At 57.7% G+C, this 57,671-nt stretch carries 42 protein-coding genes (1 of these 42 cut by a window edge); 27 read left to right on the top strand and 15 right to left on the bottom strand.

From position 1 onward, the window contains the following. Together GFER_RS05665 and GFER_RS05660 are read left to right on the top strand one after the other, a co-directional pair. Positions 1–2,793 carry the 3' portion of an efflux RND transporter permease subunit gene (locus GFER_RS05665; RefSeq protein ID WP_040096843.1) on the top strand. It extends 333 nt beyond the left edge of the window, so the window shows 2,793 of its 3,126 coding nt (coding positions 334–3,126); its start codon lies off the left edge, out of view; its stop codon occupies positions 2,791–2,793. 1 nt (position 2,794) lies between these two features. After that, positions 2,795–4,201, top strand: a complete 1,407-nt coding sequence (locus GFER_RS05660; RefSeq protein WP_040096840.1) for an efflux transporter outer membrane subunit — start codon at positions 2,795–2,797, stop codon at positions 4,199–4,201. Positions 4,202–4,218: 17 nt separating this feature from the next. Here the strand turns inward: GFER_RS05660 and GFER_RS05655 are convergent, their stop codons facing one another. From GFER_RS05655 to GFER_RS05640, 4 genes are all read right to left on the bottom strand, one after another. Next, complete coding sequence (locus GFER_RS05655) at positions 4,219–4,446, bottom strand: hypothetical protein (protein ID WP_040096838.1); 228 nt, start codon at positions 4,444–4,446, stop codon at positions 4,219–4,221. Positions 4,447–4,648: 202 nt separating this feature from the next. Then, the gene (locus GFER_RS05650) at positions 4,649–6,361 is read right to left on the bottom strand and encodes an alpha-amylase family glycosyl hydrolase (RefSeq protein ID WP_040096836.1); all 1,713 of its coding nucleotides are present in this window, start codon (positions 6,359–6,361) and stop codon (positions 4,649–4,651) included. Positions 6,362–6,450: 89 nt separating this feature from the next. Further along, on the bottom strand, positions 6,451–6,900 hold the full coding sequence (locus tag GFER_RS05645; RefSeq protein ID WP_040096834.1) for a hypothetical protein: 450 nt from the start codon (positions 6,898–6,900) through the stop codon (positions 6,451–6,453). Positions 6,901–6,985: 85 nt separating this feature from the next. After that, positions 6,986–8,332 carry an esterase/lipase family protein gene (locus tag GFER_RS05640; protein ID WP_040096832.1) on the bottom strand — a complete coding sequence of 449 codons (1,347 nt, stop codon included), beginning with the start codon at positions 8,330–8,332 and terminating at the stop codon, positions 6,986–6,988. Positions 8,333–8,642: 310 nt separating this feature from the next. On the opposite strand from GFER_RS05640, the gene GFER_RS05635 reads away from it, so the two are divergent. The 5 genes from GFER_RS05635 (at position 8,643) to treY (ending at position 21,190) form a co-directional block, all read left to right on the top strand. Next, positions 8,643–10,664, top strand: coding sequence for an alpha-1,4-glucan--maltose-1-phosphate maltosyltransferase (locus GFER_RS05635; protein ID WP_052445992.1), 2,022 nt, complete (start codon positions 8,643–8,645; stop codon positions 10,662–10,664). A gap of 107 nt (positions 10,665–10,771) precedes the next feature. Further along, positions 10,772–14,107: a maltose alpha-D-glucosyltransferase gene (gene treS, locus GFER_RS05630; RefSeq protein ID WP_040096830.1), complete on the top strand. Its 3,336-nt coding sequence runs from the start codon at positions 10,772–10,774 to the stop codon at positions 14,105–14,107. Between the two features lie 16 nt (positions 14,108–14,123). Then, positions 14,124–15,950, top strand: coding sequence for a malto-oligosyltrehalose trehalohydrolase (treZ, locus tag GFER_RS05625; RefSeq protein ID WP_040096828.1), 1,827 nt, complete (start codon positions 14,124–14,126; stop codon positions 15,948–15,950). Between the two features lie 24 nt (positions 15,951–15,974). After that, on the top strand, positions 15,975–18,401 hold the full coding sequence (locus GFER_RS05620; protein ID WP_040096826.1) for a DUF3536 domain-containing protein: 2,427 nt from the start codon (positions 15,975–15,977) through the stop codon (positions 18,399–18,401). Then, positions 18,401–21,190, top strand: coding sequence for a malto-oligosyltrehalose synthase (treY, locus tag GFER_RS05615; RefSeq protein WP_040096824.1), 2,790 nt, complete (start codon positions 18,401–18,403; stop codon positions 21,188–21,190). Before GFER_RS05620 ends, treY begins: the two co-directional genes overlap by 1 nt. A 20-nt stretch (positions 21,191–21,210) precedes the next feature. Here the strand turns inward: treY and GFER_RS05610 are convergent, their stop codons facing one another. Then, positions 21,211–22,161: a YbgA family protein gene (locus GFER_RS05610; protein WP_040096821.1), complete on the bottom strand. Its 951-nt coding sequence runs from the start codon at positions 22,159–22,161 to the stop codon at positions 21,211–21,213. Between the two features lie 105 nt (positions 22,162–22,266). On the opposite strand from GFER_RS05610, the gene corA reads away from it, so the two are divergent. After that, entirely contained in the window at positions 22,267–23,331 is a 1,065-nt protein-coding gene (corA, locus tag GFER_RS05605) for a magnesium/cobalt transporter CorA (RefSeq protein ID WP_040096819.1), read from the top strand. A 32-nt stretch (positions 23,332–23,363) separates the two neighbouring features. Here corA and GFER_RS05600 read toward each other — a convergent pair whose 3' ends face one another. Then, entirely contained in the window at positions 23,364–24,065 is a 702-nt protein-coding gene (locus tag GFER_RS05600) for a PilZ domain-containing protein (RefSeq protein ID WP_161807385.1), read from the bottom strand. A 96-nt stretch (positions 24,066–24,161) separates the two neighbouring features. Here GFER_RS05600 and GFER_RS05595 point away from each other — a divergent pair, with 96 nt between their 5' ends. From GFER_RS05595 to GFER_RS05540, 11 genes are all read left to right on the top strand, one after another. Further along, the gene (locus GFER_RS05595) at positions 24,162–25,628 is read left to right on the top strand and encodes a cryptochrome/DNA photolyase family protein (RefSeq protein ID WP_040096813.1); all 1,467 of its coding nucleotides are present in this window, start codon (positions 24,162–24,164) and stop codon (positions 25,626–25,628) included. A 271-nt stretch (positions 25,629–25,899) separates the two neighbouring features. Next, the gene (locus GFER_RS05590; protein WP_040096811.1) at positions 25,900–26,418 is read left to right on the top strand and encodes a type 1 glutamine amidotransferase domain-containing protein; all 519 of its coding nucleotides are present in this window, start codon (positions 25,900–25,902) and stop codon (positions 26,416–26,418) included. 220 nt (positions 26,419–26,638) lie between these two features. Then, on the top strand, positions 26,639–27,214 hold the full coding sequence (gene rbr / locus GFER_RS05585; protein ID WP_040096808.1) for a rubrerythrin: 576 nt from the start codon (positions 26,639–26,641) through the stop codon (positions 27,212–27,214). Positions 27,215–27,387: 173 nt separating this feature from the next. Continuing rightward, positions 27,388–28,791: a cytochrome b6 gene (locus tag GFER_RS05580; protein ID WP_040096806.1), complete on the top strand. Its 1,404-nt coding sequence runs from the start codon at positions 27,388–27,390 to the stop codon at positions 28,789–28,791. Between the two features lie 222 nt (positions 28,792–29,013). Beyond that, positions 29,014–30,477 (top strand): sigma-54 interaction domain-containing protein, encoded by a 1,464-nt coding sequence (locus GFER_RS05575; RefSeq protein WP_040096803.1) that lies wholly within the window; start codon positions 29,014–29,016, stop codon positions 30,475–30,477. Between the two features lie 724 nt (positions 30,478–31,201). Then, a complete protein-coding gene (locus tag GFER_RS17535) occupies positions 31,202–32,845 on the top strand; it encodes a hypothetical protein (protein ID WP_052445990.1) in 1,644 nt (547 codons plus the stop codon). An 84-nt stretch (positions 32,846–32,929) separates the two neighbouring features. Continuing rightward, positions 32,930–33,637: a C39 family peptidase gene (locus GFER_RS05560; protein WP_040096799.1), complete on the top strand. Its 708-nt coding sequence runs from the start codon at positions 32,930–32,932 to the stop codon at positions 33,635–33,637. A 31-nt stretch (positions 33,638–33,668) separates the two neighbouring features. Then, entirely contained in the window at positions 33,669–34,223 is a 555-nt protein-coding gene (locus GFER_RS05555; protein ID WP_040096797.1) for a hypothetical protein, read from the top strand. Positions 34,224–34,422: 199 nt separating this feature from the next. Further along, positions 34,423–35,409: a transporter gene (locus GFER_RS05550; protein WP_040096794.1), complete on the top strand. Its 987-nt coding sequence runs from the start codon at positions 34,423–34,425 to the stop codon at positions 35,407–35,409. 132 nt (positions 35,410–35,541) lie between these two features. Then, on the top strand, positions 35,542–36,126 hold the full coding sequence (locus GFER_RS05545; RefSeq protein WP_040096791.1) for a hypothetical protein: 585 nt from the start codon (positions 35,542–35,544) through the stop codon (positions 36,124–36,126). Between the two features lie 56 nt (positions 36,127–36,182). Beyond that, entirely contained in the window at positions 36,183–36,857 is a 675-nt protein-coding gene (locus tag GFER_RS05540; RefSeq protein WP_040096789.1) for a metallophosphoesterase family protein, read from the top strand. A gap of 470 nt (positions 36,858–37,327) precedes the next feature. Here the strand turns inward: GFER_RS05540 and GFER_RS05535 are convergent, their stop codons facing one another. After that, entirely contained in the window at positions 37,328–38,548 is a 1,221-nt protein-coding gene (locus tag GFER_RS05535; protein WP_040096787.1) for a peptidase U32 family protein, read from the bottom strand. Between the two features lie 213 nt (positions 38,549–38,761). Between GFER_RS05535 and ybgF the strand changes: the two genes are divergently transcribed. The 6 genes from ybgF (at position 38,762) to nspC (ending at position 44,641) form a co-directional block, all read left to right on the top strand. Further along, positions 38,762–39,448 carry a tol-pal system protein YbgF gene (ybgF, locus tag GFER_RS17530; protein ID WP_052445989.1) on the top strand — a complete coding sequence of 229 codons (687 nt, stop codon included), beginning with the start codon at positions 38,762–38,764 and terminating at the stop codon, positions 39,446–39,448. A 26-nt stretch (positions 39,449–39,474) separates the two neighbouring features. Further along, positions 39,475–40,485: a LysM peptidoglycan-binding domain-containing protein gene (locus GFER_RS05525; protein ID WP_040096785.1), complete on the top strand. Its 1,011-nt coding sequence runs from the start codon at positions 39,475–39,477 to the stop codon at positions 40,483–40,485. A 109-nt stretch (positions 40,486–40,594) separates the two neighbouring features. Further along, a complete protein-coding gene (locus GFER_RS05520; RefSeq protein WP_040096783.1) occupies positions 40,595–41,578 on the top strand; it encodes a serine/threonine protein kinase in 984 nt (327 codons plus the stop codon). 241 nt (positions 41,579–41,819) lie between these two features. Further along, positions 41,820–42,020: a cold-shock protein gene (locus GFER_RS05515; RefSeq protein ID WP_040096781.1), complete on the top strand. Its 201-nt coding sequence runs from the start codon at positions 41,820–41,822 to the stop codon at positions 42,018–42,020. 186 nt (positions 42,021–42,206) lie between these two features. After that, entirely contained in the window at positions 42,207–43,400 is a 1,194-nt protein-coding gene (locus tag GFER_RS05510; protein WP_040096778.1) for a saccharopine dehydrogenase family protein, read from the top strand. Positions 43,401–43,480: 80 nt separating this feature from the next. Continuing rightward, positions 43,481–44,641 (top strand): carboxynorspermidine decarboxylase, encoded by a 1,161-nt coding sequence (nspC, locus tag GFER_RS05505; protein WP_040096776.1) that lies wholly within the window; start codon positions 43,481–43,483, stop codon positions 44,639–44,641. Between the two features lie 70 nt (positions 44,642–44,711). On the opposite strand, the gene GFER_RS05500 is transcribed toward nspC, so the two are convergent. The 6 genes from GFER_RS05500 to GFER_RS19085 all read right to left on the bottom strand — a co-directional run bounded on the left by GFER_RS05500 (position 44,712) and on the right by GFER_RS19085 (position 52,000). Further along, complete coding sequence (locus GFER_RS05500; protein WP_040096774.1) at positions 44,712–46,055, bottom strand: multiheme c-type cytochrome; 1,344 nt, start codon at positions 46,053–46,055, stop codon at positions 44,712–44,714. A gap of 210 nt (positions 46,056–46,265) precedes the next feature. Next, positions 46,266–47,315: an ABC transporter ATP-binding protein gene (locus GFER_RS05495; RefSeq protein WP_040096772.1), complete on the bottom strand. Its 1,050-nt coding sequence runs from the start codon at positions 47,313–47,315 to the stop codon at positions 46,266–46,268. Positions 47,316–47,338: 23 nt separating this feature from the next. After that, positions 47,339–49,024 (bottom strand): ABC transporter permease, encoded by a 1,686-nt coding sequence (locus tag GFER_RS05490; protein ID WP_200889287.1) that lies wholly within the window; start codon positions 49,022–49,024, stop codon positions 47,339–47,341. A gap of 26 nt (positions 49,025–49,050) precedes the next feature. Further along, positions 49,051–50,061, bottom strand: coding sequence for a Fe(3+) ABC transporter substrate-binding protein (locus tag GFER_RS05485; RefSeq protein WP_082047876.1), 1,011 nt, complete (start codon positions 50,059–50,061; stop codon positions 49,051–49,053). Between the two features lie 102 nt (positions 50,062–50,163). Further along, positions 50,164–51,843 carry a sodium:solute symporter family protein gene (locus tag GFER_RS05480; RefSeq protein WP_082047874.1) on the bottom strand — a complete coding sequence of 560 codons (1,680 nt, stop codon included), beginning with the start codon at positions 51,841–51,843 and terminating at the stop codon, positions 50,164–50,166. Between the two features lie 4 nt (positions 51,844–51,847). Next, positions 51,848–52,000 (bottom strand): symporter small accessory protein, encoded by a 153-nt coding sequence (locus tag GFER_RS19085; protein ID WP_167334943.1) that lies wholly within the window; start codon positions 51,998–52,000, stop codon positions 51,848–51,850. A 158-nt stretch (positions 52,001–52,158) separates the two neighbouring features. Between GFER_RS19085 and GFER_RS05470 the strand changes: the two genes are divergently transcribed. Beyond that, complete coding sequence (locus GFER_RS05470) at positions 52,159–53,073, top strand: LysR family transcriptional regulator (protein WP_040096767.1); 915 nt, start codon at positions 52,159–52,161, stop codon at positions 53,071–53,073. Positions 53,074–53,178: 105 nt separating this feature from the next. Further along, on the top strand, positions 53,179–54,279 hold the full coding sequence (asd, locus tag GFER_RS05465; protein WP_040096765.1) for an aspartate-semialdehyde dehydrogenase: 1,101 nt from the start codon (positions 53,179–53,181) through the stop codon (positions 54,277–54,279). Between the two features lie 234 nt (positions 54,280–54,513). On the opposite strand, the gene GFER_RS05460 is transcribed toward asd, so the two are convergent. Continuing rightward, positions 54,514–56,148, bottom strand: a complete 1,635-nt coding sequence (locus tag GFER_RS05460; RefSeq protein WP_040096762.1) for an ABC-F family ATP-binding cassette domain-containing protein — start codon at positions 56,146–56,148, stop codon at positions 54,514–54,516. Between the two features lie 143 nt (positions 56,149–56,291). Beyond that, entirely contained in the window at positions 56,292–57,650 is a 1,359-nt protein-coding gene (locus GFER_RS05455; protein ID WP_139172145.1) for a DEAD/DEAH box helicase, read from the bottom strand. Between the last annotated feature and the right edge of the window lie 21 nt (positions 57,651–57,671).

Here is a 57,671-nt window from a genome sequence, read left to right as displayed (position 1 = left end):
CAGGCCGCCACGCCGCGCTTGCCCCAACAGGTGCGCGATCAGGGAGTACGCGTCGAATCACGCTCCACCAACCTGTTGCTGGTTCCCGTGCTCAATTCACCGGAAGGTCGCTTTGACACTCTGTTCATCAGCAACTATGCCCTGCTCAACGTGCTCGATGAACTGGTTCGCATCCCCGGCGTGGGCAACGCCTCGCTGTTCGGCGCTCAGGATTATTCCATGCGCATCTGGCTGCGCCCGGATAAGCTTGCCCAATACGATCTGACGCCCGCCGAAGTCGCGGCGGCGATCCGTGAGCAGAATGCGCAGTTTGCTGCCGGGCGCATCGGAGCGGAGCCCGCGCCCACCGACCAGGCGTTCACTTTCACCGTTACCACCCGCGGCCAGTTGACCGAACCCTCCGAATTCCAAAATGTCATTCTGCGCGCCAACCAGGATGGCAGCACCCTGCGCCTCGGCGATGTTGCTCGCGCCGAACTTGGCGCGCAGAGTTATGGATTTCACGCCATGTACAATGGGCAGCCGACGGTGCCCATGGGCATTTACCTGCAACCCGGCGCCAATGCCCTGGAGACTGCCCAGAACGTGCGCCAGGCCCTGGAAGACATGGCGCAACGCTTCCCAGCGGGGCTGGAGTACGCCATCCCCTACGACACCACCGAATTCGTCGAGATTTCCATCCGTGAGGTATTCATCACCCTGCTCATCGCCGTGGGCCTGGTGGTGCTGGTCACCTTTATCTTCCTGCAACGCTTGCGCGCTTCGCTGATTCCCCTGGCAGCCATCCCGGTGTCTCTCATCGGCACCTTTGCCGGCATGCAGGCCCTGGGTTTTTCGGTCAATCTGCTGACCCTGTTCGGTCTGGTGCTGGCCATCGGCATCGTGGTCGACAATGCCATCATCGTCATGGAAAACGTCGAACGGCTCATGCGCGAGAAAAACCTCAAGGCACGCGATGCCACGGTTGAGACCATGCAGCAGGTGGCCGGCGCGGTAGTCTCCTCAACCCTGGTGCTGGTCGCGGTGTTCGCACCTGTTGCTTTTCTCGGTGGGCTGAGCGGCGTGCTTTACCGTCAATTCGCAGTCACCATCGCCGTTTCAGTCGTAATCTCCGGGGTGGTGGCGCTGACCCTGACCCCCGCCATGTGCGCTTTGCTGCTGGATCGTCAACCCCGCAAACTGGCGGCTCCCTTTCGCCTGTTCAATCGCGGATTTGAATTTGTAACTCAGGCATTTGTCGGCAGCGTCAGTTTTCTTTTACGGCACGCCGTCGTCGGGGTGCTTTTATTCTTCCTGGCCATCGGTGCCACGCTGTTTCTCCTCGCGCGCCTGCCCATAGGGCTGGTGCCTCAAGAAGACCAGGGGGTGGCGTTGGTCGTCGCGCAGCTTCCGCCGACCTCAGCCCTGGGGCGGACCGCGGAAACCCTGGGCACCCTCTCCGAGCAGGTGGTCGGTCTGGATGAGGTACAGGAGTTCACGGCATTCGCCGGTTTTGACATTTTCTCGGCATCCCTCAAAACCAACAGTGCCGTCGGTTTCGCCAACCTCACCGACTGGGACCGGCGACGTGAACCGGGTCAGGACGCTGCATCTCTGGCAGGGCGGATCATGGGCATCGGCGCGGGCATTCAGGAGGCCAATATATTTGCCTTCATCCCTCCGCCGATCATGGGCATGTCCCTCACCGGCGGCGTCGAGGGCTACCTGCAGGTGCGGGATGACGTGGATGCCAAAGGAATTGAAGTTCTCGCCCAGCGCCTCGTGGCCGAAGCCAATCAACGCCCCGAGTTGATGAATGCGCGGTCGCTGCTCGACACCGGGATCCCGCGCTACAACGCCGTTGTGGATCGTGAAAAGGCCCGCGCCGCCGGGGTGCCCGTCAACCAGATATTTGCAACCATGCAGAGCACGTTCGGTTCTCTCTACGTCAACGACTTCACCCTCTTCGGGCGATTGTGGCAGGTCAATCTGCAATCCGAGGGGGATTTTCGCAGTAAGCCGGGTGATCTGAGCCAGGTCTTCGTGCGCTCCCAGCAAGGCGAAATGCTGCCCCTGAGTTCTCTGGTTTCTCTGGAGCGCACCAGCGGCGCCGACGTCATCAATCGCTACAATCTCTACCCCTCCGCCAAACTGTTGGCCGATCCCGCGCCGGGCTTCACCAGCGGCCAGGCCAAGGCAGCCATGGAGGCGGCCGCCGCCGCAACTGTCGCGGGCGAGGCGCAACTCGGCTGGATCGGCGAAGCCTTCCAGCTCGAAGCGACTGCCGGTGCCGGGGCCGCCGCCTTCGGCCTGGGGCTGCTGATGGTATTTCTGATTCTCGCCGCTCAATATGAGCGCTGGACGCTGCCTATGGCGGTGGCCTCAGCCATCCCCTTCGCCGTGCTGGGAGCGGCCCTGGCTGCTTTGCTGCGCGGGTTTCCCAACGACATTTATTTTCAGGTCGGCCTGTTGGTGCTCATCGGCCTCGCGGCGAAAAACGCCATTCTCATCGTCGAGTTCGCCGCGCAGAACCGCCGCGCCGGCATGAGTTCCCTGGATGCCGCCATCGCGGCGGCCCAGCAACGCTTTCGCGCCATCATGATGACCGCCCTGACCTTCATCATCGGCACCCTGCCCCTGGTTTTCGCCAGTGGCGCCGGGGCCGCGAGTCGCCAGGGAATCGGCACCGTGGTGGTGGGCGGCATGATCGCCGCCAGCAGTCTGGCCCTGCTGTTCGTGCCGCTGTTTTACAAGCTGCTCGAGGATCTCGCCACCTGGCGGCGGGAACGACTCCAGAAACGAGAGGCCGCCTGATATGCATAAGCTGGTCGTGATTTTCTGCACAATGATAGCCCTTGCCGGCTGTGCCGTCGGTCCCGAATTTCGTTCGCCCGACATCAGCCTTCCCCAGCAATGGCCCGAGCAGATGCTTGAAATTTCCAAAGCCGAGGAGAAACGCCTGGCCTGGTGGGCCGGATTCGAAGACCCGGTGCTGAAAAACCTGGTAAACCGGGCCTTGGATGAGAATCTCGAATTGCGCCTGCAACTTGAGCGCATTCAGGAAGCACGGGCCCGCCTGGGTCTGGCCACCGCTGAGCGCTGGCCGACCCTTGACGGTCAGGCCGAAGCGATCCGGCAGAAACAGCCGGCGGCCGCCTCGCCGGTTCCGATTCCCGGTGCCGGGGGCACCTTAAGCTCTTTCTCGCTGATCGGATTGCTGAGCTACGAACTCGATCTCTGGGGACGCCTGGAGCGTGGCCGGGAAGCAGCCACGGCCCGGATGGAAGAGTCGCTGTTCAGCCACGAAGCGATACGCCTCAACCTGGTGACGGACCTGGTCAACACCTACGTCAATCTGCGTGCCGCCGAGCAGCAATTGGCCACCACTGAGCAAACTCTGGAAAGTCGCTGGGAGACCCTCAGGCTGCAACAGATTCGCTATGAAGGGGGATTGATTGATCGGTTGACCCTGCAACAGGCCGAGTCGGAATGGGCGGCAACCCGCGCGCATCTGCCGGGCAGGCGCCAACAGGTGCGCCTTCTGGAGAGCGTCCTCGGGGTGCTGGTGGGTATGAATCCTGCGGAGCTAAGCGGTGACCTGGATTTCGGCAGCCAATCCCTGGCGGTCATGCGCCCCGCCCCGGATATGCCCGAGTTCCTGCCCTCGGAACTGCTGCGCCGCCGCCCGGACATTCGCGCCGCCGAGGCCGCCCTGGCGGCGACGACCGCGCAGGTCGGCGTGGCCATGGCCGAGCGCCTGCCCCGTATCAATCTGGCCCTGTTTTACGGCAGTACCGCTGCGGAATTCGACAATCTGCTCAGTGGCCCTGCCGAAACCTGGGGCCTGGGCGCATCGGTTCTCGGGCCTCTGGTGGATTTCGGCCGCAATCGCGCCCGCGTTCAGACCGCCGAGGCTTTGCGCGACCAAGCGGAAACACGCTATCGCATCACTGTGCAGACGGCCTTCCGCGAGGTTCGCGACGCCCTGATTCTGACCAGCACTGCCGCCGAGCGCGAAACCGCGGTGCGGCACCAGGTAGACTCTCTACAGGAAACCCTGCGCCTGGCCGAACTACGCTACGAGGAAGGCTACAGTGGGTTTATCGAGGTCCTTGATGCCCAACGTTTTCTTCTCAACGCGGAATTGAGTCTCGCCGAGGCGGTGCGTGATCGATTAAATGCAGCCTCCGCCTTGTTCAAGGCTTTGGGCGGAGGCTGGTAAATGAAGAGGCTAGCGGCTTATTCCGTCCAGTCTCTTTCGGTCAGGCTTTTGGGGTTATGGCTCTGAAGAATCTCTTTGATTTCTCCCGCGGTGGCTGTCGGGGAAATGATCTTGATCTCTTTCTTCTCCTTGTCGATAAAGATTTTTTCTCGCGGGAAACCGGCAATGGCACCGTTTATGATCTCGTCCTCGACACTTTTCAGGACATCTACGGTCTCAAATGTTGCCGTCAACGTCTTGTTCATGTGATTTCCTCCTCGATAGGGTAAAAAAATATACCAAAACAACCACTTACTAAACTTTTTCATTTTATCAGACAATCGGCATTGTCAAGGGAGAATAGAGCAATGAAGTTTAAATTCTCCCTCTCGGCCTCCCCCTCTCTGATATTTTCGACCCGCACCCCGGCGGCCGATCACAGGCCGAACGACTCTCACTCTCCTCCTGTCAATCCGCCTTGAGCAACGCCACTTCATGCGGCTCAAGTCGCACCTGAACGCAGGCGCGGCCCGATGACTCGATCACGGCAAAGGTGCGGTCGGGGCGCAGCAGATCGCGCAACTGTACGCCTGGGGCGCTGAGATTGCGGTCAACGGTGATGAAATCCCGGCGCTCTTCGGCGGAGAGGTTGAGACAAGCCAGAATCTCGTCGCTATCGAGAATGCGGGAGTATGCCAGGGTGCAGCGACCATCGAGGGGATCACCGAAGTCATGGCCGTTTCCGGAAATCTGACGAAAATACTGGCGACCGTAACGCAATGCGGGCTGGGCGGCGCGCACCGCGGCGACGGCACGAATGCCGCGATAGATCGGATGGCCGGGGTTGAAGAAATGCGCGCCCGTGGTGTTGAACGCTCCCCAGCGCCCACCGAACATGCATTCACGCAGATAGCGATCATCGGGCCCCCCACCGTCGAAGCCCTGTTCAGTGCCGTAATAGAGACAGGGTACGCCCTGCGCGGTGAGCAGGTAGGCGCAGGCCAGTACGGTCTGTTGTGAAAAGGGGCTGCCGGCGATGAAGCGTTTGTGGTCTCTGCCGACCTGGTCGTGATTATCAACGAAGGTGACGAAGTAGCGCCCGGCCTCGCCGTGATCGGTGTAGACCTGATGGAAGGCCTCGTAGCGCCGCCGCAGGGCGGCCGGATTGGCCAGCCCCTTGATGACGTTTTCCAGAACGAAATAGAGTGGAAAATCGAGCGCCGCGTGCAGAGAGGGAAAACGCTCATGGGTCCCCTCAATGCGCGCGTTGCGGCCGATGTATTCCTGAATCACCGCATCCTCGCCGACGATCTCGCCGAACAGGAAAAAGTTGTGCTTGCCCACGCGCTTGGCGTATTCACGAATGGCATTGCAAAAGATCGCCGTGGCCGAACTTTCCATGTGCTTGACCGTATCGATCCTGAAACCGTCGACATCGCCATTGACGATCCAATACTTGTAGACCTTGATCAGCGTGTCGAGTACGCGCGGATTGGGCAGATCGAGTTCTTTGAGACTGAAAAAATCTCCGTCGCGCGCCTGTATCGGGTCATGCCAGTCGACGATTTCTCCCTTGCGCTTGAATAGATCGGGATCCTGCAACTCCACCGGCCAAATCGCGTCGTCGCGCTGAAAACCTGGCGATGGATCCTGCTCCCGCCAGAAACCGAAGGGAAATCTCTGGCCGCCACTGTAAAAATAGGGGTGGCCACCGGGATACCCCCAGACATCTCCGCTGTGGTTAAGCACGATGTCGAGAATCACGTACATGCCGCGCTGGTGGGCGGCAGCGGTCAGGGCGCGCAGATCGGCAAGGGTGCCGAAGCGCGGATCAATCTGCAGGAAATCCTGAATGCCGTAGCCGTGATAAGAGCTCTCGGAATCGATGCGGTTTTTGAAGATGGGACTCAGCCAGAGGGTGGTGAAGCCCAGGTCGCGGATGTAGTCAAGGCGGCGGGTCACTCCGCGCAGGTTGCCGCCCTGGAAGCGCTGGCCCTGGACAGGATCGCGACCGACGGGGGTCGCGCCGGGCGCATAGGCGGGCACGCCCGGGTGATTGTTATCGAAGCGATCAACCAGCAGGAAATAAATCGCCTGATCACGCCAGTCGCGCGGCGAGGGGTGCAGGGGATGGTTGGGATGAAAGTCGAGATTGGCAACGGAGAAGGGCGCGGCGCTCATGGGTGACCTCCACGAAAATGGGCCGAAAGGCAAGCTGTTTAAAAATCCCTGCAAAACACCGAATGTACCCTGCGCCCGTTAGAGCCCGATCAGTCCCCTTTGCGACAAAGCGCGTCCTGCGGATTTTCCACACAATCGACAAATCTCGATTCGCCGGCAAAGGGGCGCATGAAGGCGAAGTGCCACTTATCGACCTCAGGGGTATCATAGAGCAGATCTACCGCATTCATGATGGCGAGGCTGCGCCTGAGTATGTTGGGGGGGATGCTGCGGCTGCCTTCCTCAAAAAAATAGGCGCCCAACAGGCGACCCTCGACATGCCTGAGACTTTCGGCATGGTCGCGGATCTTTTCGGCGGAGACCCCGGGAGCAAATTCAAAGGCGACAATCCGGCTTCCCTGCTGGTCTTCGAACATCGCAACCTGCCTGATATTCTCGGTCTCCTCCAGCACCTGTTCCGGCGCGACGTCCTGCCGCTCGGTGCAGGCCAAGCTTAACGTAAAAAAAGCCAGAACCAATAACAGACACGATTTTTTCATAAGAGACATCCCACAAAATAAGTCAACGCCAGAGACGCCCTCAGACTCCGCGAAGCCATCCCCCAACCCAGGCCCAAACAAAACCCTAAACGGATTTGAAACGAAACACATCATCCTGCTGATAGCGTTTCAGGCACAGATTGATCAACAGAGTCCGGTGCGGCTGAAAAAGTTCCCGCACCTGGTCGGAATTCAGCGACAAGGCGCCGATATCCTGATCGGTATAGGTACGATAGCCGACTTTACCTTTTATCAAATCAGGATAAGCAGTGATGCTGATATTGAGACGATCCTGCGCCTCGGGCAGCAGCGTATGAAGTTCCGTGCAGTTGATCAGCAAGCTGCGGTAGGACTTGTCACCGGAATAAGCATGGACACCGGACAGCACCTGTTCCTGAAACCGTTGCGTAAGGCGCTGATCGCGCGCTTTTTTGTCGTTGTTCACATAAAATTCGAGCAAGTAGTCCTGCACACGCGCACCGTGGTTGTCCGTTACCCGCACAACCGTATTCTGGTAGCTGTCGTAATGATTGCCCCGGCGCCGTTCGCCCACATCGGTCACGGCGGCGGTGTGATCTCGCAACTGTTGTCGCCAGGCGGCAAAGCCACTGTCCTCGACCTGCAAAGCACCGGTAATGAGTTCCCAATTCGTGGTCTTGCGTGTTCCGCGGCCCTTGGCGGCGATGGTGCTATGATCTTCCTCATCGGCAATGGTAAAGGCAAGTCCGGATTCGTCGGCGGCCACAAAGCTGACCTCGGGCTCAGCATCTGGAGTGCCGCTAAAATCAAGATTCATGCGCAAAGCGGCCAGGTTGGCGGTTGAAACCCGCACGGTACCGTCGGTACCGGGCTTGTTTGCAACGGAGGAAATGCCGCGATAACCGGCGTTTCCGGTCAGAACGGTGCATAAAATGCGCCCCGGCCCATAGTAGTGGCGATCGCTGAACAGATCGCGTTCGGCCAGCTCCCAGCTATAGGAACTAGCCAGCTCCAGGCCCTTGAGTATCTGCGTGCCGGTCTCAAACAAACGTGTGCCTTTCCACCCCTTGATCGCCCGTCCGATCAGGCTGCGCCCGGTGTGCGCCAGAGGCGAGCCGAAGTTGGCCGGCGCCAGCATCAGCAAACGTCGGATCGGTGCGTTATCCGGCTCATACATGCGGGTCAGCCAATCGCGGATGACCAATCCGCCAGTGCTATGCACAATGGCATCAACGCTGCGCGGCGCGGTGGGAAGATTGCGATCCGTCCAGGCTTTTTGCATCGCCTCGACCAGATCATGAAAAGTGACCTGATCATCCAGGGAAAGATAATCGGCCAGATGAATTTCCGCGACATCCGCGCCCACGCCTTCGGGTGGCTTTTGTACCAGGCGTTGGGCAAGGGATCTAAAGGATGCGTATTCGTCACTCCAACCATGTATAATAACCAGCATATTTTGATCCTCCCTGTACGCCGATCCAACATAGGACTCTCTAAGCATCGTCGCGATGCAGGTTGCCCTCAAATAGAATTTTATCAGAATTTTCTTTGTTTTTTTGAGGCAGAGACCCAGGGCGCCCGAGATTTAAAAAGCGTTCAACTTTGCGCATTAAGTCTGCCTCCGCCCCCTTGGATCCTGCCGAAATGCCTTGCCAGAGTGCAAATCCTTGATAAAGTCATAAGTGAATCAGTGCTTCCCCTTTCGACGTATATGACGCTCAAGTCGCATGAGGCAGCAACTCTGCCGTAACCAAGGAGGATTCATGAGCTTGCCGAACACTGGCGGCGAAAACGGGGGTTTGTCCGCCGATGGCCGCTGCCGAGTCGTAATTGAAAACATGACCCCTCAGGTCGACGGAGGCCGCTTTGCAGTGAAACGCGTGGTGGGCGAACAGGTCGTGGTACAGGCCGACGTTTTCTGTGACGGCCACGATGAACTCGCCGCCCTGCTGCTCTACCGTCACGAAAATGAGGAGCAGTGGCACAAGGTGCCCATGGAGCACCTGGGCAATGACCGCTGGGAGGCGCGCTTTGCGGTGAGCGCTCTGGGCACCTGCTATTACACCATCGCGGCGCGGGTCGATCATTTTTTAACCTGGCACAAGGATCTGGCCAAGCGCTTTGCCGTCGGACAGGATCTGGCCGTGGACCGCGAAATCGGAGCGCGCCTGTGCGAGGCGGCGGGCCTGCGCGCGGGCTCGGGCCACGCCGGCGAACTGCGCGAATGGGCAAGCCGCATCCGTCAGGCACCCGATGATGCCACGGCTGTGCGGCTCGCTGAAGACCCGCAACTCGCCGCGCTGATGGCGGTGCATTACGATCCGCAACTGGTGACTCAGGCCGAGGTGGAACTGCGTATCACCGTCGAGCGGGAACGAGCCCTGTTCAGTGCCTGGTACGAGTTTTTTCCGCGCTCCAGTTGCGGTGAAGAGGGCAGGCACGGCACCTTTGCCGATTGTGAGCGGCTGCTGCCGGAAATCGCCCGCATGGGCTTTGACGTCATCTACTTTCCGCCCATTCACCCCATCGGACGCATCAATCGCAAGGGCAAGAACAACAGCACCGTCGCCGAAGACGACGATCCGGGTTCGCCCTGGGCCATCGGCGCTGAGGAGGGAGGGCACACCGAGATTCTTCCCGAACTCGGCACACTGGAGGATTTTCGTCGCCTTATCGGCCGTGCCGCGGAATTGGGGCTGGAAGTGGCCATGGACATCGCCTTTCAGTGCGCACCCGATCATCCCTACGTGCGCCGCCATCCAGCCTGGTTCCGCTGGCGCCCTGACGGAAGCGTGCAATATGCCGAGAATCCACCGAAAAAATATCAAGACATCATCCCCTTTGATTTTGAGAGCGCCGAATGGCAGGATTTGTGGCAGGAACTCAAGGAAGTTTTTCGTTACTGGATCGCCCAGGGGGTGAAAATCTTTCGCGTCGACAATCCCCACACCAAGCCCTTCGGTTTCTGGGAATATGCCATCGGCGAGATCAAAGGCGAGCATCCCGACACGATCTTTCTCTCCGAAGCTTTCACCCGGCCCAAAGTTACATACCGCCTGGCCAAGCTGGGTTTTTCGCAATCTTATACCTACTTTTCCTGGCGCAACACCAAGTGGGAGCTGGAACAGTACATGCGTGAACTGGCCACCCCGCCGGTACGCGACTTTTTTCGCCCCAATTTCTGGCCCAACACTCCGGATATCCTGCCCGAGGTGCTGCAATACGGGGGAAAACCCGCCTTCATCATCCGCTTCATTCTCGCGGCGACCCTGTCTTCCAATTACGGTATTTACGGGCCGCCTTTTGAGCAGTTCGTCAACGCGGGAATGCCCGGCAAGGAAGAATACAAGGATTCGGAAAAATACGAGATCCGTTGCTGGGACTGGGGAAATTCGGAGCACATGCGTGAGCTGATCGCGCGCATCAACCAGATCCGCCGCGACAATCCAGCTTTGCAGACCACCTGGAACATGCATTTCTGCGAGACGGACAATGACAATCTGCTGTGTTATGTGAAATCCACCGAAGAGCGCGACAACCTGCTGCTGATAGCGGTCAACCTGGATCCCTTCCATACCCAGGCGGGCAAAATCCGCCTGCCCATGGAGAGCCTCGGGCTTTCACCCGGCCATCCGTTCCTGGCCCATGATCTGCTCGGCGAAGGGCGCAATATCTGGCACAGCGAGTGGAACACCATAGAACTCGACCCGCACCAGTTACCGGCTGCCATTTTTCGCCTCTATCCGCGCCTGCGGCGCGAGCAGGATTTTGATTATTTCATGTGACGATACATTTCGTGGTGCTGGGGCGCGGCAATGTGCGCCCGGGGCAACCTCAGGGCGGACACTGTCCGCCCCTACAAGCATCAAAAACCACAAATCAGGAATCCATCATGCCCACTAAAGAGCCCCATATCGATGACAATCCTCTCTGGTACCAGGACGCCATCATCTACCAGGTCCATATCAAAGCCTATTGCGACGCCGACGGCAACGGCATCGGCGATTTCCGCGGCCTGATCAGCAAGCTCGACTACCTGCAGAGTCTGGGCGTCACCGCTATCTGGGTTCTGCCTTTCTATCCTTCGCCCCTGCGCGACGACGGCTACGACATCGCTGACTACAAAAGCGTCAACCCCGACTACAACACGTTGAAGGACTTCAAGGAGTTTCTCAAGCAGGCCCATGCCCGGGGGCTGCGCGTCATAACCGAACTGGTGCTCAACCATACTTCCGACCAGCATCCCTGGTTCCAGCGGGCACGGCGTGCCAAGCCCGGCTCCAAGTACCGCGACTGGTACGTGTGGAATGATTCGCCGGAAAAGTACCAGGATGCACGCATCATCTTTCAGGATTTTGAAACCAGCAACTGGAGTTGGGACCCCATCGCGCGCGCCTACTACTGGCACCGCTTCTACGCCCATCAGCCCGATCTCAATTTCGAGAATCCCCAGGTACGCAAGGAGATGTTCAAAGTTCTCGATTTCTGGTTCGCCATGGGGGTCGACGGCTTACGTCTTGATGCCGTGCCCTACCTTTTTGAACGCGAAGCGACCAATTGCGAAAATCTGCCGGAAACCCACGCGTACCTTCAGCAATTGCGGACCCATATCGACGACAAATTCAGCAACCGCATGCTGCTTGCCGAGGCCAACCAGTGGCCCGAAGATGCCGTGGCCTACTTTGGTGAAGGCAACGAATGCAACATGGCCTTTCATTTCCCCATTATGCCACGCATGTACATGGCGCTGCAGATGGAGGACCGCTTCCCCCTGGTGGACATCCTCGATCAGACACCGGATGTTCCCGAAGGTTGCCAGTGGGCGATCTTTCTGCGCAATCACGACGAGTTGACCTTGGAGATGGTCACCGACGAAGAGCGTGACTACATGTACCGCACCTATGCGACCGACCCGCGTGCGCGCATCAATCTCGGCATCCGCCGGCGGCTGGCCCCGCTGCTGCGCAACAATCGGCGCAAAATCGAGCTGATGAACATCCTGCTCTTTTCCCTGCCGGGCACCCCTATCATTTACTACGGCGATGAAATCGGCATGGGCGACAACTATTACCTGGGCGATCGCGACGGGGTGCGTACCCCCATGCAGTGGAGCCCCGACCGCAATGGCGGCTTCAGCGCCGCCAATCCGCAAAAACTCTATCTTCCGGTGATCAGCGATCCGGAATACAATTATGAATCGGTCAACGTTGAAAACCAGGAGCGCAATCCCTCGTCGCTGCTCTGGTGGATGCGCCGCGTCATCGCCATGCGCAAGCAGTTCAAGGCATTTGGCCGCGGCACCCTGGAAATGCTCCTGCCCGACAACCCCAAGGTGCTGGCCTTCATTCGTCGCCACGAGGACGAAATCATCCTGGTGGTGGTTAATCTCTCGCGCTTTTCTCAGGCCGTACACCTCGATCTCGGCAAATTCGCCGGAATGGTACCCGAGGAGGTCTTCAGCCATAACCGTTTCCCGGATATCCGGGAAACGCCCTACTTTCTGACACTGGGCATTCATGATTACTACTGGTTTCGCCTGCTCCCCGAACGAGCCGGCCGCGGCCTCTCCGATCAGGCTCCAAAGTTGCGCCTGCGGGCCAACCAGTCATGGGAACAGATTCTTCGCGGAAAATCCGCGGAGCGGCTGTGCGAGGAAGTCCTTCCCGACTATCTGGCGCGCGTACGGTGGTTTCGCTCCAAAGCACGCGGCCTGCGCAAAATCGAGCTGGGCGAAATCCTTCCGGCGCAGAGCGGTTCGCGCACTTTTCAGCTACTGTTGTTCCGCGTGCTTTACACCGAGGGCAGCGCCGAAACCTACCTGCTGCCCCTGGCTGCCCTGCCCCTGGCTTCCGCCCAGAGTATAAGGGACAATCATCCGCGCTCGGTCATCGCCAATCTGCGCATCGGCGAGGAGGATTGGCTGCTTTACGACGCGGTGGTCGATCCGCTGTTGCATGAGATTTTCTATGGGCTTATCGCCGGCCGCCGTCGCCTCAAAGGCTCTCAGGGCGAGCTCGCCGGCCAGCCGGGCGGCGGCTTTCGCAAGCTGGTCAAGCGTGGCGAAAGCCTCAGTTCTCAGGTTCTCAAGGCCGAGCAGAGCAACAGCGCCTTGGTGTTTGGCGACCGCTTTTTCTTCAAGCTCTATCGCATGCTTGAAGATGGCATCAACCCCGACCAGGAACTAACGCGCCACCTGACGGAAAAAGTCAAATTCGCCCACACGCCCACCTATGCCGGAGCTATCGAATACCGTCGCCCCGGCAGCGAACCCATGGCCGTGGGGCTGATGACGAACCTGGTGCCCAACCAGGGTGATGCCTGGAGCTTCACCCTGGATGTTCTCTCCAGCTACATCGAACGCCTGCTCAGCCACCGCCAGGAGCTGCCCGAACTTCCGGAAGCCCTGCCGGGGCTGCTTGAGGGCGATCCGCAGTCCCTGCCGACGCACCTGACGGAAACCTTCGGCACCTTCTACCTTGACATGGCCGGGCTGCTCGGTCGCCGCACCGCCGAGATGCATCAGGCACTGGCCGCCAACCTGCAGGAGCGCAGCTGGCGACCCGAGGAATTCTCCACCCTCTACCAGCGCTCGGTCTACCAGTCCATGCGCGCCCTGACGCGACGCACGTTCACGACGCTGCAGCAGAATCTCCAACATCTTCCCGAGGATGAGCGGCCCCATGCCGAAGCCATTCTCAAACGCGAACGTGAAGTGCTTATCCGTCTCTCGCGCATCATGGGCCCCAAGATCACCTCGATGAAAATTCGCATCCACGGTGATTATCACCTCGGCCAGGTGCTCTATACCGGCAAGGACTTCGTCATTATCGATTTCGAGGGAGAACCGGCGCGCACCCTCTCCGAACGGCGCCTGAAACGCTCGCCCCTGCGCGATGTCGCCGGCATGCTGCGCTCCTTCCATTATGCCGCCATGAGCGCCCTGCGCCGCCACACGGACAACCATCCGGGCGATGAAGCCTTTCTGCGCCCCTGGCTCGATGCCTGGAATACCCATGTCAGCAACATCTTTCTGCATCAGTATATCGAGCAGCTTGGAGAAACGCGCCTGATCCCCGCGCAGCGCGGACACCTGATCACACTGCTGCACTGCTTTTTAATGGAAAAAGCAGTTTACGAACTCGGCTACGAACTCAATAATCGACCCGACTGGATCTCTCTGCCCCTGCGCGGCATTGAGATGATTCTGGCGGAAAAGGTCGTGTCATAAAAGGAGCTTGCCCTTCATGCAACTTGGCGCAACCCACATGGAAGGTGGCAGATGTGAATTTCTGGTTTGGGCTCCGGCCTGCCGCGAGGTCAGCCTGCACCAGGTGTCACCACGCGAACGCGTCTTGCCCATGGAACCTCAGGGAAACGGTTACTGGCGGATTATCGGCGAGGAAGTTCCGCCAGGGTCAAGATACTTCTATCACCTTGATGGCGAACGCGATCGCCCCGACCCCGTCTCAAACTACCAGCCTCAAGGGGTTCACGGGCCCTCCCAGGTGATCGACCATCGGCACTTCGCCTGGAGCGACCACGGTTGGCGTGGCTGTGCTCTGGCGGATCTGGTCATCTACGAACTGCATGTGGGCACCTTCACGCCGGCCGGCACCTTCGATGCGGTGATTGAACGCCTGCCCGGATTACGCGATCTGGGCATCACCGCCATCGAACTGATGCCCGTCGCCCAGTTTCCCGGGGAGCGCAACTGGGGCTACGACGGAGTTCAGCCTTTTGCCGTGCAGCATAGCTACGGCGGACCCGAAGGGCTCAAGCGCCTGGTCGACGCCTGCCACCAGCTGGGCCTGGCGGTCGTGCTTGACGTGGTCTACAACCATCTGGGGCCCGAAGGTAATTACCTATGGGACTTCGGTCCCTACTTTACCGATCACTACCGCACCCCCTGGGGGGAAGCGATCAATTTCGACGGACCTCACAGCGATGAAGTGCGTCGTTATTTTCTGCAAAACGCCCTGCACTGGTTCAAGAATTACCACATCGACGCCTTGCGCCTGGACGCGGTGCATGCCATTTACGACTTTTCCGCCAAAACCTTTTTACAGGAGATGGCCGAGCAGACCCGTGAGTTCTCACTCGGCAATCAGCGCAGCTGCCTGCTCATCGCCGAAAGCGACCTCAATGACCCGCGCATAATCCGCCCCGCCGAGCTGGGGGGCTACGGTCTCGACGCCCAATGGAGCGATGATTTCCACCACGCGCTGCACGCTCTGATCACCGGCGAGGACCTCGGTTACTACGGTGATTTCGGCAGCACCGGCGATCTGGTCAAGTCCTATCGCGAGGGCTTTGTCTATTCCTGGCGATATTCAGCTTTTCGCAAGTGCCGCCACGGCGCCTCCGCCGCTGACCGGCCGGCCCAGCAATTCGTCGTGTGCAGCCAGAATCACGATCAGGTCGGCAACCGCATGCGGGGTGAACGTCTCATCGCGCAGGCCGGCTTTGAAGCTGCCAAATTGGCAGCGGCGGCAGTCATTCTCTCTCCCTTCATCCCCCTGCTGTTCATGGGTGAGGAATATGGCGAAGACAACCCCTTCCCCTATTTCGTGAGCTTTGAAGACGAGGATCTGATTGCCGGCGTGCGCCGGGGGCGCAAGGAGGAGTTCGAAGATTTTCACAGCCAAGGCGAACCGCCCGATCCGCAAAGCCCCGAAACCTTCGCCGCTGCCCGCCTGGACTGGAGCAAGCGCGACAAACCTGGCTACCGTGCCATGGCGGCCTTCTATCGCGAACTGCTACGATTGCGCCGTGAAAATCCGGTGCTGACTCGACGCGACAAAGAGCACCTGGAAGGCTGGGGACTTGAGGACGAAAAGCTGCTGTGGTTACGGCGCTGGAGCGGGAAGGACGAACTTTGGCTGCTGGCGAATTTCAATAACAAGGAGATCAGCTGCTCTTTCCCTGGACGGGGCAGCGCCTATCGCAAACTTCTTGACTCAGCCGACCGCCAGTGGCAGGGTCCGGGAACGCGCCTGCCGGACAACATTGAAGGGCGCTGCAAACTCAACCTGGCCCCCCAGAGTCTAGCCGTTTATCAGATGACGGATTGAAATTTTTCAGGAGTCACACCTTTTATGACCCAGCGCTTTGTCTGTATTCATGGACATTTTTATCAACCCCCGCGGGAAAACCCTTGGCTGGAGGACGTGGAGCTTCAGGATTCGGCCTACCCGTTTCACGACTGGAACGACCGCATCACCACCGAATGCTACCAGACCAACGCTGCTGCGCGTATCCTCGATCAACAGAATCTCATCATCGACATCGCCAACAACTACGAGAAGACCAGCTTCAACTTTGGTCCGACCCTGCTGTCCTGGCTCGAAAAACATCGCCCCGAAACCTATCAGGCCATCATCGATTCGGACCTGAGCAGCCGCGCCCGCTTCGGCGGCCACGGAGCAGCACTCGCTCAGGCCTACAACCACATGATCATGCCTTTGGCCAACCTGCGCGACAAGCGCACCCAGACGCGCTGGGGCGCGCATGATTTCGAAGCACGTTTCGGCCGCAAACCTGAAGGAATGTGGCTGCCGGAAACCGCCGTTGATGTGGAAACTTTGGAGATTCTCGCCGAAGAGGGCATTGCCTTCACCATCCTAGCGCCCCACCAGGCCAAGGCTGTGCGACGCCTGGGCGACAAGGAATGGCAGCGGCTCGGCGATGTTGCCATCGATACCCGCTGCGCCTATCGCTGCAACCTGCCTTCAGGGCGCAGTATCGCCTTGTTTTTCTACAACGGAGCGGTGTCGCAGGAGATCGCTTTCAGCGATCTGCTTGAAAACGGCGAAAAATTTTCGCATCGCATGGTGGGAACTTTTTCCGAACGCAAACACGCCGAACTGAGCCACATCGCCACCGACGGCGAAACTTACGGCCATCACCACCGCTACGGGGAAATGGCTTTGGCCTACTGCCTGCGCGACATCGAAAAACATCAGCTGGCGCGGATTACCATCTATGCGGAGTTCCTGTCTCTGCACCCCCCTTCTCAGGAGGTGCAGATTTTTGAAAATTCATCCTGGAGTTGTGCCCACGGGGTCGAACGCTGGCGAGCCGACTGCGGCTGCCGCATAAATCCCGAGCGCAATTGGCAACAGAAGTGGCGCCGCCCTTTGCGCGCGGCCCTCGACTGGCTACGCGATCGCCTCGCCCTGCTCTTTGAGCGCGAAATGCGCTCCTTCAACAGCGATCCCTGGACCGTGCGCGACACCTACATCGAAGTTCTGCTCGATCGCAATGAAGAACACGTCAAAAACTTTCTGCAAAAGACCTGCGCGCGACCGCTGACGGCAGAAGAAGAAACCAGACTTCTGCGCCTTCTCGAAATGCAGCGTCACGCCATGCTCATGTACACCAGTTGCGGCTGGTTCTTTGACGAGGTTTCCGGCATAGAAACCGTACAGATTCTTGCCTATGCCAGTCGTGCGATTCAGCTGGCCGAGGAATCCTGTGACGCAAAACTCGAAGCAGAATTTCTCGAATGGCTGGAGAGGGTGCCGAGCAATATCGAAAAGTATCGGCACGGCGCCCAGATTTACCGCCTTCTGGTGCTGCCCACACGCCTCGATTTGCGGCGGGTCGCGGCGCACCATGCCATCGCCTCGGAGTTCGAAGGCAACCACCGAACTCACCAGATCTACAGCTATGAGGCGCACAACCTGACCTACAACCAGTTACGCGCAGGGCGCATCCTGCTGGCCACCGGACACACCCGGGTGCGGTCCCATATCACCTGGAACCAGGCCGATTTCTCTTTCGCGGTGCTGCATTTCGGCGACCACAATCTTAACGCCGGCGTGCACGAATTTAAGAGCAAGGATGCTTTCACCGCCATGCAGCGCGAGTTGCAAACGGCCTTCGAAAGGAGCAACCTCGCGGAAGTCATTCGCCTGATGGACCGGCATTTCGCACCAAGTACCTACAGCCTCTTGCACTTGTTCAAAGATGAGCAACGCAAGGTTCTCAACCTCATACTTCAGAAGCCTCTGGAGGAAATAAACCAGACGTACCAAGCGATCTATGACAATCAGTTTGCGCTTCTGCGTTTTCTGCGTGATATCGGCGCACCCGCGCCACAGGCGCTTGTTGCACCGGCAGAATGCGTGGTCAGTGCTCGCCTGCACAGGCTTTTCAGCTCCCCTGACGTCGATCCGTGCGCCCTCAAAGCCATAGTGAACGAGGCCGAGAGGCTCACCCTTGCCCTCGACGATGAAACCCTCGGCTTCGCCGCAGGGCGCCAAATCAGCCGACAAATGGACAAACTGGCGCACGCACCGCGCAACCTTGCTTTTCTTATCACCATCAACGAAACGCTTGAACTCCTCAATCAACTTCCAATCTCGCTTGATTTATGGCGCGCTCAAAACGGCTATTACGCAATTTGCAATCAATTATGCCCCAGCATACAGAAATCACTTCTGGCGGGCGAATCGGGTCTTACCGAGTGGTTTGAACAGTTCCGCAAACTCGGTCAAGCGCTTAAAGTAGGGATGATCTGATGCGTATCCCCTGTGCGACCTACCGAATCCAGTTCACGCCGGAGTTCACCTTCAATGAAGCGCGCGCCATCGTTGCCTACCTCAACGAGCTGGGTATCGACACGCTCTATGCCTCGCCGATTTTTCGCGCTCGCACCGGCAGCACTCACGGCTATGATGTCGCCGACATGAACGCTCTCAATCCCGAACTGGGCGGCACCGACGGTTTCAACCTGCTTGCCGAAGAGGTTCGCCGTCATGAAATGGGCTGGCTGCAGGACATCGTGCCCAACCACATGGCTTTCGACGCGCAGAACCCCATGCTCGTCGATGTTCTCGAAAACGGCCCGCACTCGCGCTTTTTCCGTACCTTCGATATTGACTGGGAGCATCCCCTGGGAAACCTGCGCGGCCGCGTCCTTGCGCCTTTTCTCGGCAGTTTTTACAGCGAAGCTCTCGAACGCGGCGAAATTCGTCTCGGCTATGACGGAGAAGGCTTTTTCGCCGGCTATTTCGATCAGCGCTATCCGCTGCGCATCGAAAGCTACCTGGAAGTGCTCACCCATTGTCATCCGCCGCTGAGGCGGCGGCTAGGCTCCGATCATCCCGACCACATTCAGTTCATGGGTGTTCTCTACCTGCTCAAAACCCTGGCCACGGGTCCGACCCGCGATCGCTACGAGCAGATCAAATTCATCAAGCAGGCGCTGGGGATTCTTTATCAGAACAACGAAATCATCCGCGATCAACTCGACCAGACAGTCGTCGAATTCAACGGCACGGCCGGTCGGCCGGAAAGTTTCGCGCGCCTCGATGCCCTCCTCGCACAGCAGTATTTCCGTCTCTCCTACTGGAAGGTGGCTTCGGAAGAACTCAATTACCGCCGCTTCTTCAGCATCAACGACCTGATCTCTCTATGCATTGAAGAAAAAGAGGTGTTTGAGCACTGCCACGGACTGGTGGCCAAGCTCGTGCGCCAGGGGCACCTGAGCGGGCTGCGTATCGACCATATCGACGGTCTCTACGACCCGCCCCAGTATCTTGAGCGCCTGGCCGCCACGGCACCGGGCGCCTATGTGGTCGTGGAAAAAATCCTCGAATCCGGTGAAAAACTGCCGCGCAACTGGCAGACATCCGGCACCACCGGTTATGACTATCTCAATGCCGCCGCCGGGCTCTTCTGTCAAACCCGTAACGAGCGCCGCGTGACGAGCATCTACCATCGCTTTGCCAACCCCGGAGGACGTTGCGCCGAGTTGGGCGCCGCCAAAAAAAGACTGATCATCCAACGTCACATGCTCGGCGATATCGACAACCTGGCCACCCTGCTCAAGGGATTTGCCGGCCGCTATCGCTACGGCAGCGACCTGACCCGTTATGCCCTGCATCAAGCCCTGATCGAGGTCATGGTCGAGATGCCGGTCTATCGCACCTACCTTACCCCGCAGCGCAAAGCCGACGAGGGACGTCCTTACCTGCGCAGAGCCCTGCGCCAGGCCCTGCGCAACAACCCCGGCCTGGCCAATGAGCTTGGATTTCTTGAACGGGTGCTGCCGCTGGAAATGAGCAGCGAGTTGCCCGCCGAGGAGCGCCAGAGTTGGCAGCAGTTCGTCATGCGCTTTCAGCAGTACACCGGGCCACTCATGGCCAAGGGCATCGAGGATACCCTGCTGTATGTCTACAACCGCCTGATCTGCCTCAACGAGGTGGGTGGCGCACCGGAGGACTTCGGGCTGGCTCCGGCCGACTTTCACTCGTTCAACCAGTCGCGCGCCCGACACTGGCCGCACACCATGAACGCCACCGCCACCCATGACACCAAACGCGGCGAAGACACGCGGGTGCGCATTGCCGTTATTTCGGAGCTGCCCCAGGAATGGGAACGCTATCTGCGCCAGTGGAACCGTCTCAATGCGCCCCTGAAAAAACGGGTGCGCCGGCGCATGGTGCCGGATAAAAACGACGAATACTTTCTCTACCAGACCTTGCTTGGCTCCTACCCCCTGGAGAAGAGCGCGCTGGAAAATTACCCATCGCGAATTCGCGACTACGCCATCAAAGCGGTGCGTGAAGCCAAGGTGCATACCGGCTGGCTCAAACCCGACAGCGGTTACGAAGATGCCTATCTGGCGTTCATCGACGCTCTCTTCGCCAAGGACCACCCCTTTTTCGCCGAGTTCCTCCCTTTCCAGGAAAAAATCGCTTTTTTCGGCATGCTCAACGGCTTGGCGCAAGTGCTGCTCAAGAACACCAGTCCCGGCGTACCGGATATCTACCAGGGGTGCGAATTCTGGGATCTAAGTCTGGTTGATCCCGACAACCGCAGGCCAGTGGACTACCAGGCCCGCCACCAGGCACTCAGCGCTCTGAGCAAAACGGCTTCCAAGGATCTGCCCGGGCTGCTGCGCGGCCTGCGGGAAGATTGGCGCGACGGCCGCATTAAATTGTATCTGACCTGGCGCAGCCTTCAGGGACGCAAGGAGCGCATGGAGTTGTTTCGCGATGGCGATTACCTGCCGCTGGAGATCAAGGGCATCGGCGCACAGAGCCTGCTGGCCTATGCACGCCGCCTGGGAGATCAGACGGCCCTGGTGGTGGTGCCGCGCCTGCTGACGGAGCTGGTGGAAACCGGAACCTGGCCGCTGGGTGAGGATGTCTGGGGCGATACGGAGATCCTTCTGCCCGAGGGGATGCAGGGCCCTTGGCGGGATTCCCTGTCGGGACGCGAACTAGAAGGCGCCGGCAGCCTGAACGCCGGCCGGCTGCTGCAGGATCTGCCCCTGGCGCTGCTGTTCAACGACGGACCGTAGGGGCGCAGCATGCTGCGCCCCTACACGTGGTTGCGCAACTGCAGCTCCTGCGGGTGTGGCTTGAGATAGTACTGGGTCTTCAAATAAGGCTGGTCGTATTTGCGCACATAGTGGTTGATCAGCGTGATGGGCACGATGAGCGGCACATGCCCTGCGCGGTAGTGCTCAAAAGACTCCAGCAGCTCCTGTTTTTCGTCGGCACTCAGATCGCGCTTGAAATAGCCGAGCAGGTGCTGCATCACATTGATGTTCTTGCGCGCCGTGGTTTTGAGACGCATGGCCTTCATCAGCAGGGCCAGATAGCAATCATAGAGTTCGTCAACGGCAAGGCTCTTGGCGTCGGCCACCAGCTTGCCCATCTCGCGATAGAGTTCTGGACTGTGAGCCATCAGCAGCAGTTTGTGGCGCGTGTGAAAATCGACCAGTCGGCCGCGGCTCTTGCCCTGCGCGACCAGGTCACGCCAGCGCTTGAAAGTGAAAAGACACTCGATGAAATTTTCTCGTAGCTTGTCGTCGTGCAGGCGGCCATCCTCTTCCACCGGCACCAAGGGAAAACGCTCCATGAAGATGCGGGCGAACACCCCCACCCCCTGTTTGGCGGGCACGCCGTTTTTGTCGTAGAGCTTGACCCGCTCCATGCCGCTTGAGGGCGAACGGCCCTTGAAAATGAAGCCACACAGGTTATCCTTCGCCAGAGCCTCGCAACGCTTTTGTGCCCAGCTTTCCATGCGCTCGGTGATATCCTCGCCGCTTCGCGAAAAAACCAGGCGCGGGTGTTCGGGATCCCCGACCAGGCGCAGAGTTTCGCGGGGAATGGGCAGGCCCACTTCGACTTCGGGGCAGACGGGCACAAATTCGAGGTAGGGTCCGAGAAAGTCGCGTATCAGGCGATCGAGTTGATGCCCTCCGTCATAGCGCACGTTTTCACCCAGCAGACAGCTGCTGATACCTATACGGATTTTGTCGGTCATGGATTTCGCCCTTTCTGGCCGGGGGACTTGAAAAAGGTTGAGTAATAGTTGTCAAGTCTAACAAAAACCGGCCCAATAACATCAAAGATCGCTTCGGGAGTTTTCATGGCGCGAAAAATCATCAAAAAACGTGGCAAGAAAGTTGGCGCTGCTCCCGGAACACTGGTCCATATAGGTGAAAAGTCAAGCATGGGGGCCAACATCAGGGTTATCGATTATGACCAGGAGCATCTGACAGACACCCGCATCCATGCCCCCGACATGTGCGGCAGCTACAGGGACAGCCATAGTGTATCGTGGATAAACATCGATGGCGTGCACCAGACCGAAGTGATCGAAAATCTCGGCAAAAGCTTTGGCCTGCATCCCCTGGTCATGGAAGACATACTCAATACCGACCAGCGACCCAAAGTCGAATCCTACGAGGATTATCTCTATATCGTCATAAAAATGCTGCTTTATGATGAGGTGCGTCACGAAACCCGCACTGAGCAGGTCAGCCTGATTCTTGGGCGTCATTTCGTTTTGTCTTTCCAGGAGTTCAGCGGCGATGTCTTTGAAGGCGTACGCGAGCGCCTGCGCAGCGGCCGCCGCATTCGTTTCATGGGCACCGATTACCTCGCATACGCGCTACTCGACGCCATCGTCGACCACTACTTCATCCTGCTGGAAAAATTCGGCGATCAGGTTGAAATTCTCGAAGAGGAACTGATAGCCGACCCGACGCCGGCGACCCTCGCCAAGATCCATCACTTCAAGCGCGAAATGCTGCTGCTGCGCAAAGCGGTCTGGCCGCTGCGCGAGGTGCTCAGCAGCCTAACCCGCGAAGAAAACCCACAGATCTCCGCAGAAACACGGCTTTTCCTGCGTGATGTCTACGACCACACCATCCACGTCATCGACACGGTGGAAACTCTACGTGACCTGCTGGCCGGCATGCTCGACATTTATCTCTCCAGCATCAGCAACCGCATGAACGAAATCATGAAGGTGCTGACCATCATGGCCACCATATTCATCCCCCTGACCTTCATTGCCGGGGTCTACGGCATGAATTTCGAACACATGCCCGAACTGGCCTGGCCCTGGGCCTATCCGGCGGTTCTGTTGCTGATGCTTGGGGTGGCCGGCGGCCTGCTGGTGTTTTTCCGCCGCAAAAACTGGCTATGAACCCTTGCCTTTTTGCACGGCGGCCGGCTGTTTTATGGCTGTGGTTCGCGATATAGGGATTCGCCGTCGAGCGCAGGCAACAGCTGCTGAATTTCTTCTTGTTGAGATGCGGATATTTCCAAAAACCGAACCCCGACTCCCGGAATTCCAAAGGTATCTCCCCAAGACCGGTTCCAACGGATTTCAACGGCGATGGGCGAAAAGTCTTTTAGAAAAGGAAAACGGATCCAGGCAATATCTTTCCGTGACCAGGAACTCGCCGAATAGATAAAACTTCCGTCACGGGAAAGATTGACTGTGACGCTTTTCTCTGTGCGCTCAGGGCTGAAACCTTCATCCGGAGACAGAAGAACTGGGCAATGCAACTCGGTGCGCGTCGATAGGCGCAAGCGGCGGGGAGTAAAAGCGCGGCAATGATCCTCAACAAAATCTCTAATCGTGGTTCGGCTTCCGCTGCCATACATGAGTGCACCGATACGACCGCTCCCCGGGTCGAAGCGCAGCCTTAGAACGGGAAATGCCTCCAAAAGATCATGCACCATGGCCTTCTCGTTCTGGCTGCCGCGCAACATGGTGGGAACATCCAACAACAGACCACTGCAAGGAGCGCGGAGCAGTGCCTCGGCAAGCTCTTCAAGGTTGCTTGCCGTATCACAACAAACATCCAGGGAACAAATGTTCTCCAAATAGACATTTTGCAACTCAGGGTCGCGCGCCACCAAGACTAGGCGCAACTTCGCATTCCCCATAGGGTGACCTCTCAAAGGTTTGGAAAATTCAAATATTAACCGAAGGATAAAAAAACCTCAACCGCACTTTATAGGATCCCCATGCTGCAGAAGATACCAGGCGATCGTGTTCGCCCCGTCAACAACGCAACGCTTAACCCCCAGGGTGACTATGTCCTTTATTGGATGATTGCAACGCGGCGCGTGCAATGGAATTTCGCCCTGCAGCATGCGGTGGCGCAGGCTCGCGAGTTGAACAGGCCGCTGGTCATCCTGGAAGCGCTGCGCTGCGACTATTCCTGGGCGAGCGATCGGTTGCACCGTTTTATTCTCGACGGCATGGTCGACAATGCCAAGGCTCTGCAAGGTGCGCCGGTGCTTTATCACCCTTACGTGGAAGAGGTCCGGGGAGCTGGAAAGGGTTTGCTGGAAACGCTCGCCGAGGGCGCCTGTCTGATAGTGACGGACGATTATCCGGCGTTTTTCCTGCCGCGCATGATCAACGCGGCAGGCCGGCGCCTGGGGGTGCGTCTCGATGCGGTGGACAGCAACGGCCTGCTGCCCCTGGCCGCCGGGCCTCAGGCTTATCCCAGCGCCTATGCCTTTCGCCGCTTTCTGCAGAAAAATCTGCCTGGGCACCTGAGCGACATGCCCCGGGAAAACCCTCTGGAAGATTCCGGATTGCCCACCCTCAAAACCCTGCCGCAATCCATCCTCACCAGGTGGCCGGATGCCTCCGCACGCCTGGCTCAATCAGGCCATGCCGCCGTTAAAAAGTTGCCCCTTGACCACGGGGTCAAAATCGTCGACGCCCAAGGCGGCAGCGCGGCAGCGCGCCAAAAACTTGATTTTTTTCTCGACGAACGCTTGCCCGTCTATGCCGAGCAACGCAATCAACCCGAACGCTCCGTAACCAGCGAACTCTCCGCTTACCTGCACTTCGGGCATATGTCCACACACGAGATTTTCACGCGTCTGGCGGCCCGCGAAGATTGGGATTTCGGCCGCCTCGGCCCGCAGAGCAATGGACAGCGCGCGGGCTGGTGGGGCATGTCGCAAAACGCTGAAGCCTGGCTTGATCAACTGGTGACCTGGCGTGAACTGGGGTTCAACTTCTGCTTTCACCGTCGGGACTATGACCGCTATGAATCCCTTCCCGACTGGGCGCGCGCAACCCTCGAGCAGCATGAAGAAGATCCGCGGCCCTACCTCTACAACCAGGAGGAATTCGAACAGGCGCGCACTCACGATGCGCTGTGGAACGCCGCGCAGCGCCAGTTGCTGCGCGAAGGTACCATCCACAACTATCTGCGCATGCTCTGGGGCAAGAAGATTCTTGAATGGAGCCGCACGCCGCGCGAGGCGCTTGCGGTAATGATCGAACTCAACAACAAGTACGCCCTCGACGGGCGCGACCCCAACAGCACCAGTGGCATTTTCTGGTGCCTGGGCCGCTATGACCGCCCCTGGCCGCAGCGCCCCATTTTCGGCAAAATTCGTTTTATGAGTTCGGAGAACACGGCGCGCAAATTCAAGGTAGGCACTTACCTGCACCGCTTTGCCGGGTAATGATCTGGGCCGACAAAAAGCCTTGGGTCTTCTTGCCGGGGAGAGGGGTTTGAAGAATTCCACAATGTCGAACTGCGGCAGAGCGGCTAAATTTTCTATTTCCATTATACTACCCGTCTTTCCAAACGCCGGCATGGCCTTGACCTGCCTTGCGCTCGAGAAGGTTTTCGGACCAACCAGACCAAAGCGAAAAGGAGCAGGCAAAGGCTGCGAATCCCTGAGACTGTGTTAAAATCAACCGGAATGCATTGATTTCTCAGGGAGGTTTTTCATGGAACTCAAAGGCAAGAAAATCGCAATCCTGGCAGAGAAACTCTACGAAGATCTGGAACTCTGGTATCCGCTGCTGCGCTTCAAGGAGGCCGGTGCCGATGTGAAAGTTGTTGCTCCCAAGGTAGGCACCTATGCATCCAAGCACGGCTACCCGGTGCAGGCCGATCTGGCTGCGGACAACGCCAAAGCTTCCGACTTCGATGCCATCATCATTCCCGGAGGCTATGCACCGGATCACATGCGGCGCTCGCAGCCCATGGTGCAATTGGTACGACAGGCCAATCAGCAGGGTAAAATTCTTGCCGCCATCTGCCATGGCGGCTGGATGCTGGCTTCTGGGGAAGCCGTGCGCGACCGCAAGGTGACCTGCTTTTTCGCCATCCGCGACGACCTGCAGAATGCCGGCGGGAAATATGTCGATGCCGAGGTGGTGCGGGACAAAAACATCATCACCTCGCGTACCCCCGGCGACCTTCCGGTCTTCTGCCGAGAAATCATCGCCGCACTTAAAGGCTGATCGGCGGATCGAAAAAAATCGAGAATGAGTCCCAATTGATCCGCTCTTTGTTGGCAACTATTCGTCTGCGACGTCCGGAAGGGTCACAGGGTGCGGCCGCACCCTGCGGTACTGTCGGACGTTGCCGCTGGATAGTTACAAGTTTCCAAACGCTCGGGAGGAGCAGAGCAGGCTCTGCTCCTCCCGCATTCATCCCATTTTTCCAAAGGAGGATAAACAGGTGGCAAGACTTCAAGGGACCAAAACAGAAAAAAACATTCTGACCGCATTTGCCGGCGAAAGCCAGGCACGCAACCGCTACACCTACTACGCCGCTCAGGCGAAAAAGGAAGGCTTCGTGCAGATCTCCTCGATTTTTGAGGAAACCGCCGACCAGGAAAAAGAGCATGCCAAGCGTCTCTACAAGATGCTCGAAGGCGGCGAAGTCGAAATCACCGCGGCCTTCCCGGCGGGCACCATCGGTACGACCGCCGAGAACCTCAAGCGCGCAGCCCAGGGCGAAAACTACGAGCACTCCGACATGTATCCGTCCTTCGCTCACACCGCCCGCGAAGAAGGGTTTGAAGACCTCGCCAAGGTTTTCGAGGCCATCGCCGTTGCGGAAAAGCAGCACGAAAAACGCTACCTCGACCTGCTGAACAATATTGAAAACAGCCGGGTCTTTCATCGCGAGCAGTCGCAGGTGTGGCGCTGCCGCAACTGCGGCTATATTCACGAAGGCAAGGGCGCCATCGAGGTCTGCCCTGCCTGCGCCCACCCTCAGGCACATTTCGAATTATTGGGCGAAAACTACTGACCTCCCCCTTGACAGGTTCCGATTCTGCTTTTTAATGGAAACGGAACTCCTGCTTTTGATGAACGGTGCGGCGACCCACGGCCGCGCCGTTCACCCTTCTCTATCGTTTCGCTGGGCGAATTCTCTCATCTCGCCTGTTTCTAAACCCTGACCTGAGAAAAGGAGCACCTGCCATGGGAGGAGGAAAGAGATTTACGATCCTGTCACTGCTTTTGACCGCAACGATCGGCCTGGGATTTGCCGTCACTGCAACAGGCAAAGGCCCGGTCGGCAAAACCAGCTATGCACCGGTGGCGGGCACGGAAGATTTCTCTGCCGTCAAGGAGCGCATGGAGGCGGAGAAATCGGCAATCATCGAACGCCACATGGAACTGCTCAACCAGCGCTATGACTTGAGCGATCGCCCCAAGGAGGGCGTAACCATGACGCGCGGCAAGGCCGTCCAAAAAGGCGTACGCGTCAAGCTGCCGACCGATGTGACCTGGGAGCAGCTGGCCGCCATGAGCCCGGCGGAAATTCGGGAGAAGGGTTTGTTTCCCAAAGGATTTCTACCCCTGCCCTTCCCCAATCACCCTGAAGGCGGCATGCTGTTTCCCAAATTTCATATCGATGAAATCAAAAAACAGGAAGGACGCGACCTGACCCGCTTTGACCTCGACTACGACCTTCCCGACCACATATTGCCCGAATTTCCGCCCGCTATTTTCCTCACGACCCGCCCCGATCTGGGCGATGTGTCCCAAGGCAAGGTCGTTACCATCAAAAACTTCTTCGAGCTGTTCAACGGAATCCTCAACCCCAAGCAACTTGAGGGTTTGCGCTTGCTGGTCACCCCCTTCCCCCAGCAGCAGTTCAACGCCACGGATGACCGCCGTTCGGCCGAGCCGCATCTCGGCGTGACCTGTTTTGACTGCCACGTCAACGGCCACACCAACGCCGCCACCCACCTGGTGGGCGACATCCGCCCCCAGGAATCGCGCCACCGCATCGACACGCCGACCCTGCGCGGCGTCAACATTCAGCGCCTGTTCGGGTCGCAACGGGCACTCAAAAGCGTTGAAGACTTCACCGAATTTGAGCAGCGCGCCGCCTATTTCGATGGCGACCATCTGACTGCCTCCAAGAAAGGCGTCAACATTCTCGAGCGCGGCAGCCAGGTGCACTTCATGGCTGAAGTCCAGGCGCTGCTCGACTTCCCGCCGGCGCCCAAACTCGATGTGTTCGGCAAGCTTGATCCCAACCTGGCGACCGAGGACGAAATGCGCGGACAGGAGCTGTTCTTCGGCAAAAGCCGCTGCTCGGAATGCCACCCGGCACCCTATTATACCGACAACTCCATGCATAACCTGCGCACCGAGCGTTTCTTTGAGCCACAGGATATCAACGGCCGCTGGGCCAGCGCCGATGGCCCGATCAAGACCTTCCCCCTGCGCGGCATCAAAGATTCTCCGCCCTACCTGCATGACGGCCGTCTGCTGACCCTGGCCGACACCGTCGAATTTTTTAGCTTGGTCACCGGTGTGCAACTCAACGAGCAGGAGAAGAAAGATCTGGTTGCCTTCATGCTGGCACTGTAACCATCCAGGGGCGCCCCAACAGGAGCGCCCCTATCTTCACCAACAAAACGCATTCTCATTTAAACAAATCTACAAATTCTTTCTAATTCTTTACACGTCGTCAATTTAGCTAAAAAAATTCAACACATCACTTTTCTTTCTTTTCCATTTGACATACAAAAACCCTGAGATATTTATAAACTTATACGCTTGTAAATAAGGTTTTATTCTGAGGGCGCTGGAATGCCAAGGCTCGACGTAAGAATAAAAACAAGTCTGCGCGCCAAGGCGATTTACGCAACGAGGCAGGGGCAGCGGGAGGAATCCGTCACCATCCGAGAACTGAGCCTTAACGGCGCCCTGCTTGACCCAATGCGCGGCCGTCCTGCAGAAACACTCACCCTCATCACCGAGTTGTCACCTTCCCGCGAAATCGAATTGCGAGGCGATATCGTGCGCCTTAACGGCTCCCAGAGCGCTGCCGTGCAATTTTACTATCCAGATCGCGACACGTCCTGGTCGCTTTGGCATTACATCTGCGCGAAACTGAAGAACGATCCGCACTGCCCCTATTGCGGCGAGGCGCGCGCAGGCGACACCAGCCATTGCTGGCACTGCGGTCAGTATCTCGAATTCAGTGATGCCGCGTATCTCGATGCACATTTGCGTGAGACGCTTGCCGCGCGTGTTCAAAACCGCCTCCCCAAACTGCAACCTGAGCACTGTCGCAAGATCATCAAATACATCGACGGGGAATTGCTCAGGGTCCGCGACAAATCACCGGACCAGGAATTTGTCGGCACCTGCCCGGCCATGCTCAAGGTCTTTTCCATGATCCACAAGGTAGCCGCCACCGACCTGAGCGTACTCATCCTCGGCGAAAGCGGAACGGGCAAGGAGCTGACCGCTCGGGCCATCCACGAACGCAGCGCCCGCAAGGACAAACCCTTCGTGCCCTTCAACTGCGCGGCCATCCCCGAGGGCTTGCTGGAAGCCGAACTTTTCGGTTATCAACGTGGCTCCTTCACCGGTGCTACCGAAACCAAAAAAGGCAAGTTTGAACTCGCCGACGGGGGCACCATTTTTCTCGATGAAATCGGCGACCTCTCCCTTCATCTGCAGGCCAAGCTGCTGCGGTTTCTCGAAGATCGCATTGTCGAGCGCATCGGCGCGAAGAAAGGGCGCAAAGTGGATGTACGCATCCTTGCCGCTACTAATTGCAACATCCACGAGCGAATGGAGACAGGCAGTTTTCGCGACGACCTCTTTTTCCGCCTCAACACCTTCTGCATCAAGCTTCCGCCCCTGCGGGAGCGCGGCGAGGACAAAGTGGTTCTGGCACGCTTCATCTTCCACAAGATTTCAGAGGCCGGAGATTTTCATCTGCAGGGATTTTCCGAGGAGGCGCTTACTGCCATTCGCCGCCATGATTGGCCGGGGAATGTGCGCGAGCTGATCAACAAAATCCGTCGCGCCATGGTGATGGCCACCGAGGAATTCATCCAGCCCGCTGATCTTGAACTCGAGCCCCTTGCGTCGGAGGTTGCTCCAACAAACTTGCGCCGCCAGGTGAGCATGTCGAAAAAAGAAATTGTTCTTGCCGCCCTTCAGGAAAACAATTACGTCATTGCCCGCACCGCCCGCGCCCTCGGCATCAGTCGCCCTAGCCTTTACAGCATGATGAAAAAATTCAAAATTGAGCACTAAACTCCCCCTGTAATTCCCGTCCTCACCTATCTCACCCTCGATTGGCCTGTCAGGTCTGAACATCCAACCTTTACACTCCAAGACCCCGTTATCATTAAGTTTAAACCAAACGTGTAAGGCTCCCGCATAAGAAAAGTGTATACAACACCTTACGCCCAGCCAGAACGCCCGCCCCAACATACTGTTTTTTATCACTTTTTTCTTTTGGCACACGCATTGCTATTAATGAAAATGCGCATCGCCGACATCACAAGGGATACGGGGCAACAATTTCATTCGTTGTTGCTCTTGAGCGGGTTTCTTCATTTTTTTTGGCAGGAAGAGGCACCCCGGATGCCCTGACCGCTGACGGTGATATCGCCCAAGCCCTGCCGCACTAGATGGAGAATCACAGCGAGGGGCTGTCGGCATGGGCGAGAGGAACAACAAAAAGCACAGGAACCCGACCGCGAACGGGCCTGACATCAGCCGAGGCGAGATGTACGAGCCTCGAATGCTTCGCGCTTTTTGCCCGCAATACACCAAGATCATTCTTTGGAATGAATTGGGGGCTAAGACCGCCGGCGCCATCCACTTTAACAAAGGCTCGGCACTAACAGGAACTCTGCGAACGGGGAGGTGATGTACGAGTCTGGAAATGATTGATGCGGAAAAATCGGCCGAAACATCTCAAGAGTATTGACAGCGTTTAAAAATGGATCAAGAACCTCAAGGGGGAAAAATCATGTTCAAAAATAAACTTCTGGCAATGTCGACCATTTTTGCTTTTATTTTTGCATTCAGCTGTCCAGTACTGGCGGAAAACACCGCAACGGACAACAGTGAATCTCAAGTAGCACAGGAATCTTCCGTCGCGGTTAGCGTGAGCGATTCGCTCAACGGCAACGACTTAAGCAATAATTCAGACAACAGCGTTGCTCAAGAAGGTTTCAACACTGACAATACCAACAACTCAGACAATTCAACCAACCAAGAAGGCTTCAATACCGACAGCAGCACTTCTCAAGAAGGTTTCAATACCGACAGCAGTATAGCTCAGGAAGGCTTCAACACGGACAACACCAACAATTCCGACAATTCGAATAACCAGGAAGGCTTCAATACAGACAGCAGCACTTATCAAGAAGGCTTCAATACCGACAGCAGTATAGCTCAGGAAGGCTTCAACACGGACAACACCAACAATTCCGACAATTCAAATAACCAGGAAGGCTTCAATACCGACAGCAGTATCGCCCAGGAAGGATTTAACACGGATAACACTAACAATTCCGACAATTCAACTAACCAAGAAGGCTTCAACACCGACAGCAGCACTTCTCAAGAAGGTTTCAATACCGACAGCAGTATAGCTCAGGAAGGTTTCAACACGGACAACACCAACAATTCCGACAATTCAAATAACCAGGAAGGCTTCAATACCGACAGCAGCATCGCCCAGGAAGGATTTAACACGGATAACACTAACAATTCCGACAATTCAACTAACCAAGAAGGCTTCAACACCGACAGCAGCATCACCCAGGAAGGGTTCAACACGGATAACACTAACAACTCCGACAATTCAACCACTCAAGAAGGATTCAATACTGACAGCAGCATCGCCCAAGAAGGGTTCAATACAGACAACAGCAATAACAGCGACAACAGCGTAAATACGGCAGACTCACAAAACAACAACAGCGTCAACACTGCCGACTCAAACAATGACAACAGCAACAACTCTGACAACAGCAACAACAGCGTAAATACAGCAGATTCCAACAATGACGCCAGCAATAACTCTGACAACAGCAATAACAGCGTAAATACGGCGGATTCCAACAATGACGCCAGCAACAATTCTGACAACAGCAATAACAGCGTGAATACAGCAGATTCCAACAACGACAACAGCAATAACAGTGTAAACACAGCAGACTCAAATAACGACGCTAGCAACAACAGTGCCAACGATTCAAACAATGACAACAGCGTCAACACGGCAGATTCCAACAACGACAACAGCGTCAATGACTCGAACAACGATAATAGTGACAACAGCGTCAACACCGCAGATTCCAACAACGACAATAGTGTCAACACTGCGGACTCTAATAATTCCTCCAGTGACAATAACTCTGTCGTCGAGGCAACCCTGAGTCAGGTTGCGGCAATGACCGATTCCAACATGAGCTTCATGGCGGGCGGTAGTGAGGGCGGAGAAGGTCCCCTCAGCATCGTCAACAGCATTCACCTTCAAGATACCGCTAATGGTTTTGCCGGTATCAACAGCATGAACATGAGCAGCGGCAACTTCAACAACGCCGCCAGCCAGACCACCTTCGGATTCACCATCAGCGGCACCGGCAGCCTCGCCGGCCAATAACCACACTGCTTAGCTGAATTGCTTCGGGCAAAGGGGAGCCATCCCCTTTGCCCGACATTGATCATTTCCAGGGGAAAAAATGGCATGAAGAAATTGACAAAAGTCACTCTGGGCAGCGCTATTTTCTTTATTCTTCTATGGAGTTCCTTGCCCTTTAACGTTGCCTGGTCTGCTCCTGTTGAAATCCGCATCGGCAACGCTACCATCACCCGCCAAGTAACTCCCCTGCGCGATATGAAGTTCAACAACATCGTGCGCCAGACCAAAGACTTCAGCTGCGGCGCGGCCTCGCTGGCAACCATCCTGACCTATTATTTCGGAATGGAGACCAGCGAAGTCGAAATACTTGAAGCCTTGTTCCTCAACGCCGACAAAGCGACCATTAAGCGGATCCAGGAACGCGGCATCTCATTGCTCGACCTTAAAAACTATGCCGAAGCCCAGGGACTCACCGGCCAGGGTTATCGCATGGAGCCACGGCAACTTGAAACCCTTGACCGGCCCGCCATCGTCCTGGTCGACCTGCAGGGCTATAATCATTTTGTCGTCATCCGCGGCGTCAAGAACGGTCAAATATACCTGGCCGATCCAGCCCGCGGGCACTGGAACAGGAATCTGGACGAATTCAGCAGCATGTGGAATGGCATTCTGCTTGCCTTCATGCGAAGCGACGGGCAAAAAATCACCGACCACGACCTTAGGATCAAACCTTTCTGGTCGCGCGGCCCGACAGATCTGCTGCCAAGAGACCTGCTCGACATGCAATTTGCTTACTCAGCACATGAGTTCTGACAGCTCTGACCACCGAAAGGGGATTGCCGCCATGAACAGCCGGCCAAGCATTAAACTCTTCGCACTTGTTGCCGTCTTTCTGCTGACTCTGGCTGCGCCGGTTGGCGCTGTTGATGTTTTGAACATCAGTGGCGAGCCACTGAGCGAGATGGAGATGGCGGATGCTCAGGGAGGGTTTACCCTGCCCAGTGGTGATTTTCTGTACTTCTCTATGGATTTCATGCGAGTCAATCTGGTCTCTCACCAGCAACCTGGAGGAACCGAGACCACAGGGTTCGTCAATGCCCTGCACCAGAACGTGGTGATCGGCAAAGACGGCAGCATCCAACTCAACGTTGATATTCTGCAGGCAGGGCAAGGAGGCGACGCAACAAACCCGCAGGGGGCAACCACAGGTGTACCCCAGCAAATCAACGCCGTGCTGCTCAATAATTCCTTCACGGACTTTCATGGCCTGTCCAACGCCAACATCATTACGGGCAACCATAACGTCGGCTCCATCGTCAATGTCATTAATCTACGTCTGGGTTTTTTCAACAAGGACAGCTTTAGCACACCGGAGTTGCGCGACTTTTTTATGTACTAGAAATGAACGTCTTTTGACCTGAGGAAGCACAGGTCACGGAGGTTGAGCCGTGGCCTTTTTCTTGCCGTAAACATGCAAGGAAAAAATTTCGCGCAAGCCCAGCAAAGACCTAAATCATCGATTATACTTGGCCGGTGGCAGCGATCGCCCGGGATTGGACCTGCAATTCATTTTTCGCCGGTAGTTACAGGGAGGGTATATGCGTTTCCTGATCGGGATATTCAGCATTGCAATACTTTTGCATTTGGCTCTGCTTCCCGCCTTGGCGCAAACGGAATCAAGCGGTCCCGAAACCAGTCTCATTGCCGACGCAGGTGGTTCCTGGGCCGGCAAGCGGAGCCTGATTATCGAACCCGGACTTCAGTATATGCACAACTCTTCCAACCGTATCGACTTGACCGGGCTTACCTTGCCGGGCCTGGTCATCGGACTGATTCAGGTCGAGAAGGTGCGGCGCGACATTCTTACCCCCTCGCTCTCCCTGCGCTTCGGGGTAAGCGAGTTTTTTCAGGTCAACCTGAGGGTGCCCTACCTCTATCGTTCCGACAAATTCACCAACCGCCCTGGCGACACCGATCTTCCCAGTCGCACCACTTACGTCGACGATCAAGGCTTGGGCGATATCGAAGGCGGCATTCTTTTCCACCTGCTCAAGGAAACCCCCTCGCGACCGCAAGTCATCGCCGGGCTCAAAGCCAAATCCCGCACCGGACGCGACCCTTACGGACTGGCCACCCAACTGGCCACCCCCGGCACGCATGTCCCGGCTGAACTGCCCACCGGCACCGGCCACTGGGCCCTCGAACCTTATGTCACGATCCTTAAAGTCGTGGATCCCGCGGTGCTGTTCGCCAACCTCGGCTATTTCTATCACATGGAGCGAACCATCGACGGCATCGGCAAAGTCGACCCGAGCGACAGCGTCAACCTAAGCTTCGGCATTGGCTACGCCCTCAACGACAAACTCGCCCTGAGCACAGCCTTCGAGCAGAAAATCTATTCGCGCGCACAAGTCAACGGCAACAAAATCGCTGAAACCGACCCAGTGGTTGCGACTCTGCTGCTGGGCGCCACCTACGCCTTTTCCCAGCGCACGGCCATGAACGTCACCCTGGGCGTGGGCCTGACCGAAGATTCCCCCGACCTCCAGGTGAGCATCAACTTCCCCATTCGATTCAGCTTCTAACCTGACTCAGCGCAGCCCTATCCTCACGGCGGCAATCGGTTCTTGATTGCCGCCTCCGATTTCATTCCCTGCATAGACGGCTCTATGCTATATATTAGCAGTTTCGAACCCAAAGCGAGAGGGATCCTGCCCATGGCCTCCATCCGCGACGTCGCCTGTCAACAAATTCTCCTTGAGGACTCCTCCGTGTTTTCCGTTCAATGGCTGGTTCTACCCTTCGATCTGGCCGACGGAGTAACACCTGAATTTTTGCTGGAACGGTATCTGAACCATCTGCGGCGCTTCACTCTGACCCTGGTTCGTCCGCGCTCTGAGCCCGGGGGGTTGGGTTTGCGTTTGGTCGGCACCCGGCTGAATCTTATCGAATTCAGCGGCCCCGAGTTTCACCAGGATGATCGCCGACACTCGGCAGTTTTGGCCATCCGCGGCGGCATTCTGGTTCAGCCGGACCGCTGTGACCGCGGACGTCTTGAACTGTCCACCGAGGAACTTGACGACGGCCTGCGGGTCGAGCTGCAACTTTCCGACTATTGTCCGCTACTTCTCGGCAGCGCGAAACCTTCCACGATGCACCGCATGCTTTACCGCTTTACCCAGGCAGCCATCCACAAGGTCGTGACGGTACGCTTCCTGCTGCGCCTATACCGAGAGCTGGCCGGACCTCACGCCTGCGTTAGAGTTGTACCCGCGCAGGTGCGCAAAGGGCGCCCGACCTGAGGGGCGGAAACATGCCCGCATTCGCCTTTTACTATAATCAAGGGAACTAGCAAAGGATGAACAGCAAACCCGGACGCCTGCTGGCTGTGGGAGATATTCACGGCTGCCTGGAGCCACTTGAAAGGTTGATGGCCCAGGTGGCGCCCCGCGCCCAGGACCAGCTTGTATTTCTTGGGGATTATGTCGATCGGGGCCCCGACTCGGCCGGGGTGCTGGACTATCTATGTGATTTCGGGCGCCGCTTTCCCGCAACGGTGTTTCTCAAGGGTAATCACGAGGCCATGTTTCTCGACTTCCTGGTCGGGCGCGATCGCCTGAGCTTTCTCGCCAACGGCGGCCAGGAGACCCTTGACAGCTATGAGAAGCGGGGCAGTCAAGAAATCCCCGACGCGCATCGGCGGTTTCTCGAAGACTTGCGCCTCTACTACGAAACCCCGGATTTCATCTTCGTCCACGCAGGGCTCCTGCCCGGCCTTTCACCTGAGCAACAAAGCGAAGAAGACCTGCTGTGGATTCGCAACGCCTTTCTCAACAGCAGTTATTCCTGGGGCAAGACCGTGGTTTTCGGCCACACCCCGCAAACGGATGGCCCGCTTATTGGTTCGGAGCGAATGGGCCTCGACACAGGCGCGGTCTACGGCCGCAGCCTGACCTGTTGCGAAGTGAACACCGCCCGCTGCTGGTCGGTGTCGGCAAGGGAGCCCAAGCGCAAACGGTTTCTGTTTTTTTGAAATTTCAAAAACCCACCCCTCTGGACACGCATTGCTTCGCTTTCGCCAGATCTTATCCGTGTGCAGCACTTAAGTATAAATTCACCTGCAACGTCCGACAGTCCCACAGGGTGCGGCGGTTGAAGGCTGCGGCAAATGCTTGAACCGCAGGTGAGTTTTTGCCGCGCGCGATGCCGCCGTACCCTGCGGTGCATGCTGAACAGTTAACCTGGATCCGTGAGATCTGGGCGGCAAAAGAGTGTAAGTGCTTGGCCTGAATAAGTGTTTCAAAAAATCTGAGGTGCACCCATAGGTTCATCGGCGATTTTTTGAATGCTTAGGCAGGTCAATGACTTGCGCTCTTGCCCGTTCGGATCTCACGGATCCAGGGTNAATCTGAGGTGCACCCATAGGTTCATCGGCGATTTTTTGAATGCTTAGGCAGGTCAATGACTTGCGCTCTTGCCCGTTCGGATCTCACGGATCCAGGGTTAACTAAGGCCTTCGGATCTTACCGGTCTGCGCAGCAGATCTCCGGCTTGAGCGCCCGCCGGCAGATTCAGACGCACGAGCCGATTGGGTTGACCAGCGGGGAGGATTTCACCCTCCAGAGATTGGATCTCGCCGACCTGAAACACCTCGGTGCGCATATTGGGACCGATGACTTCCAAATTTTCGCCCGGCAGAAAACGGTTGCGCCCCTGCACGGCCAAAGCGCCCTGCTCTTGGCGCACCACACCAACAAAATCAGACGCCCTGATGTAGGTGGAATCCGCATCGTGCACACCTGCGTCCACGCCACCCAGCAGAAACCCGGTTCCATAAGGGCGGTGACTGACCTTATCCAGTTCAGCCCGCCACCGAGGGTCTGGGCGATAGCCCGCGGGATCGGCCAGATAATGGTCGAGGGCGGCGCGATAAACGCGCGTCACCGCAGCAACGTAATAAACGCTTTTCATGCGCCCTTCGATCTTGAGGCTGTCGACACCTGCATCCACCAGTGCCGGCAGATGCTCCACCAGGCACAGGTCGCGACTGTTGAAAAGGTAGGTACCCCGCTCATCCTCTTCGATGGGAAAAAACTCGCCGGGGCGGGTTTCTTCCATCAAGGCGTAGCGCCAGCGGCAAGGGTGTGCGCAGAGTCCGCGGTTGGCTTCGCGACCGGTGAGCGCCGCCGAAAGCAGGCAGCGTCCCGACCAGGCCACGCACATGGCGCCATGCACGAACACCTCGAGATCACAAGCGGTTTGCCCGCGGATCAGCCGGATGTCATCCAAAGACAGCTCCCGCGCCAGATTGACGCGGCCGATACCGGCTGCCGCCCAGAAGTTAGCACCCTGAGCACTCGTAGTATTGGCCTGGGTGGAGAGGTGCAGCGCGCGTTTCGGATCGACCCTGCGCACGGCCGCCACGACGCCGGGATCGCCGACAATGTAGGCATCAAGATCCAAGGGCCGCAGCTCTTCGAGCAGGGCTTCAAAATCGGGAAATTCGGCTGGGCGCAGCCAGGCGTTAAGAGTCAGGTAGATCTTCTTGCCCTGGGATCGGCACAGATCGCGTGCCGTACGCAATGCATCAGGGTCGAAATTGCCGGCCAGGGCGCGCAGGCCGAAACGCGCAGTGCCCAGATAGACCGCATCAGCGCCGAAACGCAGAGCGGTTTGGAGTTTTTCCAGATCACCAGCCGGCGCCAACAGTTCAGGTTTTTGCATGTAAAATTCTCCGTTCAGGGAAATATGCGGCATCATAACAGAATTGGGGCGGAGCTGACGAGAACCCTGAAAGTGAAGTGCGACTTGTTGGGCAGGCAGGCCGACGGCAGGATTTGGAAGCTAACGCGCGACTTGACAAGGGTGAAAAAACCCTATAATTTTTAGAGAAATTTTCATTTTAAAAATCTTTTACTTTGTTTCAGGGAGCTTTCTGTGCCGAACATATTTCTGGCAGGCTTTGTCCTGATTCTGGTAGCGGCCATGAGTGGCTGTGCGGTTCCCGGCCCACAGTCACCCACCGCCCTGTCCCCGCAGGATCTTTCTCGCATCGAACAGCGTCAGCAGCAATTTGACGCCCAGCTTTCCGCGCTACGCAGCGAGTTTGCGGATCTGCAATCCCAGGTCCACTCTCAGCAAGCTCAACTTCAAGCCCTGCGAGACCGGCCAGGAACAGAAATGGACACCCACGCCGGTCAAATCACCGCGCGGACCCAGCCATTAACCCCGCCGCTGCCGCCCAGAGCGCCAAGTCCGGCACCCTCATCGGCCACCGACACCTATCTGCGCGCTTTTTCCGATTATGCTTCAGGCCGCTATTCACAGGCGATTGCAGGCTTTGAACGTTTCCTCGAAAGCTTTCCCGATAATGAATATGCAGCCAACGCGCAATTTTGGATCGGAGAATGCTATTACCAACAGCAGCAATACGAACAAGCAGCCGTCGAATTTCTGACCATGGCTGAGAACCACTCTCAGTCAGGGCGAACTCCCGACGCTTTATACAAGGCAGCTTCAGCGTACCAGAAGCTCGGGCGTGACAATCAAGCGCGCCAGATTCTCGATCTGCTGCGCCAGCGCTATCCGCGCAGCGCGGCCGCCCAGAAAGACCTGGAACTCTGAACCTCTAAAAGCACCGAGGGGACATCATGGCTCTCAAGAAAGCCCTGGTTCTTGCAGTTCTGCTGCTGACCGCCGGCATGGCCACAGCCGCGGAAGAATCGCGAATTTATGTCATCAAAAAAGGTGATACCCTCTGGGGGATATCCGAACGCTTCATCAAAGATCCCTTCTACTGGCCGAACCTGTGGGCGACCAATCCCTATATCCGCAACCCGCATTTCATCTATCCGGGACAAAAGCTGCGGATTTTTCCAGATCGCATTGAGTTTGTCACCGCCGAGACGGAACCGGCACAAATTGTCGAACCCGCGCCCGAGGTCGAGGCGCCACCAGTGGTGCGCGAAAGCATCACCGTTAAAGCCTTCGGCGGGGATGGCTATATCGATTCCCTGGTCAGCAGCGTCGGCACTCTGGTCGATGCCACCGACAACCGCATCATGATGGGGACCGGTGATCGGGTCTTTGTTGAACTGACCGACCCGGGCCGCGTCGCGCCTGGAGACCGCTTTACGCTTTTTCATCTGGGCGAGCGGGTTCGCCACCCGCAAACGAATGAGTACATCGGCTACCTGGTCAGTGATCTTGGCACTATTCAGATCAGCGAAATTCATCCCCAAGTCGCTTCGGCACAGATTATCGAGGCCCACCGTGAAATTTTGCGCGGCGCCTTGTTGCGTCCCTACCAGCCGCCGCGCCGCGAGGTGGAACTCAAAGAAGCCGTTGCGCCCCTGGCCGGCACCCTCATCGGAAGCACCGAGAAAAACCTGGCCTTGGGACAAAACATGGTGGCCTATATTGACCTCGGGTCGGAGGACGGCCTTGAAGCCGGCAATCTGATGATCATATCCCGGCCGCGCAAGGCAACGGAAATCGCCCGTCAGAACCGTGGCCCCTGGGCGGAGTCTCTGGAATTGCCCGAAATTGTCCTCGGCGCAGGCGTGGTTATCGAAACGCGTTCTCGCACAGCTTCGCTGCTCATTGTCAAAAGCGTCGACGCCATCAACCGCGGTGACCGCGTTCATGCGGAGATGCGCTGACAGCGATCTCCGGCGGCTGAGAGGTTCACGCAAAAAAGACGGTCTTTCGACCGTCTTTTTTGCGTGAACCTTTTAAATTTTCCAATTTTTCGCCTGGACAATCCAAGTTATGAGCAATGATCAGCACCCTTTTCAATCCCTGACTCCGAATTTCATTATGGACGCGGTGGAGAGCCGCGGATTTCGCTGCGATTGCCGCACCCTGACGCTCAACAGTTATGAAAACCGCGTTTATCAGATCGGCATCGAGGAGAGCGAACCCCTCATCGCCAAATTTTACCGGCCCGGCCGCTGGAGCGATGCGCAGATCATCGAGGAGCATGAATTCTGCCTGGAACTGTGCGACCATGAGTTGCCCGTGGTGGCCCCTCTGGTCGATTCCGGCGGAGCCACCCTTTTTCATTATGGCGGATTTCGATTCGCGCTCTATCCGCGTCGAGGCGGGCATGCGCCCGAATTCGACCACGGCGACAACCTGCTGATCATGGGCCGACTTCTGGGGCGTCTGCACCGCATCGGCGCGACCCGCCCTTTTGTGCACCGTCCGCGCCTGGACCTGGACACCTTTGGTCGCGCAAGCGTTGAGGTCATCAGCGAGAACTTCATCCCTCCCGACTATCGGGACAATTACCTCGCCCTCACCACCGACCTGCTGCAAAGCCTCGACGAGATCCTGGACGCAGCCGCTCCCCGCTATATCCGCGTTCACGGCGACTGCCACGCCGGCAACATTCTCTGGCGCGACGCCGCTCCTCATCTGGTGGATCTTGATGATGCGCGCATGGCGCCGGCAGTTCAGGATATCTGGATGATGCTTTCCGGAAAGCGCTCGCGACAAAATGCCCAGCTTGCCGAAATCATCGAAGGCTACAACGAATTTTTCGATTTTTCACCTGGGGAATTGCGTCTAATCGAAGTGTTGCGCAGCCTGCGCATGCTGCATTTCAGCGCCTGGCTCGCCCGCCGATGGGATGACCCCACATTCCCGCACCATTTTTCCTGGTTCAACACCCCGCGCTACTGGGGAGAACACATCCTGGAACTGCGTGAGCAGATCGCGGCCCTACGGGAACCGCCCCTGCAACTGGTCTGATAATTTTCCAGGCGTTCACCGCTCTTTCATCCCATTTTAGCGCTTGCTTTTAAAAGACCCGCATGATAGTCTTGCACCACTAAGCAAGTGTGTGTCGATGTTTCCTGTCAAACCCTGCATCCGCAGGTCCGAAAAGGGTGAAACACACAAACCATGGTGGATTGTGTGTTTTTTGCTTTTTATGGACTGGCAATGTCGCCACAACGCAAATTTTCCATCGGAACAAAAGGAGCAACAGAAAATGGCTGAAGGTACAGTAAAGTGGTTTAACGACGCCAAGGGTTTTGGATTCATCGAGCAGGACAATGGACCGGACGTATTCGTTCATTTCTCCGCTATTGACGGGTCGGGTTTCAAATCCCTGGTTGAGGGAGACCGCGTGTCCTTTGAGGTGGTTCAGGGCCAAAAAGGTCCTCAATCCGCCAACGTGCGCAAAATCTAAGCGAAAGCATCGATCCTTGCCAAAACCAGAAAGCCTCGCGGGTAACCGCGGGGCTTTTTTTATGATTGCCGCGCCTGGCGGCAATTACGTATTTTTTTTCGCGAACAGATGACGCAAGAGTGTTTGCACTCAGCCCTAAAATCGGTTAGATTTTATGGATTTTACCAACCAGGAAAGGACGACGCTATGGGAAAAGTATTGATTATCGGTGCGGGCGGCGTCAGCCAGGTAACGACCTGGAAATGCGCCATGCTGCCCGAAGTTTTTGAGGAAATTTGTCTGGCCAGCCGCACCAAGGCCAAATGCGACAAAATCGCCCAGATGCTGCCGCGCCCTATTCGCACCGCTCAACTCGATGCGGACAACGTCGAGGAAACGGTAGCCCTCATCAAGGATTTTAAACCTGACCTGGTGGTTAATCTGGCCCTGCCCTATCAGGATCTCAGCATCATGGATGCCTGCCTGGCCACCGGCGTCGATTATCTGGATACGGCCAATTATGAACCGCCGGATACGGCCAAGTTCGAATACAGCTGGCAGTGGGCCTACCATGACCGTTTCAAGGACAAAGGCATCATGGCCCTGCTGGGCAGCGGCTTCGATCCCGGTGTGACCAGCGTCATGACCATGCATGCCCTCAAGCATCATTTCGATGAAATCCACACCATCGACATCATTGACTGCAATGCCGGAAGCCACGGAATGCCCTTTGCCACCAACTTCAACCCGGAAATCAACATCCGCGAAGTGACCGCCAAGGGACGCTACTGGGAAAACGGCCAATGGGTCGAAACTGAACCGCTCTCCGTTAAGCGGGAATTTGAATTACCCGAAAACCTCGGGACCATGAACATCTATCTGATGTATCATGAGGAGCTTGAATCCTTGGCCAAGTTCGTTCCGGGACTCAAGCGCGCGCGCTTCTGGATGAGCTTCTCCGATAATTACCTCAAGCATCTCGAAGTCCTGCAGAATGTCGGGATGACAGGTATCGAGCCGGTCAATTTCAACGGCCAGGAAATCATCCCTTTGCAGTTTCTCAAGGCGCTACTCCCCGATCCGGCCTCTCTGGGCCCGCTGACCAAAGGCCACACCTGCATCGGCGTCATGGTCGAGGGCGTCAAGGATGGCAAAGCGCGAAAATATTACATCTACAATATCTGCGATCATGAGGCCTGCTATGCCGAGGTCAAATCCCAAGCCATTTCCTACACGACCGGGGTGCCGGCCATGATCGGCGCGAAAATGCTGCTGACCGGGGTGTGGCGCGGTCAGGGGGTATTCAACATCGAACAGTTCGATCCCGATCCCTTCATGGACGACCTGAACCGCTTCGGCCTGCCCTGGAAAGAGGAGTTCATGGAAGGCTTTGACGACTGATCTTCTCTGATGGAAACCACAAACCCCGGAACCCAGGTTCCGGGGTTCTTGCTTTGACACCGCCTTCCCCGCGAGGAACCATGGACCAAGTCTGCTCAAAAAAAACCGATCTGAGCGCCGTCAGAACTCCCGCATTTGTTGTTTTTGAAGAAGCCCTGGAGCACAATCTGGCCATTCTGCAGAAGGTCATGGACCAGAGCGAAGCACACATCCTGCTGGCCCTCAAAGCATTTGCCATGCACCATTGTTTCCCCTTGCTGCGGCAAACTCTCAAAGGCACCTGCGCCAGCGGTCCTCATGAGGCGCGCCTTGGACGGGAATTTTTCGGTGGCGAGGTTCACGGATTTGCCGCAGGCTACAGCGAGGAAGATATTCGCGAGATGGCGCCGGTGTGCGACCATCTGGTGTTTAATTCAATTGGTCAGTGGCGCCGCTTTGGAGGCCTGGCCCGCACACTGAATTCCAAGCTTGACTTCGGCTTGCGCTGCAACCCTGAGCACGTGGAAACGGAAGTGGCCATCTATGACCCCTGCGGCCCCGGTTCGCGCCTGGGCATCATTGCAGATGAGCTCGACGAAACGGCGCTGGATGGCATCAGCGGCCTGCACTTCCACACCCTGTGCCAAATGGGGGCCGACGCCTTGGAACGCACCTTGACGGCGTTTGAGGATAAATTTGGCCGGTACCTGGAGCGCATGTCCTGGGTCAACTTCGGCGGTGGCCACCACATCTCGCGCCCCGACTACGATGTGGCGCACCTGATCCGCATCATCAAGGGTTTCAAGGCGCGCTACCCGCATTTGAGCGTCTATCTCGAACCCGGCGAAGCGGTAGCCCTGAATGCCGGGGCATTTGTTGCAAGTGTGCTCGACATCACTCGCAACCACGACGTCACCAACGTCATCCTCGACACCTCGGCCACTTGCCATATGCCCGATGTGCTGGAAATGCCCTACCGCCCGAACATCATCGGCGCCGCAAACCCAAGAGAAAAAGCCCACACCTATCGTTTGGGCGGGATCAGCTGCCTGGCAGGTGATGTGATCGGCGAGTATTCCTTCGATCGGCCCCTGCAGGTCGGTGATCGCCTGATCTTCCTCGACATGGCCATTTACTCCATGGTCAAAACCAATACCTTCAACGGTGTCAAGCTGCCCTCCATTTATTATGCCCGCAAAGATGACGGCATCGAACTGGTCAGAAAGTTCGGCTACGAGGACTTCAAAAACCGTCTGTCCTAAACTCCCCAAAAAAAAAGAGGCGGAAATGCACCAAGCACTCCGCCTCTTTTTCTAATCTATCCGGAAGATCCTAAAATTTAACCCTGGTCTGTGCCGCGGCCATTTCGACGCTGGTCACCGGCGGCAGGGAATCACCGGTACGCTCGTGGATTTCATCCAGGGTGGCCTGGGTGAAGGAGCGGTACATCAGACGCGTATTGACCGTGTACTCACCCTTGCCGGGCAATTTGATGCTGTAGGTTTCGCTGTCCTTGCCCTTGGCCGGGATGCGGCGATCATAACCGATGGCGTGCGCGCGCCAGCTCTTGCCGGTCAGATTGCCCTCGGCGTCGAGGAACAGCAGACGGAAGAAAACCGCATCGGGATCGACATTGTTCTTGTCATCGATGTGCCCCGAGCTGTAAACCACCTTGCCGTTGCCGTCCATAACTTCCACTTGCAGCCACAGTTTGCGGATGTAGGTCGTCCCGGTGGGAATCTTATGCCCGGCGCCCACATTATGCACATCGACGGTCAACTCAAGGGTGCCGTCATCGGCGACCTTTTCGGAGAGCTTGACCTCAGCGGCGGCGCGCAGGAATTCGCGAGCCATTTCAGCTTGTTTTTCGTTGCCCAAGGCATCCTGAATATAGGAGCTGCCGCCGGTGAACGTGTGGAAAGCAATGTTGTCACGCTGTGCGCCCATGCCGGCGGAACGTCCGGGGTTCTGACCGACTCCGGGGGTCGGGGTCATGTGGCAATTCTGGCAGGTGATGTTCTGCTTGCCGTATTCGTTGTTCTTCCAGTCCTCCCAGGTGTCGATGATGTGTACGCCTGTGATGGGATGGATAACCATGTGGCAGGACCCGCAGAAATCGGCCTTGGTGTGGATCTCTGAGAAAGCCACCTCGTGATAGAGGGATTCGCCGTCACCGCGCGGTCCGCGCTTGGTGTTGCCCGGCTCGGAGATGTGACCCATATTGGCCATCTCCGCCACGCCGGTAACTGTGTGGCAGAAATCGCAGGAAATGCCCCGGCGCGACGTCGCGTCGAACTTGCTGCCGTCGGCGGGCGGCAGCAGGCCGGTGCGCGCGGCGATGGGCGCGTGGCAGGGACCGCATAGCATTTCGGTGAGACCGTCGGTTTCTTCATTAGCCATCATGTAATCGGGCTGATACCATTTGTTTTCCCAGGCATTGGCATGCATGGAGTGCGCCCACTGCTCATAGATGTCGCTGTGACAACCCGCGCACACCTGCGGATTCTCAAAAGAACCCGGCTCGAAAATCTGGTCTTTCCCCGATTTTTCCGCGACGGCCTCAGCCACTTTCTCAGCCTCCGCTGGGGCCGTGTGACTTGAGGCGTTGGACCAACCGCACCCCGCAAACAACATAAAGGGCAGTGCTGCCATAACAGAGAGAACAAAACGTTTCATGGTACCTCCTCTGGGCGGGAATTTAATGAAACAACCGAATAGGAGTAAATTTACCCGAACCCGGCCCTTTGTCAATATATTCATCCGTTTTTTCCGACAATGCCACAGGACTAATGGGACAAACATACCACTCCTCAATTGATGGGGGTCGCGTTCGCAGACCGACTGGCTTCGGGATATTCGGCAGGTTTGTCAGGATGAGGGAAAGGCTCAGGTGCGGGGGAAAACCACCAGATGGCGCACATCGGAGCGGATGCCGATGCGCTCGCCGATGACGTGATTGCAGTGGCTGGGAACCTGAGCCTGCACCAGATCTCCGCTTGAAAGGCGCAGGGTGTAAAGAATGCTGGCTCCACGGAAATTACGCCGCACGACCTCGGCCTTGACCGGCCAGTCATCGTCATGCACCAAGTCTTCGGGTCGCACCAGAACACTCACCGCGGCCCCCCCGCCAAAGTCTTCTTTGAAATCGCCCTTTAAAACACCAAGGCCCGTCTCCACCTCACCCCGCGCGCGCACCACCCCCGGCAGCAGCACACCCTCGCCGACAAAACGCGCGACAAAGGTATCCGCAGGTTGGTGGTATAATTCATGGGCACCGGCCCATTGCAGCATGCGCCCCGCGGACATCACCCCGATCTCATCGGCCACAGCAAAGGCTTCTTGCTGATTATGCGTAACAAACAGCGCGGTGGCGCCGTAGGCCTTGAGGATATCGCGGACTTCCAGGGAAAGGCGCTCACGCAGAGTCACATCGAGATTGGAAAAGGGTTCATCAAGGAGCAGCAGATCGGGGCGCGGAGCCAGTGCCCGAGCAAGCGCCACGCGCTGCTGCTGACCACCGGAAATTTCGTGGGGATACTTGTGCTGCTCCTGCTTAAGCCCGACCAGTTCAAGCAACTCATGGACACGCACGATCTTTTCCGCGCGGCTGAGACCGCGCAGTCCGAAGGCTACATTGTCGAAAATCCTCAGGTGAGGAAAGAGGGCGTAGTCTTGAAAAACCATGCCGATGCCGCGTTTGGCGGGCGGCAGGGTGAGCGAGGGACTGCTCACGATGCGGCCGTTGAGGCGAATATCCCCGGTCAGCACACTTTCAAATCCCGAAATGGTGCGCAGCACCGTGGTCTTGCCACAACCGCTGGCGCCGAGCAGACAACCGATGCGGCCCTTTTCCAAACGCAGAAAAAGATTGTCGACCACCAGTTGGCTGCCGTAGGCCTGGCTGATACCGTTGAGTTCGAGAACAGTCTGGCTCATATCAAATGAATTCCTGGGTCAGATTATTTTTCTGAATGGCGCATGAAGAGAATGATGGGAATGAGCCCGGCCGCCACCAAAGCGACTGCGGGCACGGCCGCGCGCTCCCACTCGCCCTCGGCCGTCAGCTCGAAAATTTTCACCGCAAGAGTCTCCCAGCCGAAGGGGCGGGTCATAAGGGTAATGGGCATTTCCTTCATGACATCGACGAAAACGATGGTCGCCGCGGTGAGCAAGCCACCGCGCAGAATGGGAAAATGAATGCGTGCCAAAAGCGCCGGCCCACGTAAACCCGAAAGGCGCGCCGCTTCGTCGATGCTGGGCGTGACCCGATTCATGGCGCCCTCCACCGGCTTAAATCCGGGAGCGAGAAAGCGCACCAGGTAAGCCAGCAGCATGATGACAACCGTCCCTTGCAGCAAGGGGCGCAAGTGCCACCCGAAAAAGCTCTCGCCAAGGGCGATGAGGATATTGTCCACCGCTGCCAGAGGTATAAATATCCCCACCGCCAGCACCGCACCAGGCAAAGCATAGCCGAGATTAGCCACCCGCACCAGGCCACGAGTGAGGGGATCAGTATGGCGGCGAGCGGCATAGGAAAGCACCAGGGCAGTTAGGCAAATCAACACTGCCGCACTCAAACCCAGGCCGATCGATCGGCCGAGCAGGGAAAAATAGCGAACGTTGAACTCCTCGGCATAAGAGGCCAGCGTCCACAGGCTCAGCTGCACCACGGGAAGACCGAAAGCAATCAGCAGGACTCCCCCGGCAAAACAGCTCGCCCCCCAAGCCCGCCAGCCTTTAAGGGGCAGGCGTGTGGCGTGTGCCGAAGAACGCGCCGTGGAAAAGCGCCGTCGGGCGCGTAGACGCTGTTCAACAACAATCAGAATGAACACCAGGAGCACCAGCAGCGAAGCAAGCTGGGCTGCGGTAGTCAGGGAAAAAAAGCCGAACCAGGCTTTGTAGATGGCAGTGGTGAAGGTTTCGTAGTTGAAAATGGATACGGCGCCAAAGTCGGCCAGGGCTTCCATCAATGCCAGCAGCATGCCGCCGGCGATCCAGGGGCGCGCCATGGGCAGGGCGACCCGGAAAAACCCCTCCCGCGGGCCGCAGCCCAGGGACTCGGCGGCTTCCATGGCCCGCCGTCCCTGGGTTTGGAATGCGTTTTTGGCCAGCAGATAGACGTAAGGGTAGAGCGCCAGGGACATAACAATGATTACCCCGGGCGTTGAGCGGATCGCCGGAAACCAGGCGTCGCGCCCAAACCATTCGCGCCACAGAGTCTGCACCGGCCCGGCAAAATCGAGCAGCCCGACAAAGACAAAGGCCAGCACGTAGGTGGGCATGGCCAGGGGCAGCAGCAGCGCCCAGGAAAAAAAACGTCGCCCGGGAAACTCACAGGTGGCGGTAAACCAGGCCAGACTTACACCCAGCAGCAGGGTCAAACTGCCGACACCCAGCACCAGCCAGAGACTGTTGAGCAGCAAACGGGCCAACAGGGTCTGGCGCAGGTGCTGCCAGATTTCAGGCGCCGGCGTCAGCCACGATAGGCAGACCACGGCCAGGGAAATAACCACCAACAAAGCAACGGCCAGGGAAAACAGCCGCCAGCCATCCCAATAGCGTAGCTGAAAAGGCCCGGGCCGGGCGTCCTTGATGAGCGCCCGGCTCGGGCCGGCGGTCGTATGCGAAGATGTATTTTCCGACACCTTGGATCTTTTACCTTTCCACAACCCTAACGATAACCGGCACGGTCCATGAGCATGATAGCCTGGGTCTGGAGTTCGCCGGCACGGGACACATTGATCGGATTCTGCTTAAAAGGGCCCCAGGCAGCCACGTCCGGATGGGAGGTTACCTGCGGATTGACCGGATATTCCATATTGGCATCGGCGAAAAGATTCTGCGCCGCTTCGGATGAGAGCCACTCAAGAAGTTTGATTGCGCCTTCCGCATTGCGGGCATGGCGGGTGACGCCGGCCCCGGAAACATTGACGTGCACGCCGCTGCCGTCCTGGTCGGCCCAGAACAGTGCCACCGGCAGATCAGGCTTGCTTTTGAGCAGCCGACCGAGATAGTAGGTGTTGACGATGCCGACATCGCCCTGACCCGCGGCGATGGCTTCCATCACTGCGTTATCATTGGCAAAGGGCGGGGCCGCCAGGTTATCCACCCAGGAACGTACGATTCGCTCGGTTTCTTCTACGCCGCGCTCGGCGATGAGCATGGCGACCAGCGACTGATTGTATACTTTCTGCGAGGTGCGCAGCAAGAGACGATCTTTCCACTGGGGCTCACCGAGTGCCGCATAGGTGGAAAGCTCCTCCGGATTGACGCGCTCAGGGCTGTAGACGATGGTGCGCGCCCGCAGGGACAGGCCAAACCACTGGTTTTGCGGATCACGCAGATGCTCGGGCACGTTGGCCGCCAAAACAGCCGAATCAACTGGCTGCAACAAGCCTTCCTCGGCCGCATGCCAGAGGTTGCCGGCATCAACGGTCACCAGCAAATCTGCGCGGGTGTTGCGTCCCTCCGCCTTGAGGCGCTGCAGAAGGGGGCCTTCTTTGTCCGTGAGGAAACTGACCTTGACTCCCGTTTCCTGGGTATAGGCTTCGAAAAGCGGGCGAATGAGATGCTCGTTGCGCGCCGAATAAACGACGACTTCCTGCGCCTGGGCGAGAGACGTCCAAGGCAAGGCAAACAGAGCCAGCAAAAGAAAGGATAGAGCAAAACGAAACTTGGTCACTGATCGATTCCTCCCCAAAATAGGTTGCTTGAGATTTTGATTTGCGTTTTCAATGGTCGCTTATTCCTATGGTTGAAGTCAAGATTTTTTTTCCGTGTGATATTACTCGACGACGGAAGCGCCTGAAGGAATTGGGAGGGTGGCTTTGGCGGGCGAGCGGCGATTGGTGCGCGAGATACCACGAAAGCAGTGAGCCAGATGGCGGACCGGTATTTTCTCTCCCAACAGGTTGCCCAGTACTGTTGCAAGGATGGACAGGGGCAGCGCAACCACCAGGGGGTCGACCACCACCCACAGAGTATCGGCGGCCAGGGAATCGACACCGAAAAGCGCCTTGCACAGCATGAGCGATTTGGATTCCTTGATATGCACGAAAAAGATCCAGAACAAACTGCTCAGGGTACCGGCGGCAAACCCCGCCCAGGCGCCGGCGCGGGTCATGCCGCGAAAATAAATGGCGCCGAAATACATGGGCAGAAAAGCCGCCGCGCAGATGCCGAAGAAGATGGCCGTGCCGTGGGCGATGATGGCGGTTCCCCCTTCGAAGAACACCGGCAGCGCCGAGGCCACAAGGTAGCTCAGAACAATGGCGGAAAACACCCCAGCCTTGTTGATCCGCAGGGAGTTGCCTTTGCGGCCCAACGCACCCTCATAAAGATCGCGACCAAGAGACGTGCCCATGGTATGAAACTGCGAACTCAGGGTACTCATGGCCGCTGAGATCATGGTCACCATAAAGATGGCGGCGAACCACTGTGGCATGGCCTGACTAATGTAAAGAGGAATGATGGCGTCAACCTGGGTGCCCGCCGCGAGCAGGGCGATCTGCCCCTGGGTCGCTGGATTTTCGTAATAAAAAAAGACGTTGGCCAGAGGGCCGACGACGAAAGCCACGCCCACCGCCACCAGGATAAACACCCCGCCGATGAGCACCGCGCGGTTGAGTTCGCGATCGCTTTTAACCGTCATGAAACGCACGACCAACTGCGGCTGGGCCAACACGCCGATGCCGACGCCGAGGATGATGGTGGTCACCACGACCAGCCAGTATTCGGAAAGAAAGGCGGGAAAGGATGTCCAACCCGTGTGGCCCTTGGCACCGAACATGGAAACGGCAATATCCTTCATTCCCGTAAGGCGCTCGTGGGCGGCCGTCACCCCGCCGAGGCGGTAATAGGTAAAGACCAGCAGGGTAACCATCCCCGCGAACATGATGCTGCCCTGGAAGGCGTCGGTGTACATGACGCCCTTCAGCCCGCCCATGATGACATAGACTGCAACAATCAGGGTCAACACCAGCAGCGCGGCCTGATAATCGACTTGCAGAACCTGGGAAATGAATTTTCCGCCACCCATGAGCACCACAGCGGCATAGAGGGGCATGGTGGCAAAAATCAGCAATCCCACCGCGCCCTGCAAGCCTCGCGATTGGAAGCGCAGGCCGATGAATTCGGGGAAGGTGTGCGCATTGAGATTGGCTCCCATGAGGCGCGTCCGGCGGCCGAAAAATACGAAAGCGACAAAAATGCCGATGAAGATGGTAAGAAAGGTCAGCCACAGAAGGCCCATGCCGAACACCGCCGCCGCTCCGCCGAAACCGATGATGGCCGAAGTACTGACAAAGGTGGCGCCATAAGACATGGCCATGACAAAAGGATGGCTGCTGCGTCCGGCGACCAGGTAGTCCGCGCCGGTATGCGTTTCGCGATAAGCCTTGAAAGCCAACCCGGTCAGAATGAGCAGATACCCAGCGACAACGATACCAAGCAGAACAGGGCTCATGGACTTAGAACTTCCGGGTCGGGCGGCGGCGACGGCGCGCCTCGTCCGGGCAGTAACCACGATTCCAGTTGAGGACGCCGTAAACCACGCAGGCAAGGGTACTCAGAATACACAGAGCAAAGCCCAGGGGGACGGCTACACCTTCAAGTCCAAACATGAAAATTCTCCAGTGAGGCAAAAAAGCCAAATGATTTTTTTTATCCGCCCGCACATCCGAGCATTGATTTCCTGACGGTTTTACACGAAAATCAATCATCGATCCAATTGAACTTTTGAAAGACTGTGTTCGATTTTTTCGAACGGAGACCCGGCAGCATGGACCTCAATCAGCTCAAATCCTTTCTGACCATCGCCCGTGAACGCAACCTGACCCGCGCCGCCGACAAACTCCATCTCAGCCAGTCGGCCCTCTCCACCCAGCTCAAACAGCTCGAAGGTGAACTGGGCGTGAGCCTGTTCCGCCGCACCGCGCGCGGCATGGAGCTCAGCGAGTACGGCAGTGAACTGCTCGGCCTGGCCGAAGAGGTCCTCGACGCCGCACGCCGTCTGCGCCGGCGCGCCATGGAACTGCACCAGGGGGTGGGCGAATCTCTGAACATCGGGCTCAATGCGGCACCCGCCTTCCTGCGTGTCGGTGCCATCAACCGCCGCCTGTCTTTGCTGCACAGCGATCTCAACGTCATCTATCACACCAGCGAAACCCTGCGTACCGGCGAACTGCTGCGCCAAGGGCGGCTCGACCTTGCCTTTTTCTACGGCAACACCACCGATGCAGACATCCGCCATGTGCTGCTGTCGTGGGTGCGCATCTGCGTGGTTATTCCGCGCAGTCTGGCGCCGGATGGCGCCGGCCTACTCTGGGAAAACCTCGCCGCCCTGCCCTGGATCTGGGTGGCCAACGACAGCCCCTTGTATGCGGCTCTGCTCGATAAACTGGAAAGACTGCGCCTGCAACCCAATCAGACAGTCACGGCCGCCGATGAATTTATCGTGCGTGAACTGGTACGCGACGGTCAGGGCGTGGCAGTGATGCGCGAGGACGAAGCGCGGCCCCTGGCGGCGCAGGGTGAGGCGGTGATCTGGGATCAGGGATGGATGACCCTGCCCCTCAGCCTGGCCTGGCTGGAGAAAAACGACGCAAAGAAAAAAATCCGCGCCGCACGCGATGCCATCCGTCACATCTGGCAGAGCGAGGCGGAAAATGGTGAAACAACACCAATTCATTTGTAACGCGCCCCCATCCTTCGCATTGTACTTTCCCGCACGATTCCGCTATAATGCGCAGCGGATTTGCCAACAAGGGAAACTTTCTTTTTATCAAACAGGGAGAACACCATGAAAGTCGGATTGGTCGGATGGCGCGGTATGGTCGGCTCGGTTCTGCTCGACCGCATGCGCGAAGAGGATGATTTCGAGGGCGTCGAACCGGTCTTTTTCTCCACCTCTCAGGCCGGCGGCCCCGCCCCCCTGGGCTCAGGAACCCTGCAAGACGCAGCCAGCATCGATCAGTTGAAAAAACTCGACGTCATCATCACCTGCCAGGGCGGTGACTACACCAAAGAGGTCCACCCGGCCCTGCGCCAGGCGGGCTGGCAGGGCTACTGGATCGATGCGGCCTCCTCCCTGCGCATGGAAAAAGATGCCGTCATCATTCTCGATCCCGTCAACCGCCGGGTTATCGACGAAGCTCTTGCACGCGGCGTCAAAGATTTCATCGGCGGAAACTGCACGGTAAGCCTCATGCTCATGGCTCTTGGCGGGTTGTTCCGCGCCGGAGTTGTCGAGTGGATCAGCTCCATGACTTACCAGGCCGCTTCGGGAGCCGGCGCGCCCAACATGCGCGAGCTGCTCAGCCAAATGGGCGTACTGCACGGCGGGGTCAAGGATCTGCTCGCCAATCCCCAGTCGGCCATTCTTGAAATCGACCAGAAGGTCGCCGCCGCTCTCAACAGCGAGACACTGCCTAAAAAGGAATTCGGCTTTCCTCTGGCCGGTAACCTGCTGCCCTGGATCGACCGTGAAGTGGAAGACGGCCAGAGCCGCGAGGAGTGGAAAGGTTTCGCCGAAACCAACAAGATTCTCGGCACCGCCTCACCGATTCCCGTTGACGGCATCTGCGTGCGCATCGGCGCCATGCGCTCGCACAGCCAGGCTCTGACCATCAAGCTCAACAAAGACCTGCCCATCGGCGAAATTGAAAAACTCATCGCCAACGACAACGAGTGGGTGGAACTGGTACCCAACACCAAGGCCGATTCACTGGCCCGGCTCACCCCGGCCTACACCTCGGGCACCCTGCGCGTACCCATCGGCCGCGTACGCAAGATGAAGATGGGCCCCCAGTACGTCTCGGCCTTTACCTGCGGCGACCAGCTGTTGTGGGGCGCGGCCGAACCCCTGCGGCGCATGCTGCGCATCATCAAAACGCAGGGTTGAATTGAATCAATCTAAAGGAAGAGTAACTGTTCAGCTGCGACGTGCGACAGTGCCGCAGGGTGCGGCGGGTGCGTGCTGCGGCAAATGTTTGAGCCACAGGCGAGTTTCTGCCGCACGCGATGCCGCCGCACCCTGCGGTGCCTGCTGATCAGCTACCAGGGATAAATCAACGCAAAAAGGGCGCCCACTACAGGGGCGCCCTTTTTGCGTTACGCGGTAAATATCGGGACAATCTCAGGCCGCGCACATCTCGCGGCCGGATTTCTGCAGGTAGTATGCGTAATCACCTTCGTAGGTGCGCATTTCGCCGTGGTCGACCTCAAAGACGCGATTGACCAGGGAGCGCAAAAAGTGGCGGTCATGACTGACCAGAACCACCGTGCCGGCGAAATTCCGCAGCGCTTCGAGAAGAATCTCGCGCGACTGAATATCGAGATGGTTGGTGGGTTCGTCGAGGATGAGAAAATTGAGGGGCTGAGCCAGCAGGGTGGCCAGCACTACCCGGCTTTTCTCACCGCCGGAGAGCTTGTCGATGCGTTTGTCGACATCATCGCCACAAAACAGAAAAGCGGCGCAGAGATTGCGAATCACGCCGACGCCGGCCTGGGGCATGGCGTCCTGCACCGTTTCGAACACACTCTTCTTCGGATCGAGGACCTCCATGGAGTGCTGGCTGAAGTAGCCGACATGCACATTGGCGCCGATCACCGCACTGCCGGCACTAGGCGCGGTGTTGCCGGCCAGCACCTTGAGAAAGGTCGACTTGCCGGCACCGTTGACGCCGACCACGGCAATTTTTTCACCGCGCCGGATCAATCCGGACACGCCGCTGAACACCGGGTGCTCACCCCCTTCGGGCAGTGGCCAGACTTTGCCGAGATTCTCAATCCTGACCACATCATCGCCGCTGCGCGGCGGCTCAGAAAAGGAAAAACGGATGCTGCGCTGCTCGGGTGGCAGCTCGATACGTTCGATTTTCTCGAGTTTTTTGACCCGCGACTGCACCTGGGCGGCATGGGAGGCGCGCGCGGCAAAACGCGCGATGAACTCCTCTTCCTTGGCGAGCATCTCCTGCTGACGCTGGTAGCTGGCCAGCAGCTGCTCGCGGCGGATTTCGCGCTCGCGCAGATAGAAGTCATAATTGCCGCTGTAGGTCGTGACGCTGCGATTGGCGACTTCGATGATGCGGGTGACGATGCGGTTCATGAAATCACGATCATGGCTGGTCATGAGCAGCGCGCCCTTGAACTCGGTGGAGAGCCAGTTTTCCAGCCAGATGATGGATTCGACATCCAGATGGTTGGTCGGCTCGTCAAGCAGCAGAACATCGGGATTAAGGGTCAGAATGCGTGCCAGGGCGATGCGCATTTTCCAGCCGCCGCTGAAGCTCTCCACCGGGCGCTGATGAGCGTCGGGACCGATGCCCAGACCGGTGAGAACCGCCTGGGCGCGACTTTCCAGATCGTAACCGCCGCGATGCTCGAACTCCTCCTGGGCATCGCCGTAGCGCGCCAGAAGTTCAGCCAATGCCTCATCGGACATGGGCTCGCACATGGCGGCCTCCATGGCCTGAATCTCGGCCCCCAGAGCCATGGTTTTTGCCGAGGCCGCCATGACTTCGGCCAGTGCCGAGCGGCCGGCCATCTCGCCCACATCCTGAGAAAAATAGCCGATCACGGTCTTTTTTGAGCAGGAGATTTCGCCCGCGTCCGCCTGCTCCTCACCGGTGATGAGACGAAAGATGGTGGTCTTGCCCGCCCCGTTGGGGCCAACCAGACCGCCGCGGCTACCGGGCAGAATCTGGCAACTGGCGTTTTGAAACAGCACCTGGCTGCCGTGCTGCTTGCTGATGTTTGTGAGATGAATCATGGGGAATCCCTGTACGAGGAAGGGGCACAGCATGCTGCGCCCCTAATGATGGTCTTCCAGTCATATAAATTTTGCAACTATTGAGCTGCGCCGTCCGCCAGCGCCGCACCCTGCGGTGCCTGCTGAACAGTTAAATCATTTTTTCAGACCCTGCTCTTCTGTGCCTGCGAGCGGCCGCCGCGACTGCGTGGGCGACGATTGCCCGCCACCGGAGGTGCCGCGGTGGAGCGCCCGGCGACATCGGACTGCTGATGCTTTTGCGTGCCGCCGGAGGGCTTGGCGGCGCCGGCCGGGCGGCCTTCGCGCCCGGATTCGACTTTGCGGCGCGGCGCCGGTTGGCGCGGCGGACGGGCGAACTCCCTGTCGCGCTGCGGGGCGGCCACCTGGTAGTCAAAGTCGGCGACGGAACGGCGTTCGACCGCTTTGCCCAGGGTTCGCTCGATGGCTCGAACCATGGCCGTGTCCTCCTCGGTCACCAGGGTAAAAGCATCACCGCTGCGGGCGGCGCGTCCCGTCCGGCCGATACGATGAATATAGGCTTCGGGCGTGCCGGGAATATCGTAATTGACGACATGCGAGACCTGGCTGACATCGATACCGCGTGCGGCGATATCGGTCGCCACCAGAATTTGAAAGCTGCCGTCGCGGAAACCGTCCAGAGCCGCCTGCCGCTTATTCTGCGACAGATTGCCCTGCAATGAGGCGGCGCGATAACCGGCTTTGCCCAACTGCTCGCCGAGGCGTTTGGCGCGATGCTTGGTGCGTGTGAAAACCAGAACCGATCCCGTGTCGGTTTTGTGCAGAAGTTCCAACAACAGCGGAGTTTTCAGATGCTGGGCCACCGGGTAGAGCGCATGGCTGACGGTGGTGGCCGCAGCCGTGACGCCGACCTGCACAGTCACCGGATCCTTGAGTATCTCCTGGGCCAAGTGACGAATTTCGTTGGGCATGGTGGCCGAAAACAGCAGGGTCTGACGTTGGGCCGGCAGCTTTTTCAGAATCCGGCGAATGCTCGGGAAAAAACCCATATCGAACATCTGGTCAGCTTCGTCAAGCACCAGAACGTCAAGGTGCGACAGATCGATGGTCCCCTGGTCGATATGATCGAGCAAGCGGCCAGGACAGGCAACAACAATCTCGGTACCCTGCTTTAACTTATTGATCTGGGGATTGATGCCGACGCCGCCGTACACCGTGATGCTGCGCAAGCGGGTCTGCTGCCCCATGGTGATGAAACTCTCGTTGATCTGCTCAGCCAGCTCGCGCGTGGGTGCGATAACCAGGGCACGGACGCGACCTCGCTCCCCCTGCATCAGGCGGTTGAGAATCGGCAAGGCGAAAGCGGCGGTTTTGCCGGTCCCGGTCTGGGCCAGGCCCATGAGATCGCGACCCTGCAAAACCTGCGGAATGGCTTGGGTTTGAATCGGTGTAGGCGTCGTGAAACCGGCGGCGTCAATCCCTGCGGCCACCTGGGGGTGAAACGTAAATGCAGTGAAACTCATGTAATCTCTTATCCTTTTTTC

The organism is Geoalkalibacter ferrihydriticus DSM 17813 (assembly GCF_000820505.1).
In the GTDB taxonomy this organism is placed as follows: domain Bacteria; phylum Desulfobacterota; class Desulfuromonadia; order Desulfuromonadales; family Geoalkalibacteraceae; genus Geoalkalibacter; species Geoalkalibacter ferrihydriticus.
This window is presented reverse-complemented; position numbering and strand designations above follow the sequence as displayed.

Bases quoted from the DNA above. Each gene is read 5' to 3' on its own strand.
- GFER_RS05550 (WP_040096794.1), top strand. From the start codon at position 34,423: ATGCGTTTCCTGATCGGGATATTCAGCATTGCAATACTTTTGCATTTG.
- GFER_RS05610 (WP_040096821.1), bottom strand. From the start codon at position 22,161: ATGACCGACAAAATCCGTATAGGTATCAGCAGCTGTCTGCTGGGTGAA.
- treY (WP_040096824.1), top strand. From the start codon at position 18,401: ATGCGTATCCCCTGTGCGACCTACCGAATCCAGTTCACGCCGGAGTTC.
- GFER_RS05645 (WP_040096834.1), bottom strand. From the start codon at position 6,900: ATGAAAAAATCGTGTCTGTTATTGGTTCTGGCTTTTTTTACGTTAAGC.
- GFER_RS05520 (WP_040096783.1), top strand. From the start codon at position 40,595: ATGAGCAATGATCAGCACCCTTTTCAATCCCTGACTCCGAATTTCATT.
- GFER_RS05660 (WP_040096840.1), top strand. From the start codon at position 2,795: ATGCATAAGCTGGTCGTGATTTTCTGCACAATGATAGCCCTTGCCGGC.
- GFER_RS05545 (WP_040096791.1), top strand. From the start codon at position 35,542: ATGGCCTCCATCCGCGACGTCGCCTGTCAACAAATTCTCCTTGAGGAC.
- GFER_RS05525 (WP_040096785.1), top strand. From the start codon at position 39,475: ATGGCTCTCAAGAAAGCCCTGGTTCTTGCAGTTCTGCTGCTGACCGCC.
- GFER_RS05640 (WP_040096832.1), bottom strand. From the start codon at position 8,332: ATGCTGGTTATTATACATGGTTGGAGTGACGAATACGCATCCTTTAGA.
- GFER_RS05515 (WP_040096781.1), top strand. From the start codon at position 41,820: ATGGCTGAAGGTACAGTAAAGTGGTTTAACGACGCCAAGGGTTTTGGA.
- nspC (WP_040096776.1), top strand. From the start codon at position 43,481: ATGGACCAAGTCTGCTCAAAAAAAACCGATCTGAGCGCCGTCAGAACT.
- GFER_RS05595 (WP_040096813.1), top strand. From the start codon at position 24,162: ATGCTGCAGAAGATACCAGGCGATCGTGTTCGCCCCGTCAACAACGCA.
- GFER_RS05455 (WP_139172145.1), bottom strand. From the start codon at position 57,650: ATGAGTTTCACTGCATTTACGTTTCACCCCCAGGTGGCCGCAGGGATT.
- GFER_RS05555 (WP_040096797.1), top strand. From the start codon at position 33,669: ATGAACAGCCGGCCAAGCATTAAACTCTTCGCACTTGTTGCCGTCTTT.
- GFER_RS05590 (WP_040096811.1), top strand. From the start codon at position 25,900: ATGGAACTCAAAGGCAAGAAAATCGCAATCCTGGCAGAGAAACTCTAC.
- GFER_RS05540 (WP_040096789.1), top strand. From the start codon at position 36,183: ATGAACAGCAAACCCGGACGCCTGCTGGCTGTGGGAGATATTCACGGC.
- GFER_RS05635 (WP_052445992.1), top strand. From the start codon at position 8,643: ATGAGCTTGCCGAACACTGGCGGCGAAAACGGGGGTTTGTCCGCCGAT.
- treZ (WP_040096828.1), top strand. From the start codon at position 14,124: ATGCAACTTGGCGCAACCCACATGGAAGGTGGCAGATGTGAATTTCTG.
- GFER_RS05560 (WP_040096799.1), top strand. From the start codon at position 32,930: ATGAAGAAATTGACAAAAGTCACTCTGGGCAGCGCTATTTTCTTTATT.
- GFER_RS19085 (WP_167334943.1), bottom strand. From the start codon at position 52,000: ATGTTTGGACTTGAAGGTGTAGCCGTCCCCCTGGGCTTTGCTCTGTGT.
- GFER_RS17535 (WP_052445990.1), top strand. From the start codon at position 31,202: ATGTTCAAAAATAAACTTCTGGCAATGTCGACCATTTTTGCTTTTATT.
- GFER_RS05650 (WP_040096836.1), bottom strand. From the start codon at position 6,361: ATGAGCGCCGCGCCCTTCTCCGTTGCCAATCTCGACTTTCATCCCAAC.
- asd (WP_040096765.1), top strand. From the start codon at position 53,179: ATGAAAGTCGGATTGGTCGGATGGCGCGGTATGGTCGGCTCGGTTCTG.
- GFER_RS05480 (WP_082047874.1), bottom strand. From the start codon at position 51,843: ATGAGCCCTGTTCTGCTTGGTATCGTTGTCGCTGGGTATCTGCTCATT.
- GFER_RS05580 (WP_040096806.1), top strand. From the start codon at position 27,388: ATGGGAGGAGGAAAGAGATTTACGATCCTGTCACTGCTTTTGACCGCA.
- GFER_RS05500 (WP_040096774.1), bottom strand. From the start codon at position 46,055: ATGAAACGTTTTGTTCTCTCTGTTATGGCAGCACTGCCCTTTATGTTG.
- GFER_RS05495 (WP_040096772.1), bottom strand. From the start codon at position 47,315: ATGAGCCAGACTGTTCTCGAACTCAACGGTATCAGCCAGGCCTACGGC.
- treS (WP_040096830.1), top strand. From the start codon at position 10,772: ATGCCCACTAAAGAGCCCCATATCGATGACAATCCTCTCTGGTACCAG.
- corA (WP_040096819.1), top strand. From the start codon at position 22,267: ATGGCGCGAAAAATCATCAAAAAACGTGGCAAGAAAGTTGGCGCTGCT.
- GFER_RS05620 (WP_040096826.1), top strand. From the start codon at position 15,975: ATGACCCAGCGCTTTGTCTGTATTCATGGACATTTTTATCAACCCCCG.
- GFER_RS05535 (WP_040096787.1), bottom strand. From the start codon at position 38,548: ATGCAAAAACCTGAACTGTTGGCGCCGGCTGGTGATCTGGAAAAACTC.
- GFER_RS05655 (WP_040096838.1), bottom strand. From the start codon at position 4,446: ATGAACAAGACGTTGACGGCAACATTTGAGACCGTAGATGTCCTGAAA.
- GFER_RS05510 (WP_040096778.1), top strand. From the start codon at position 42,207: ATGGGAAAAGTATTGATTATCGGTGCGGGCGGCGTCAGCCAGGTAACG.
- GFER_RS05460 (WP_040096762.1), bottom strand. From the start codon at position 56,148: ATGATTCATCTCACAAACATCAGCAAGCAGCACGGCAGCCAGGTGCTG.
- GFER_RS05575 (WP_040096803.1), top strand. From the start codon at position 29,014: ATGCCAAGGCTCGACGTAAGAATAAAAACAAGTCTGCGCGCCAAGGCG.
- GFER_RS05470 (WP_040096767.1), top strand. From the start codon at position 52,159: ATGGACCTCAATCAGCTCAAATCCTTTCTGACCATCGCCCGTGAACGC.